The organism is Streptomyces sp. Y2F8-2 (assembly GCF_014905555.1).
GTDB classification, from domain to species: Bacteria; Actinomycetota; Actinomycetes; order Streptomycetales; family Streptomycetaceae; genus Streptomyces; species Streptomyces cynarae.
Genome location: NZ_BNGS01000013.1, coordinates 1 through 56,104, shown reverse-complemented (window position 1 = coordinate 56,104; position 56,104 = coordinate 1). Strand labels below are relative to the sequence as shown.

The 56,104-nt window shown below is 70.6% G+C and carries 51 protein-coding genes and 1 pseudogene (1 of these 52 cut by a window edge); 31 read left to right on the top strand and 21 right to left on the bottom strand.

Features of this window, described 5'->3' with window-relative positions; translation table 11 throughout:
• A protein-coding gene (locus SY2F82_RS34035; protein ID WP_200422935.1) for a ThuA domain-containing protein crosses the window boundary here: on the bottom strand, positions 1–289 show its beginning. It extends 2,237 nt beyond the left edge of the window; 289 of the gene's 2,526 nt are visible here — the first part of the coding sequence; it begins with the start codon at positions 287–289; the stop codon falls past the left edge of the window.
• A gap of 185 nt (positions 290–474) precedes the next feature.
• Here SY2F82_RS34035 and SY2F82_RS34030 point away from each other — a divergent pair, with 185 nt between their 5' ends.
• A complete protein-coding gene (locus tag SY2F82_RS34030; RefSeq protein ID WP_200422934.1) occupies positions 475–1,431 on the top strand; it encodes a multicopper oxidase domain-containing protein in 957 nt (318 codons plus the stop codon).
• Positions 1,432–1,476: 45 nt separating this feature from the next.
• Here the strand turns inward: SY2F82_RS34030 and SY2F82_RS34025 are convergent, their stop codons facing one another.
• Positions 1,477–1,908, bottom strand: coding sequence for a MarR family winged helix-turn-helix transcriptional regulator (locus SY2F82_RS34025; RefSeq protein WP_200422933.1), 432 nt, complete (start codon positions 1,906–1,908; stop codon positions 1,477–1,479).
• A 141-nt stretch (positions 1,909–2,049) separates the two neighbouring features.
• Between SY2F82_RS34025 and SY2F82_RS34020 the strand changes: the two genes are divergently transcribed.
• Together SY2F82_RS34020 and SY2F82_RS34015 are read left to right on the top strand one after the other, a co-directional pair.
• Positions 2,050–3,456: a DHA2 family efflux MFS transporter permease subunit gene (locus SY2F82_RS34020; RefSeq protein WP_200423118.1), complete on the top strand. Its 1,407-nt coding sequence runs from the start codon at positions 2,050–2,052 to the stop codon at positions 3,454–3,456.
• A 124-nt stretch (positions 3,457–3,580) separates the two neighbouring features.
• The gene (locus SY2F82_RS34015; RefSeq protein WP_236041952.1) at positions 3,581–4,318 is read left to right on the top strand and encodes a class I SAM-dependent methyltransferase; all 738 of its coding nucleotides are present in this window, start codon (positions 3,581–3,583) and stop codon (positions 4,316–4,318) included.
• Positions 4,319–4,389: 71 nt separating this feature from the next.
• On the opposite strand, the gene SY2F82_RS34010 is transcribed toward SY2F82_RS34015, so the two are convergent.
• Entirely contained in the window at positions 4,390–5,697 is a 1,308-nt protein-coding gene (locus tag SY2F82_RS34010) for an MFS transporter (RefSeq protein ID WP_374707228.1), read from the bottom strand.
• Between the two features lie 72 nt (positions 5,698–5,769).
• On the opposite strand from SY2F82_RS34010, the gene SY2F82_RS34005 reads away from it, so the two are divergent.
• The 3 genes from SY2F82_RS34005 to SY2F82_RS33995 all read left to right on the top strand — a co-directional run bounded on the left by SY2F82_RS34005 (position 5,770) and on the right by SY2F82_RS33995 (position 8,456).
• A complete protein-coding gene (locus SY2F82_RS34005) occupies positions 5,770–6,753 on the top strand; it encodes a GlxA family transcriptional regulator (RefSeq protein ID WP_200422931.1) in 984 nt (327 codons plus the stop codon).
• Positions 6,754–7,049: 296 nt separating this feature from the next.
• A complete protein-coding gene (locus SY2F82_RS34000; RefSeq protein ID WP_200422930.1) occupies positions 7,050–7,301 on the top strand; it encodes a WhiB family transcriptional regulator in 252 nt (83 codons plus the stop codon).
• Between the two features lie 333 nt (positions 7,302–7,634).
• A complete protein-coding gene (locus SY2F82_RS33995; protein ID WP_200423117.1) occupies positions 7,635–8,456 on the top strand; it encodes an RNA polymerase sigma factor SigF in 822 nt (273 codons plus the stop codon).
• 151 nt (positions 8,457–8,607) lie between these two features.
• Here the strand turns inward: SY2F82_RS33995 and gap are convergent, their stop codons facing one another.
• The 3 genes from gap to SY2F82_RS33980 all read right to left on the bottom strand — a co-directional run bounded on the left by gap (position 8,608) and on the right by SY2F82_RS33980 (position 11,070).
• Positions 8,608–9,606 carry a type I glyceraldehyde-3-phosphate dehydrogenase gene (gap, locus tag SY2F82_RS33990; protein WP_200422929.1) on the bottom strand — a complete coding sequence of 333 codons (999 nt, stop codon included), beginning with the start codon at positions 9,604–9,606 and terminating at the stop codon, positions 8,608–8,610.
• Between the two features lie 101 nt (positions 9,607–9,707).
• Positions 9,708–10,664 (bottom strand): GlxA family transcriptional regulator, encoded by a 957-nt coding sequence (locus SY2F82_RS33985; RefSeq protein ID WP_200422928.1) that lies wholly within the window; start codon positions 10,662–10,664, stop codon positions 9,708–9,710.
• Positions 10,665–10,854: 190 nt separating this feature from the next.
• Positions 10,855–11,070, bottom strand: coding sequence for a hypothetical protein (locus tag SY2F82_RS33980; protein WP_200422927.1), 216 nt, complete (start codon positions 11,068–11,070; stop codon positions 10,855–10,857).
• Between the two features lie 347 nt (positions 11,071–11,417).
• On the opposite strand from SY2F82_RS33980, the gene SY2F82_RS33975 reads away from it, so the two are divergent.
• Together SY2F82_RS33975 and SY2F82_RS33970 are read left to right on the top strand one after the other, a co-directional pair.
• Entirely contained in the window at positions 11,418–12,113 is a 696-nt protein-coding gene (locus SY2F82_RS33975; protein WP_200422926.1) for a hypothetical protein, read from the top strand.
• A gap of 200 nt (positions 12,114–12,313) precedes the next feature.
• The gene (locus tag SY2F82_RS33970; protein WP_236041951.1) at positions 12,314–12,928 is read left to right on the top strand and encodes a sigma-70 family RNA polymerase sigma factor; all 615 of its coding nucleotides are present in this window, start codon (positions 12,314–12,316) and stop codon (positions 12,926–12,928) included.
• Positions 12,929–13,045: 117 nt separating this feature from the next.
• On the opposite strand, the gene SY2F82_RS33965 is transcribed toward SY2F82_RS33970, so the two are convergent.
• Complete coding sequence (locus tag SY2F82_RS33965) at positions 13,046–13,885, bottom strand: class I SAM-dependent methyltransferase (protein WP_200422924.1); 840 nt, start codon at positions 13,883–13,885, stop codon at positions 13,046–13,048.
• Positions 13,886–13,999: 114 nt separating this feature from the next.
• Here SY2F82_RS33965 and SY2F82_RS33960 point away from each other — a divergent pair, with 114 nt between their 5' ends.
• Positions 14,000–14,827 carry an alpha/beta fold hydrolase gene (locus tag SY2F82_RS33960; RefSeq protein WP_236041949.1) on the top strand — a complete coding sequence of 276 codons (828 nt, stop codon included), beginning with the start codon at positions 14,000–14,002 and terminating at the stop codon, positions 14,825–14,827.
• 286 nt (positions 14,828–15,113) lie between these two features.
• Here SY2F82_RS33960 and SY2F82_RS33955 read toward each other — a convergent pair whose 3' ends face one another.
• Positions 15,114–16,211 (bottom strand): LacI family DNA-binding transcriptional regulator, encoded by a 1,098-nt coding sequence (locus SY2F82_RS33955; protein WP_200422923.1) that lies wholly within the window; start codon positions 16,209–16,211, stop codon positions 15,114–15,116.
• Between the two features lie 241 nt (positions 16,212–16,452).
• Here SY2F82_RS33955 and SY2F82_RS33950 point away from each other — a divergent pair, with 241 nt between their 5' ends.
• The 14 genes from SY2F82_RS33950 to SY2F82_RS33885 all read left to right on the top strand — a co-directional run bounded on the left by SY2F82_RS33950 (position 16,453) and on the right by SY2F82_RS33885 (position 32,429).
• Complete coding sequence (locus SY2F82_RS33950; protein ID WP_200422922.1) at positions 16,453–17,640, top strand: ABC transporter ATP-binding protein; 1,188 nt, start codon at positions 16,453–16,455, stop codon at positions 17,638–17,640.
• A 15-nt stretch (positions 17,641–17,655) separates the two neighbouring features.
• Entirely contained in the window at positions 17,656–18,927 is a 1,272-nt protein-coding gene (locus SY2F82_RS33945; RefSeq protein WP_200422921.1) for a spermidine/putrescine ABC transporter substrate-binding protein, read from the top strand.
• Positions 18,928–18,965: 38 nt separating this feature from the next.
• The gene (locus SY2F82_RS33940; protein WP_200423115.1) at positions 18,966–19,793 is read left to right on the top strand and encodes an ABC transporter permease; all 828 of its coding nucleotides are present in this window, start codon (positions 18,966–18,968) and stop codon (positions 19,791–19,793) included.
• Complete coding sequence (locus tag SY2F82_RS33935) at positions 19,790–20,638, top strand: ABC transporter permease (protein WP_236041947.1); 849 nt, start codon at positions 19,790–19,792, stop codon at positions 20,636–20,638. Before SY2F82_RS33940 ends, SY2F82_RS33935 begins: the two co-directional genes overlap by 4 nt.
• Positions 20,639–20,726: 88 nt before the next feature.
• Positions 20,727–21,728 carry an SIS domain-containing protein gene (locus SY2F82_RS33930; RefSeq protein WP_200422920.1) on the top strand — a complete coding sequence of 334 codons (1,002 nt, stop codon included), beginning with the start codon at positions 20,727–20,729 and terminating at the stop codon, positions 21,726–21,728.
• Positions 21,729–21,847: 119 nt separating this feature from the next.
• Complete coding sequence (locus tag SY2F82_RS33925; protein ID WP_200422919.1) at positions 21,848–22,756, top strand: PfkB family carbohydrate kinase; 909 nt, start codon at positions 21,848–21,850, stop codon at positions 22,754–22,756.
• 101 nt (positions 22,757–22,857) lie between these two features.
• A complete protein-coding gene (locus SY2F82_RS33920) occupies positions 22,858–23,961 on the top strand; it encodes an FUSC family protein (RefSeq protein ID WP_200422918.1) in 1,104 nt (367 codons plus the stop codon).
• A gap of 294 nt (positions 23,962–24,255) precedes the next feature.
• Positions 24,256–25,098: an SDR family oxidoreductase gene (locus tag SY2F82_RS33915; RefSeq protein WP_200422917.1), complete on the top strand. Its 843-nt coding sequence runs from the start codon at positions 24,256–24,258 to the stop codon at positions 25,096–25,098.
• 13 nt (positions 25,099–25,111) lie between these two features.
• Positions 25,112–26,218 carry a type I phosphomannose isomerase catalytic subunit gene (locus tag SY2F82_RS33910; RefSeq protein ID WP_200422916.1) on the top strand — a complete coding sequence of 369 codons (1,107 nt, stop codon included), beginning with the start codon at positions 25,112–25,114 and terminating at the stop codon, positions 26,216–26,218.
• 146 nt (positions 26,219–26,364) lie between these two features.
• The gene (locus SY2F82_RS33905) at positions 26,365–27,057 is read left to right on the top strand and encodes a type 1 glutamine amidotransferase domain-containing protein (RefSeq protein ID WP_200422915.1); all 693 of its coding nucleotides are present in this window, start codon (positions 26,365–26,367) and stop codon (positions 27,055–27,057) included.
• A 235-nt stretch (positions 27,058–27,292) separates the two neighbouring features.
• Complete coding sequence (locus tag SY2F82_RS33900; protein ID WP_236041946.1) at positions 27,293–28,390, top strand: PP2C family protein-serine/threonine phosphatase; 1,098 nt, start codon at positions 27,293–27,295, stop codon at positions 28,388–28,390.
• A gap of 139 nt (positions 28,391–28,529) precedes the next feature.
• Complete coding sequence (locus SY2F82_RS33895; protein WP_200422913.1) at positions 28,530–29,363, top strand: class I SAM-dependent methyltransferase; 834 nt, start codon at positions 28,530–28,532, stop codon at positions 29,361–29,363.
• A 228-nt stretch (positions 29,364–29,591) separates the two neighbouring features.
• The gene (locus tag SY2F82_RS33890) at positions 29,592–31,859 is read left to right on the top strand and encodes a helix-turn-helix transcriptional regulator (RefSeq protein WP_200422912.1); all 2,268 of its coding nucleotides are present in this window, start codon (positions 29,592–29,594) and stop codon (positions 31,857–31,859) included.
• A gap of 15 nt (positions 31,860–31,874) precedes the next feature.
• Positions 31,875–32,429 (top strand): XRE family transcriptional regulator, encoded by a 555-nt coding sequence (locus SY2F82_RS33885; RefSeq protein ID WP_200422911.1) that lies wholly within the window; start codon positions 31,875–31,877, stop codon positions 32,427–32,429.
• A gap of 55 nt (positions 32,430–32,484) precedes the next feature.
• Here the strand turns inward: SY2F82_RS33885 and SY2F82_RS33880 are convergent, their stop codons facing one another.
• From SY2F82_RS33880 to SY2F82_RS33870, 3 genes are all read right to left on the bottom strand, one after another.
• Complete coding sequence (locus tag SY2F82_RS33880; RefSeq protein WP_200422910.1) at positions 32,485–33,408, bottom strand: RNA polymerase sigma-70 factor; 924 nt, start codon at positions 33,406–33,408, stop codon at positions 32,485–32,487.
• Positions 33,409–33,497: 89 nt separating this feature from the next.
• Positions 33,498–33,971: a carboxymuconolactone decarboxylase family protein gene (locus SY2F82_RS33875; protein WP_200422909.1), complete on the bottom strand. Its 474-nt coding sequence runs from the start codon at positions 33,969–33,971 to the stop codon at positions 33,498–33,500.
• 140 nt (positions 33,972–34,111) lie between these two features.
• The gene (locus tag SY2F82_RS33870) at positions 34,112–34,900 is read right to left on the bottom strand and encodes a TetR/AcrR family transcriptional regulator (RefSeq protein WP_200422908.1); all 789 of its coding nucleotides are present in this window, start codon (positions 34,898–34,900) and stop codon (positions 34,112–34,114) included.
• An 83-nt stretch (positions 34,901–34,983) separates the two neighbouring features.
• Here SY2F82_RS33870 and SY2F82_RS33865 point away from each other — a divergent pair, with 83 nt between their 5' ends.
• Together SY2F82_RS33865 and SY2F82_RS33860 are read left to right on the top strand one after the other, a co-directional pair.
• On the top strand, positions 34,984–35,373 hold the full coding sequence (locus tag SY2F82_RS33865; RefSeq protein ID WP_200422907.1) for a VOC family protein: 390 nt from the start codon (positions 34,984–34,986) through the stop codon (positions 35,371–35,373).
• Between the two features lie 1,175 nt (positions 35,374–36,548).
• The gene (locus SY2F82_RS33860; protein WP_236041945.1) at positions 36,549–37,097 is read left to right on the top strand and encodes a carbonic anhydrase; all 549 of its coding nucleotides are present in this window, start codon (positions 36,549–36,551) and stop codon (positions 37,095–37,097) included.
• An 87-nt stretch (positions 37,098–37,184) separates the two neighbouring features.
• Here the strand turns inward: SY2F82_RS33860 and SY2F82_RS39975 are convergent, their stop codons facing one another.
• A complete protein-coding gene (locus tag SY2F82_RS39975; RefSeq protein ID WP_200422905.1) occupies positions 37,185–37,829 on the bottom strand; it encodes an RNA polymerase sigma factor in 645 nt (214 codons plus the stop codon).
• Between the two features lie 124 nt (positions 37,830–37,953).
• On the bottom strand, positions 37,954–38,637 hold the full coding sequence (locus tag SY2F82_RS33850) for a lytic transglycosylase domain-containing protein (protein ID WP_200422904.1): 684 nt from the start codon (positions 38,635–38,637) through the stop codon (positions 37,954–37,956).
• 361 nt (positions 38,638–38,998) lie between these two features.
• Between SY2F82_RS33850 and SY2F82_RS33845 the strand changes: the two genes are divergently transcribed.
• On the top strand, positions 38,999–39,805 hold the full coding sequence (locus SY2F82_RS33845) for an alpha/beta hydrolase (RefSeq protein WP_200422903.1): 807 nt from the start codon (positions 38,999–39,001) through the stop codon (positions 39,803–39,805).
• Between the two features lie 94 nt (positions 39,806–39,899).
• On the opposite strand, the gene SY2F82_RS33840 is transcribed toward SY2F82_RS33845, so the two are convergent.
• A complete protein-coding gene (locus tag SY2F82_RS33840) occupies positions 39,900–42,644 on the bottom strand; it encodes a LuxR family transcriptional regulator (RefSeq protein WP_200422902.1) in 2,745 nt (914 codons plus the stop codon).
• Between the two features lie 512 nt (positions 42,645–43,156).
• Between SY2F82_RS33840 and SY2F82_RS39295 the strand changes: the two are divergent.
• Positions 43,157–43,360: pseudogene (locus tag SY2F82_RS39295) on the top strand (helix-turn-helix domain-containing protein); the annotation flags it as partial.
• Positions 43,361–43,382: 22 nt separating this feature from the next.
• On the opposite strand, the gene SY2F82_RS33830 reads toward SY2F82_RS39295, so the two are convergent.
• Positions 43,383–44,078, bottom strand: coding sequence for a TetR/AcrR family transcriptional regulator (locus SY2F82_RS33830; RefSeq protein ID WP_200422901.1), 696 nt, complete (start codon positions 44,076–44,078; stop codon positions 43,383–43,385).
• 105 nt (positions 44,079–44,183) lie between these two features.
• On the opposite strand from SY2F82_RS33830, the gene SY2F82_RS33825 reads away from it, so the two are divergent.
• Positions 44,184–45,560 (top strand): serine hydrolase, encoded by a 1,377-nt coding sequence (locus tag SY2F82_RS33825; protein ID WP_200422900.1) that lies wholly within the window; start codon positions 44,184–44,186, stop codon positions 45,558–45,560.
• A 299-nt stretch (positions 45,561–45,859) separates the two neighbouring features.
• Here the strand turns inward: SY2F82_RS33825 and SY2F82_RS33820 are convergent, their stop codons facing one another.
• The gene (locus SY2F82_RS33820) at positions 45,860–46,348 is read right to left on the bottom strand and encodes a TetR/AcrR family transcriptional regulator (RefSeq protein ID WP_200423113.1); all 489 of its coding nucleotides are present in this window, start codon (positions 46,346–46,348) and stop codon (positions 45,860–45,862) included.
• Positions 46,349–46,642: 294 nt separating this feature from the next.
• On the opposite strand from SY2F82_RS33820, the gene SY2F82_RS33815 reads away from it, so the two are divergent.
• The gene (locus SY2F82_RS33815; protein ID WP_236041944.1) at positions 46,643–48,124 is read left to right on the top strand and encodes an MDR family MFS transporter; all 1,482 of its coding nucleotides are present in this window, start codon (positions 46,643–46,645) and stop codon (positions 48,122–48,124) included.
• A gap of 454 nt (positions 48,125–48,578) precedes the next feature.
• Here the strand turns inward: SY2F82_RS33815 and SY2F82_RS33810 are convergent, their stop codons facing one another.
• The 4 genes from SY2F82_RS33810 to SY2F82_RS33800 all read right to left on the bottom strand — a co-directional run bounded on the left by SY2F82_RS33810 (position 48,579) and on the right by SY2F82_RS33800 (position 51,191).
• The gene (locus tag SY2F82_RS33810; protein ID WP_200422898.1) at positions 48,579–49,439 is read right to left on the bottom strand and encodes an alpha/beta fold hydrolase; all 861 of its coding nucleotides are present in this window, start codon (positions 49,437–49,439) and stop codon (positions 48,579–48,581) included.
• A gap of 99 nt (positions 49,440–49,538) precedes the next feature.
• Positions 49,539–49,814, bottom strand: a complete 276-nt coding sequence (locus SY2F82_RS39590; RefSeq protein ID WP_268980418.1) for a creatininase family protein — start codon at positions 49,812–49,814, stop codon at positions 49,539–49,541.
• A 35-nt stretch (positions 49,815–49,849) separates the two neighbouring features.
• Complete coding sequence (locus SY2F82_RS39290; RefSeq protein WP_236041943.1) at positions 49,850–50,047, bottom strand: creatininase family protein; 198 nt, start codon at positions 50,045–50,047, stop codon at positions 49,850–49,852.
• Between the two features lie 67 nt (positions 50,048–50,114).
• Complete coding sequence (locus tag SY2F82_RS33800) at positions 50,115–51,191, bottom strand: alpha/beta fold hydrolase (protein ID WP_200422897.1); 1,077 nt, start codon at positions 51,189–51,191, stop codon at positions 50,115–50,117.
• Positions 51,192–51,983: 792 nt separating this feature from the next.
• On the opposite strand from SY2F82_RS33800, the gene SY2F82_RS33795 reads away from it, so the two are divergent.
• Positions 51,984–53,426, top strand: a complete 1,443-nt coding sequence (locus tag SY2F82_RS33795; RefSeq protein ID WP_200422896.1) for an aldehyde dehydrogenase — start codon at positions 51,984–51,986, stop codon at positions 53,424–53,426.
• 375 nt (positions 53,427–53,801) lie between these two features.
• On the opposite strand, the gene SY2F82_RS33790 is transcribed toward SY2F82_RS33795, so the two are convergent.
• Complete coding sequence (locus SY2F82_RS33790) at positions 53,802–54,632, bottom strand: oxidoreductase (RefSeq protein ID WP_200422895.1); 831 nt, start codon at positions 54,630–54,632, stop codon at positions 53,802–53,804.
• 534 nt (positions 54,633–55,166) lie between these two features.
• Here SY2F82_RS33790 and SY2F82_RS33785 point away from each other — a divergent pair.
• Positions 55,167–55,595 carry an organic hydroperoxide resistance protein gene (locus tag SY2F82_RS33785; protein WP_200422894.1) on the top strand — a complete coding sequence of 143 codons (429 nt, stop codon included), beginning with the start codon at positions 55,167–55,169 and terminating at the stop codon, positions 55,593–55,595.
• Positions 55,596–56,104 lie beyond the last annotated feature (509 nt).

The window sequence follows — 56,104 nt, the reverse complement described above, 5'->3', positions numbered from 1 at the left end:
TGGCCTCGATCCCGGCGTTCACGACCGGGGACTCGTCCCCGGCCGCGGCGGATCCGTGGAAAAGCAGCACCCTCACGTTGGCGCCGCCCGGCGGCGACTTGATCGACATCGTTGTCAGGGGCGGCTCCGGGGCCGGATGTGCGTCGGCGGCGGGGGCCGTCAGCAGGCCGGCGGCGAGGACGCCGGCGGTCAGGGAGCCCGCCCAGAGGCGGCTGGTGGTTCTCTTCGTGCTCAACCCGCGTAAGAGTCCGGGCCTTTGATGCGATGTGAAGCGCACGTGGTCACCCATCCCTCCTCGGTCGCAGCAACAGCGCCAAGGAAGCTAGACGTCTTTGCGTGGTTCGCCAATAGGTATGACCGCGATACCTCGAACTTTGTCCTGAGTGTGGATAAACAGGGCCGTGCCCGGTACCGTCGCACGGGTTCATCACAGCTACGTCTTCGCACATTCCGTACCAACGTGGGGAGTTCGGCATGGACAGACGCGGCTTCAACCGGCGGGCGCTGCTGGGCGGCGCGGCCGTCGCGACATCGTTGTCCCTGCTGCCGCAGTCCGCCGTCGCGGACGTCCCGGCCCGGACGGCTCCGGCCGGGGGCGAGGTGAAACACATCAAGCTCTACGCCGAGAAGCTCGCCGACGGACAGATGGGCTATGGCCTGGAGAAGGGCAAGGCGACGATTCCCGGCCCGCTGATCGAGCTCAACGAGGGTGACACGCTGCACATCGAGTTCGAGAACACCATGGACGTACCGGCCAGTCTGCACGTCCACGGCCTGGACTACGAGTTCCCCAGCGACGGAACGAAGCTCAGCAGGAGCGACGTCGAACCGGGCGGCACCCGCACCTACACCTGGCGCACCCACGCACCAGGCCGCCGCAAGGACGGCACCTGGCGGGCGGGCAGCGCGGGCTACTGGCACTACCACGACCATGTCGTCGGCACCGAACACGGCACCGGCGGCATCCGCAAGGGCCTCTACGGACCGGTGATCGTCCGGCGCAGGGGAGACGTGCTGCCGGACCGGACGTACACCATCGTCTTCAACGACATGACGATCAACAACCGGCCGCCGCATTCCGGGCCCGACTTCGAGGCCACCGTGGGCGACCGGGTGGAGTTCGTCATGATCACGCACGGCGAGTACTACCACACCTTCCACCTGCACGGTCATCGCTGGGCGGACAACCGCACGGGCTTGCTCGCCGGACCGGACGACCCGAGCCGGGTCGTCGACAACAAGATCGTCGGTCCGGCCGACTCCTTCGGCTTCCAGGTCGTCGCGGGGGAGGGCGTCGGAGCGGGCGCGTGGATGTACCACTGCCATGTGCAGAGCCACTCCGACATGGGGATGGTGGGGCTGTTCCTGGTGAAGAAGGCGGACGGAACGATCCCCGGGTACGAGCCGCACGACCACGATCCCGCGCACTGACGCCGGGGTCCGTGTCACCGCGCGGCAGGGGCCGCCGAACCGCTGTCAGGCCGTGGCCTCACGGATCCGTGCGAGCAGGGCCCGCAGTTCGGCGCGGTCCTCCGCGCTCAGAGCGGCTGTGGCTTCGGCCAGCGCGAGGCGGTCCACCTCCTCCGCTTCGCGGTGACACCGCCGGCCCTTGTCGGTGAGGCGGAGCAGGAAGGCCCGGCGGTCCTCCGGATGGCGCACGCGCTCCACCAGCCCGTCGCGCTCCAGGCTGTCGACGATGCTGGTCGTGGTCCGTGCCGCGACCCCCGTCATCTCGCTCAGGTCCCGCATCCGCAGAGGCTGCTGCGCCCGTGCGAGCATCCGCAGTGCGCGGAGCCGGGCGACCGAGGCGCCGCCCGCCCGCAGCCGGGCCTCCACGAAGCGGCGCAGTTGGTGCGTCGTCTCGTAGAGCTCGTCGACCAGGATGTCGCTGCTGCCCTGCACTGCCATGTCGTTTCCCCGATCCGTCGCGATAATCAATTCTATGAGCACGCTCATAGTGAGTATGCTCAGTATGTGCTTCCGCTCCGCCGTCGCCCCGTCCTGCCCCGCCCCTCCCTCCGTCCCGGCCAGCGCCTGGTCGTCCCCGTCATGTGTGTCTGCGTGACGTTCATCGCGATCGTCGACGGAGCCATCACCACGGTGGCGCTCCCGTCGATCGCGCGCCAGTTCCGGCTGACCACCGCCGCCCTGGACGGAGTGGTCGTGGCCTATCCGGTCTGCCTGGCCATGGCCATCCCGGCCTCGGCCTGGCTGGTCGAACGATTCGGTGCCAAACGCGTCCTGCTCACCGCACTGTCCGGCTTCCTCGGCTCCTCACTGCTGTGCGGCGCGGCCGCCGGCCTCGGCCAACTCGTCGCATTCCGCGCGCTCCAGGGACTGTCCGCCGGGGTGCTCTTCCCCGCCTCGGCGTCCTTGCTCTTCTCCACCTTCAACTCCTCGGAGCAGGTGCGGATCTCCCGATACATGATCATCCCCCAGCAGATGGCCCCGGCCGCCGCCCCCGTACTCGGCGGCCTGCTGGTGGACCACCTGTCCTGGCGCTGGGTCTTCTACGTCAACCTGCCGGTGGGCCTGCCGGCCGTGCTGTTCGGGGTGCTGTTCCTGTCGGGGCACCGCGGCCCCCGGCCCGGCCGCTTCGACCTGCTCGGACTGCTGCTGAGCGCGGCGGCCCTGGGCGCCGTCATGTTCGGCGTCAGCGAAGGCCCCAACCGCGGCTGGTCCTCGGCCGGCGTCGTCACCGCCCTGGTGCTCGGCGCGGTCCTGCTCGCCGCCACCATCGCCTTCGAACTGCGTACCGCCGAGCCCCTGTTGAAGCTCCGCCTCTTCGCGGACCGGCTCTTCAGGGACACCAACCTCATCAATCTGGTGGGGCTGGTGCCGATCCTGGGCGCCATGTACCTGGGCCCGCTGTTTCTCCAACAGGGACAGGGCCGCACCGCCCTGGAGTCCGGCACCAGCACCTTCCCCGAGGCCTTCGGCGTCCTGCTGACCGTTCAGGTCGCCGGGGCCCTCTACGCGAGGATCGGCCCCCGGGTCATCGTCGGCTGCGGCCTGGCCGGTGTCAGCGCCGTCCTGCTCCTCTTCGCCACCTGCGACGAGCACACCGGCCTGTGGACCTTCCGCGGCTACATGTTCCTGCTCGGCCTCGCCATGGGCGGCGTCTTCATGCCGACGACGGTGGCCTCACTGGCGACCGTCGCGCGACCGGACCTGGCCCAGGCGTCCACGCTGAACACCGTCGTGCGCCAGACCGGGGGCGCCCTCGCACCGGCGGTGGTGACCATGGCCCTGGTCATGAGCACCCCCTCGGCGGCCGCGGCGGACCCGCCCGTCACCGCCTACCAGCACGCCTATCTGGCCCTGGCCGCGATCGCGGCGGTGACAGCGGTCTTCGCCTTCACGGTCCCCGACGGCCCGGCCCGCGCCGCGGCCCGCGGCACCACCGTGGCGAACCGGTCCACGCCCTTGCGGCGCCAGAGGGAGAACGCCGGCTAGGGCATCCCGCCTCCGCCCGCCCGTAGTGCCACGCCCAGTTGATCCTCCCCGGTCGGCGGCTCACCCTGGGATCGAACGGCTCCGTACGGACGGGCGCGGACACTCGGACTCGAGGAGGGGCTGCGTGGCGAGCGCAGAGAGGCAGGCCGTGGAGTTGAGCGGCGTGCCGGAAACCCTGTTGTGGAACCTCTACCACCGCGCGTACGAGGCCCGGCAGGCCAGGCCCGTGCTGGACGATCCGAAGGCCGCGGAGCTGATCGAGCGGATCGACTATCCCTTCGAGGAGACCTTCGGGCCGCCCGATCCCCTCCTCGCGCAGGGACAGGCCCTGCGGGCGCGGACCTTCGACGACGCGGTGCGGGACTTCCTCGGCAAGCACCCGGAGGGCACGGTCGTCGCTCGCCGAAGGGTTGGAGACCCAGTTCTGGCGGGTGGACAACGGGCGGGCCCACTGTCCTGGCGGGACGAGGTCGACCCCTCCCACGGCGTGCTGGTCACCGCTCAGGGACTGCTGATGTACCTACGGCCTCACCAGGTCCGGGAGCTGATCGCCGGCTGCGCCGAACGGTTTCCCGGCGGTGCCCTGGTCTTCGACGCGGTCCCGCGCTGGTTCAGCAGCCGCACGATGCGCGGCCGGCTGCGCACGGCCCGGGGGTACCAGCCGCCGCCCATGCCGTGGGGCCTGGACGCCGGAGAACTGCCCAAGGTGCACACTGCCCACCCGGGCGTCACCGACGTGCGGGAACTGCCCTCGCCACATGGCCGCGGCGGCTACTACGGCATCGTGGCGCCTGTGCTGCGGCGGCTGCCCGCCGTACGGAACCTGCGACCGACCATGACCGCCATCGCCCGCTTCGCCTGACCGGTCGGGCGACACACCGGCTTCTGCTGTCGGTGCGCTGCCACGATGGCGAGCGGGGGTGTTCGGCCCACTCATCGGTCGGCGCCGGCACGGGCCTGTTCCTGCGGCACACCGGGTCGTTCCGGCGTGCTCGCGTGGATGACCAGGCTCAGCAGCGCCGCGGCCGCGCAGGCGGCGCCCAGGCTCAGCCAGACGGGGTCGTAACTGCCGAACGCGTCGCGGGCCGCCCCGCCGAGGAAGGAGGCCGACGCCGCGCCGACCTGGTGGGCGGCGTTGACCCAGCCGAAGACGATGGCACTGTCGTCGCCGTAGAAGGCGCGGCACAGGGCGATGACCGGGGGGACCGTCGCCAGATCGAGCAGGCCGAAGAGGACGACGAAGGCCATCATCGGCGGGTCGACCGTGGCCGTCAGGATCAGCGGCAGACTCACCAGGAGCAGGCCGCGCAGGAAGAAGCAGGCGGCGAGGAGTCGGCGCGCGTCGCTGCGGTCGGTGAGCCAGCCTGAGGCGATGGTGCCCATCACATTGAAGACGCCGATGAACGCCAGGAGAGTAGAGGCGGTGGTGACCGGCATCCCGTGGTCGTGGGCGGCCGGGGCGAAATGGGTCCACATGATGCCGTTGGTGGACGCCCCGCAGATGGCGAACGCCGCGGCGAGCAACCAGAAGGGGATGCTCCGCGAGGCGCTGCGCAGAGCCGTCAGGGTGCGGCGCGCGGCACCGGGCGCCGGAGCCGGACGCGGCACGGACGTCCGGCTGCCGTAGGGGCGTTGGCCGAGGTCGGCGGGGTGGTCGCGCACCACCAGGTACACCAGGGGAGTGAGGGCGAAGGCAGCCAGGGCGAGGGTGACCAGGGCGGGGCGCCAACCGTGGTGGTCGGTGGTCCATGACAGGGCGGGCAGGAAGACCATCTGCCCGAGGACGCTGCCCGATGAGAGGACTCCGGTGACCAGGCCCCGGTGACGGGCGAACCAGCGGTTCGTCACGGTGGTGCCGAGCGTCATCGACAGCGAACCGGTGCCCAGGCCGACGAGGAACCCCCAGGAGAGCGTGAACTGCCACGCGGCGTTCATCGCGGTGGTGAGCAGGGCGCCCGCGGCGACGGCGCCGAGCGCGGCGACGACGACCCGGCGGACGCCGAAGCGGTCCATCAGGGCCGCCGCACAGGGGGCCGTGAGTCCGTAGAGGACCATGCTGACCGAGGCGGCGAGGCCGATGGATCCGCGCGACCAGGCGAACTGGTCGTGCAGGGGTTCCTGCAGGATGCCGGGCATGGTGGAGAACGCGCCGGCCACGACGATGGCTGCTCCGGTGACGGTGGCGACCCACCAGGCACGGTGGGCCGAGGGGTTTCGGGGGTTGCCGCTCATGTCTCGCATGCGGTCCATGCTTGGCGGGGCCCGTGCCCCGGAACCACTGGCCAGATGGACCGGTAGTGAAAGAATCCGGCCATGACTGTCACAGGTGGGACGGCGCACCGGGTGGTGGTGCTGGTGCGCCCGGGACTGCTGCCGATGGAACTGGGCATCGTGCACCGTCTGTTCGGGACGGCCGAGGACGACCGGGGGCGGCCGCTGTACTCCGTTGTGACCTGCGCCCCGTCGCCCGGCGAGATCCCCACGGACGCCGACTTCACCGTCAACGTGCCCTGCGGGCCCGAGGCGCTGGAGGACGCCGGCACCGTGATCGTGCCGGCCGCTGTGGAGGACTACGAGCCCCAGGCTCGCGGGCGGTTGAGCGACGACGTGCGCGCGGCTCTTGAGCACATACCCGCGACGGCCCGGCTGGCGTCCATCTGCACCGGGTCGTTCGTGCTGGCGGCGGCGGGGCTGCTGGCGGGACGGCGGGCGACGACGCACTGGAAGTCGTGCGCCGAACTGGCCGCGCTGTACCCGGAGATCGACGTCGATCCCCATGTGCTCTACACGGATGACCGCGGCATTCTGACCTCCGCCGGCGTGGCAGCCGGAATCGACCTGTGTCTGCACATGATCCGTGGCGACCACGGCGCCGACATCGCCAACGCCGTCGCCCGGCGCACGGTGGTACCGCCGCACCGCGACGGCGGACAGGCGCAGTACATCGAGCGGCCCGTCCCTGAGCCGGGGGACACCTCGACCGCCGCGGCGCGGGCCTACGCGCTGCGGCACCTTGACGAACCGCTCACCCTGGAGGACCTGGCCTGCCGGGCGGCGATGAGCGTGCGCACGCTGACCCGGAGGTTCCGGCAGGAGACCGGCGTCACCCCGATGCAGTGGCTCAGCCAGCAGCGGTTGCAGTACGCACGCCGACTGCTGGAGCGCACCGATGAGCCGGTCGACCGCGTCGCGGCCAGGACCGGGTTCGGGACGGGGACCGCCATGCGGCAGCACTTCCGCGAGTCCCTCGGCGTGTCGCCACGCGCCTACCGCAACACCTTCCGGGGTGTCGAGTGAGGGCACGCGCCCCGGCACCCCGGCGCACCCGTGCTCACGGCATTGGCCATGACGGCTGTCATAGCGAGGATGCTTTATGACAGGCGTCATAGCAAGTTGGATGCACTGATGTCGGGTGACACCCAGTCAGCTCGCCGTCGGCTTGTCCGGGCGGGTAGTTGTGAGGATTCCGCGAAGCTGTACATGCACGGCTTTTCGCCCGGTTTCATCCGTACGTCGGCAGGTGACCCGAAGGGCGTACACGAAGTACACGATTCCCAAGGGCACGGACGACTTTCGATCGCAGGTGACTTTTCATGGACAACTGGCGAGATCACGCCGCGTGCCGAGAAGAGGACCCCGACCTCTTCTTCCCGATCGGCACCACGGGTCCGGCGCTGCTGCAGACTCAGCAGGCCAAGGCGGTCTGCCGACGCTGCCCCGTGCAGGAGGAGTGCCTGCAGTGGGCGCTCGAGACCAATCAGACCATCGGTGTGTGGGGCGGTACGAGCGAAACCGAACGCCGCGCGCTGAAGCGGCGTGCGGGAGCCCGGCGCCGCTCCGGGTAGCCCGAGCGGCGCGTCAGGGTGCGCGCCGCACGCGCGACGCTTGCCGCGATCCGCAGGAGAATGGGTCCGGCCAGTGGGGGCCGCCGCGTTGCAGCGGTCCCCACGCTGTCTTCACCTCCGTACGAGACCCGCCCCCGCGGTCCCGGTGAGCGTATTGTCCCGCCGTCCGCGGTGGGAAGCCGCGGTGGGAAGCCGCGGGGGAGAGCCGTGCGCCGAAGAACGTAGGCATGTGCAGCGGGTGCCGGGGTACACGAGGCCTCGTCAGCTTGTGCAGGCAGGGAGGCCTGCTCGGATCCGGGAGGGAATCACGTGACGGCAGCGACCACGGCGACGATGGACACGCACATAGCCGGACTGCCGCAGCTCGCCGACCCGTCCGGGGTCGCACCAAAGGACGCCCGTGCGTTGTCGAAGCTGTTCTTCGACCAGTTGGCAGTGCTGGAGGAGGGTACGCCCGAGTACCAGTACGCGCGCAACACGCTGATCGAGATGAACATGTCCCTCGTCCGCTTCGCGGCGGCCCGGTTCCGCAGCCGGGGGCCGGAGGAGATGGAGGACATCGTCCAGGTCGGCATGATCGGGCTGATCAAGGCCATCGACCGGTTCGAACTCTCGCGGGAGGTGGAGTTCACCTCCTTCGCCATTCCCTACATCGTGGGTGAGATCAAGCGGTTCTTCCGTGACACCTCCTGGGCGGTGCACGTGCCGCGGCGCCTGCAGGAGGCCCGGGTCCAGCTCGCACGCGCCACCGAGGAGCTCCGCAGCCGCCTGGGCCGCGCTCCGACGGTCAAGGAGCTGTCGGAGCTGATGTGCCTGTCCGAGGAGGAGGTCATCGAGGCTCGTCTGGCGGCCAACGGCTACAACTCCTCCTCGCTGGACGCCGCCATCAACAACAGCGAGGACGGTGAGACCGCGCTCGCGGACTTCATCGGCGCCGAGGACCAGGCGCTCGAACTGGTGGAGGACTTCCAGGCGTTGGCCCCCATGATCGCCGAACTCGGCGAGCGGGACCGTCAGATCATTCACCTGCGGTTCGTCGAGGAACTCACGCAGGCGCAGATCGGCGAACGCCTCGGCGTCTCCCAGATGCACGTCTCCCGCCTGCTGTCCCGCACGCTTGCCCGGCTGCGCGAAGGCATGCTCACCACCAGTTGAGACACGCGCACTCCGGAATCCCCGCTTGACGAGCGGCCCCTGGAACGCCGCAGAGGCGGTCCAGGGGCCGCCTGGCACCGGACCGCGCCTTCACACACAGCGATGGCGGCGCGCTCCCGGCCTGGCCGGACGGTTCAGCGCGGGATACCGGTCAGCGGGTGGCGAGGAGCTCGAGCGTGTCGATCACGCGGTTGGAGAAGCCCCACTCGTTGTCGTACCAGGCGACCACCTTGACATGGCGGCCGTCGACGCGGGTGAGGGCCGAGTCGAAGATCGACGAGGCGGGATTGCCCGTGATGTCGGAGGACACGAGCGGGTCCTCCGAGTACTCGAGGATCCCGGCGAGCGGCCCCTCGGCCGCGGTGCGGTACGCCGTCAGCACCTCGTCGCGCGTCACGTCGCGGGCCACGGTCGTGTTGAGTTCGACGATCGAGCCGACGGGGACCGGCACCCGGATCGAGTCGCCGGACAGCTTGCCGTCGAGGTTCGGCAGCACCAGACCGATCGCCTTGGCGGCGCCCGTCGTGGTCGGCACGATGTTGACGGCCGCGGCGCGGGCGCGGCGGGCGTCGCGGTGCGGGCCGTCCTGCAGGTTCTGTTCCTGTGTATAGGCGTGCACCGTCGTCATGAAGCCGTGCTCGATGCCGGCGAGCTCGTCCAGCACCGCGGCGAGCGGTGCGAGCGCGTTGGTCGTGCACGAGGCGTTCGAGACGATCGTGTGTACGGCAGGGTCGTAGGCGTCGGTGTTGACCCCGAACGCCAGGGTGACATCGGCGCCGTCCGACGGCGCGCTGACAAGCACCTTCTTCGCGCCCGCGTCCAAGTGCGCGCGGGCGGCCTTGGCCGCGGTGAAGCGGCCGGTCGCCTCGAGCACGATGTCGACGCCCAGCTCCGCCCACGGCAGCTGCGCCGGTTCCCGCTCGGCGAGCACCGTGAGGCGACGACCGTCGACGACGAGAGCGTCCCCGTCGACGGTCACCGGGCGACCGAGCCGGCCGGCCGTCGTGTCGTAGGCGAGCAGCCGCGCGAGCGTGGCGGGTTCCGTGAGGTCGTTGACGGCGACCACCTCTAGGTCGCTCTCGCGTTCGAGCAAGGCGCGCAGCACATTGCGTCCGATGCGGCCGAATCCGTTGATGGCGATGCGAGTCATGAAAGTGTCCCTTCGGTCTGCCACCAGATTCCGATGCGGCAGCCGTCCGGGACAGCGGCGAGATCGCCACGGTCCGCAAGGATCGCGCCACTCGCGGCGGGCTACTCGCCCCGGGCGAAGGTGCGCCGGTATTCGCTCGGCGTGGTGCCGAGGATGCGCTGGAAGTGCAGCCGCAGATTGGCACCGGTGCCGAGACCGACATCGGCGGCGATCTGCTCGACGCTCCGCTCCGAACGCTCGAGCAGCTCACGGGCCAGGTCGATGCGGGCGCGCATGACCCACTGCATCGGCGTGTACCCGGTGTCTTCGACGAAGCGCCGCGAGAACGTGCGCGGCGACACCGCCGCATGCCGGGCGAGCGCGTGAAGGGTGAGGGGCTCGTCGAGCCGGTGCAGCGCCCACTCCCGGGTGGCGGCGAACCGCTCGCCGAGCGGCTCGGGCACGCTGCGCGGTACGTACTGCGCCTGACCGCCGCTGCGGTAGGGGGCCGCGACCAGGCGCCGGGCGGCGTGGTTGGAGGCGGCCACGCCGAGGTCCCCGCGCAGAATGTGCAGGCACAGGTCGATGCCCGAGGCGGCGCCGGCCGACGTCAGCACGCTGCCCTCATCGACGAACAGGACATTCTCGTCGACCTGGACGAGCGGATGCTTCGCCGCGAACGCCCGCGTGTAATGCCAGTGGGTCGTGGCACGCTTGCCGTCGAGCAGGCCCGTGGCGGCGAGCGCGAAGGCGCCCGTCGAGATGGCGGCGAGCCGCGTTCCCCGAGCGTGGGCGTTGATCAGCGCGTCGACGACGGCCTTCGGCGGGTCCTCGCGGTCCGGGAACCGGTAACCGGGGATGAAGACGATGTCGGCCCACGCCGGCGTGTCGAGGCCGTGGGCGACGTGGTACGACAGACCGTCCCCGCCGGTCACGAGACCTGGTGCCGCGCCGCACACCCGCACCTCGTACGGCATGCTCGCCCGGGTCGTGAACACCTGTGCGGGAATGCCGACGTCGAGCGGCTTCGCACCCTCGAGCACCAGGACGGCGACACGACGCAGACGGGAGGCGGACACGGGAACAGGGTACGCAGGCGCGGAGCTGTGGCTGTGTCCGGCCGCCGAGCAGGCCGGACAGGTGATCGGACACGACAGGTTCACGCGCAGAGGCCGGCGACGGGCGGCTCCTCCTGAGCAGGCAGGGGAGCCGACCCGAAGCGATCCGTTGCGGTGCCGGGCGACTGCGGTGCGCAGCAGGGGCGGTCGGTCAGGGCAGGGCGATGCCGTCCAGCTTGCCCGCCTTGGCGTCGTCGATGAGCGAGGAGAACTGGTCGGCGCTCATCTGGACGCGTTGGCCGAAGTCGTCGGTCAGGACGATCCGGCGGTCGGCCGAGGCGTTCGGGTCGACGAACAGCTGGGGACAGCCGCAGTTGCAGTTCCCGCAGAACGTTGCCACGGGTTCCAGGCCGTTGATCTCGGACATGCTGTTCCACCTTCTGTGGGTGCGGGGTTGCGGCGCCTCGGCATCCGGGTGTCCGGGGACCGGCCGTCGCGGGGGGATTGTCCAGGGGATACCCGGCACGGACGGCGGGGACGCACGCCCCAGGTGCGGGTGGGAGCGCGGAGACCGCAGGTGTGCTCTTGTGCTCCGGCTGGTGCCTCGATTCCGTCGAGCGGGCCGGGAACTGAACGGTGTCCGCGTCCGACTCGTAAGCCGGTTCCCGGCCCCGCGCTGTGTCCTGGATCACGCGCTTCTGCTTGAGTGGGGAGCCGGGGCGTTTTCCGTACCCACGCCTGACGAACCATGTCCGGATGCGAGGATGAGACGCCATGACGGTCGGCTGGTGTTCTCGCGCGACACGGGCCGCGGTGTTCGCGGCCGTCTGTGTGCTGCTCGCCGCCCTTGGGCACGTCACGATGTCCGGCAGCCACGTCCCCGCGTGGGCGCTGGCCGCGGGTGCCGCCGTGACCGGCGCCGTCGGCTGGTGCCTGGCGGGCCGGGAGCGCGGGCTGCCCCTGATCGTGGCCGTCGTGGTCGCCGCCCAGGCCATGCTGCACTCCGCGTTCTCGCTCGCCCAGCCGGCGGGTGCGGGACCGGCGTTCGGAAGTATGGCCTCCCCGGACATGGGTTCCCTGGCATCCATGGGGGATCACATGGGGTCCATGGACGTGGGCTCGATGCCCATGGACTCCATGGACATGCGGGCCATGGGCATGAGCCCCATGGCTCACCTGGGCCACTCCTCGGGCGGCACCTCGTCCCTGGGCATGCTGGCCGCCCACCTGCTCGCCGCGCTGCTGTGCGGTCTGTGGCTGGCGTGCGGGGAGAAGGCCGCGTTCCGCATCCTGCGGGCCGTAGCCGGACGGCTGGCCGCGCCGCTGCGGCTGCTGCTCGCCCTGCCCCTCACCCCGGACCGCCCGCGCACCCGGGTGCATCGCCGTCGCTCGCACCGGGCGCCGTGCCTCCTCCTTCTCGTCCACGCGATCACCCATCGAGGTCCGCCTGTGGGGACGGCTGTCGTCTAAAGACAGTTGGTTTCCCGAGGCCGCCGTACGCGCCTCGGGTCACGGCCGTACGCCCACGCAGGCGCCAAACGCCGTAGCGCCGAAGCGCCGAAGCGCCGTAGGGCCGTCTCCCCACTCGCCGGAATCGCCGGAACTCGCCGGACCGCCCGCACTCTCGCGGTCCGCGGTCCGGACCCCGGATGACCCGAGAAGGACTCCAGGTGAATACTCCTGCCCTGCCCACCTCGCCGGACGCAAGCAACTCAGCGGTATCGGACGACGCGTCGACGACCGCGTGGGCCCTGGCCGCCGGGGGCGGCGACACGGCCGCCATAGAGCGCTTCGTGCGCGCCCTGCACCGCGACGTCCTGCGCTACGTCGCCCACTTGTGCGGCGATCCGCAGGCGGTCGACGACCTGGCACAGGACACGTTCCTGCGCGCCCTCGGCAGCCTGCACCGCTTCGAAGGGCGGTCGTCGGCCCGTGCGTGGCTGCTTTCCATCGCCCGCCGCGCGGTGATCGACAGTCATCGGTACGCCGCCGCCCGGCCTCGCCTGTCCGATACGGCGGACTGGCAGCTGGCCGTCGAACTGGCCCAGCCGCAGGGGCTGCCCGGCTTCGACGACGGGATCGTCCTGCTGGACCTGCTCTCTTCGTTGCCGGACGAGCGCCGGGAGGCGTTCATCCTCACTCAGCTGCTCGGTCTGCCGTACGCGGAGGCCGCCGAGGTGAGCCACTGCCCGGTGGGCACGGTTCGCTCACGGGTCGCGCGGGCCCGGGCCACGCTCATGGACCGGCTGTCCGACGCGGACGAGCCCGCCGCTGTAGCGGCCTGAACCTGCGGAGGGGGTTGCGGTGCCCGCCGGACGGGTCCGGCAGGCACCGCGGCCGCGGGAACCCTTTCTCCGTGCCGTGGTCGTGCCAGGCGGACAACGCCAAGGACGACTTCGGTGTCACCGCCTGTGCGACACCCCCAATTCGATGAGGTAACGCTTGGTCACCCGGCCGCCGTACCGCCCGTCGATCAGGCCCGCGATGCACTCCAGCAGCCCGTTCCTGGCGGCTTCCGGAAGGGCCCGGTGGCCGGAATAGGTTCGCAGCAGCTCCAGATAGTCCGATGTGGTGTACGTGAGATCCCGCTCGTAGCGGCGGAAGACCGTGGGGCCGAACCGGCCGCTTCGCGCGACCTCCGCCTCGTGGTCCGAGCCGTCGATGTCGGCGGCCCCGGGAGGCCGCAGCCCGGGCGGCGTGTCCGGGTCGAAGCGCTCGTAGCAGCGCTGGACCTCGACGAAGAACTCCTCGGTGCCGCCCCTCACATGCTGGCTGCGCACCACGGCGAGCGCCCCGCCCGGACGCAGGGCGTCGGCGGCCTTGGCCGTCCGCACCGCCGGGTCGATCCAGTGGAACGCCGTCGCCGAGACGACCGCGTCAAACGGTTCCTCGGGCAGTGGCCAGCTCTCGAAGTCCGCCGTGACCACCTCCACCGCCGGGGTCCCGGCCAGGTTGCGGCGGGCGACCGCGGCCATGTGCGGTCCCGCCTCGACGGCCGTGATCCGGCAGCCCCGTTCGGCCAGAGGCACCGTCGCCTGGCCGGTGCCGCAGCCCACCTCCAGGACGCGGCTGCCGGGTCGGGCACCCGCGAGTTCCGCGAGGTCGTCGTACAGCTCCGGCGGATATCCGGGCCTGGCCCGGTCGTACAACTCCGCGTCCTCGTCGAAGGTCCGGCTCAGGCGCACCCGCCGGGAGTCCTCGGGCCTGTCGTCACGTTGCGCTTGCGTCGGGTTGTCGGGCATGCGGAGCAGGCTAGCGCTGTGGCCGAACAGGCCGACCGGGGTCGAGGGCCGTGGCTCCGACCACGAGCCGAGTCAGTCGACAGGGCAGCGGGAGTGGAGGCTTCCCTTTATCGGGTGGCACGTGGCCTGTCGTACTGCGAGCATCTGCGGATGCTCACTCTCACCGATGATCTCGGCCACCTGTCCTACGTCGTCGACGGCGACGGCGACGGACCTCCCGTCGTACTCGTGCACGCCGGCGTCGCAGACCACCGTATGTGGGACGCCATCGCGCCCGACCTGGCAGAACGGCACACCGTCATCCGTTACGACCTCCGTGGTTTCGGTGAGTCCGCACCTCCGACCGGCCCGTTCAGCGAGACCGACGATCTGCGCCGCCTCCTGGACCACCTCGGCTACGAACGTGTCCGGCTCGTCGGCGCCTCCTGGGGTGGCCGCGTGGCCCTGGACTTCGCTCTCACCCACCCCGCCCGAGTGCGCTCCCTGGCAGTGCTCGCCCCGCCATGGCGGGGATACCACTGGTCTTCGGACATGGTCGCGTACGACGAGGCGGAAACAGCGGCACTGGCTTCGGGCGACCTGGACGCCGCCGTGCGTATCAACCTGGACATGTGGCTGCGCGGGCCGGCTCGGCAGTGGGAGGACGTCGTCGTCGGACTGGCCGACCGACTCCGGGGCCCGATGAGAACGTCACTGGTGAACCAAGAGGTCGTGGGAGAGCATTCCCAAGGCGGCGCAACCGGCGACATCGCCGGCATCTCGGTCCCCACACTGGTCGGGATCGGCAAGCTCGATGTCGCCGACTTCCAGGACATCGCCCGCCGGTACGCCGCTGAGATCCCCGATGCCACCTTGGTCGAGTTCCCCACCGCCGCTCACCTCATCGCGCTGGACGCGCCGGCCGAGCTCGCCTCGGTACTGGGCCCGTTCCTCGAGCGTTAGCGCCGGATCGGGTGGTGGCCGACCAGGTGTCATGCCACCTCGGCGCCGGGTCAGACCGGAACTCGTCGAAGGCGAACCCGGTTCGACCTCTGTGGCCACGACGTCCCGAGGCCGGCCCGGGGTGACCGAACCGGCCTAGGACGCGCTGTCGGCTGTGTTCGCCGAGCCGGTCGTCAGGCGGGGAGCGCCTGGTCGCGGGTTTCGGGGGCGAGCCGGCCGTGCGACCCGGGCGGGCGCAGTGCAACGACCGCGAGCACCAAGAGAAACGACCTTTGGGGCGCCCGCCTCAGCTCTGCGGAGCCCGCAGCCGTCGTACGGAGGCGGGGACCGGGCCGGTGGACTCGCGGGCGATGTAGGTGGTGCGGAGGGTATGGCGCCGGGGACGGGGCGAGGCGCCGTTGATGCGGCGGACCAGGATGTCCGCCGCCAGGCCGCCCAGTTCCTGCACCGGCTGGCTCACCACGCTGAGCCGGGGACGGATGAGCGTGGCCCATTCCGCGTCGTCGAAGCCGATGACGGAGACGTCGTCGGGGATGCGGGCGTCCAGGTCGAGCAAGGCGTCCAGGGTGCCGAGCGTGGCCACGTTGTCGGTGGTGAACAGCGCGGTGGGCCGGTCCTCACCGGTCATGAGCTCGAGTACGGCGGAGCGTGCCCAGGCCCGGTCGTAGCCGGTGTGCCGGATCAGCTCCCCCTCGCGCGGGATACCGGCGGCACGCAGTGCCTGACGGTAGCCGGTGAGCCGCTCGGTGGTGGTCCAGATGTCGGCACCCGGCGCCAGGCGCGCGGAGTCGTCGGCGGGTGAGGCCGACGAGACGACCGCGATGCGCGTGTGCCCCGCGTCGGTGAACCGGGCCACCGCCGCCTTGGCGGCGCCCCGGTTGTCCACGACGACCGTGTCCAGCGCGGCGCCGCTCAGCGCGCGGTCCAGGAGCACCACCGGGATGCCCGCGGACACGGCCCGGTCGAGATGCTCGTGCCCGCCTGCCGCGGGCGCCACGACCAGTCCGTCCACGCGCCGCTCGATGAACAGCTGCACCGCGGCCTTCTCCTTGTCGCCGTCCTCGTCGCTGTTGGCCAGGATGACCTGCAACCCCGACTTGGCGGCCACGTCGGCGATCCCGCGCACCGCGCGGGCGAAGTAGGCGTTCTCGATGTCGGCGACCACCACCCCGAGGGTGTGCGTCCGCCCACTGATCATGCTCCGGGCCACGGCGTTGGTGCTGTAGCCGAGCTCGGCGGCGGCGGCCAGCACCCGTTCCCGGGTGGCCGCGCTCGCCGACCCGTAGCCGCCCAGGACCCGGGCGGCGGTGGCCTGCCCCACGCCGGCGTGCCGGGCGACGTCCGGGATGGTGACGCGACGAGGCGGTCGTGGCTCATTCGGCATGGCGGATCTCTTCGTGACGGCTCGGCGGACGCTGCGGAACGGGTCGATGAAATTCAGCGCCATTCAACCATTGACGGGTGACGCCCGGTCGTGGGTAAGGTACGTGCCACTTCGTTGGTAACGTTATCAATCCTTGCCCCGGGGGCCGCCCGGCCGTCCTGCGGTCGGCTCCGCCTCCCTGTCCCGCATCCCCGCACGGTCGCCCGCTCAGCCCACGCCCCGAACACCGGAGGTTCCACGGATGGCAACCGACACCCTTGCTCCGCCACCGGACCCAGGCCCGGCCATCACCCTCGTCGACGTGGTCAAGGACTTCGGCGGCACCCCCGGCGGCGCGGCCGTACGCGGCGTCAACCTGTCCATCGCAGAAGGGGAGTTCTTCTCCCTGCTGGGGCCCTCGGGCTGCGGCAAGACGACCACCTTGCGGATGATCGCCGGCTTCGAGGAACCTACGGGCGGTCAGATCCTGCTGCACGGACGGGACATGGTCGGCGTACCGGCCAACAAGCGCGACATCAACATGGTCTTCCAGTCGTACGCCCTGTTCCCGCACCTGAGCGTCGCCGACAACGTGGCGTTCGGACTGCGCCGCCGGCGCGTGCCGAAGAACGAGATACGCGACCGGGTCGAACGGATCCTGCACACCGTGGAGCTCACCGACAAGGCCGACCGCCGCCCCCGCCAGCTCTCCGGTGGTCAGCAGCAGCGCGTGGCTCTGGCCCGCGCCCTGGTCAACCGGCCCCGCGCCCTGCTGCTGGACGAACCTCTGGGTGCCCTCGACCTGAAACTACGTCAGTCCATGCAGCTGGAGCTCAAACGCATCCAGCGGGAGGTCGGCATCACCTTCATCTACGTCACGCACGACCAGGCCGAGGCCCTGACCATGTCCGACCGCATCGCGGTGATGAACGGCGGCCTGGTCGAGCAGGTCGGCACGCCCCGCGAGGTGTACGAACGACCGGCCACCGCGTTCGTCGCCGGGTTCATCGGCACCTCCAACGTGATCAGCGGGCACCTGACCGCCGTCGAGGCGGGCAACGGAGTGATCGACTTCGGCGACGGCCAGCGCATCACCGTGCCGCTGCCCGGCGGGGCGGGGCCGGGGACGGCCCTCGCACTCACCGTGCGGCCCGAGAAGATCACCCTGACCACCGGACCGGACGACGCCGACAGCGCCAGCCGCATCCGCGGCACCGTGGGAGAGGTCGTCTACCTGGGCACCTCCACCAGTTACACGGTGCACACCGGCATCGGCGCGGAGATGACCGTCTTCCAGCCCAACGACGGCACCGCGTGCGTCGCCCCCGCACGCGGCGACACCGTCTGGCTGTCCTGGACCGCCGCCCACTCCTACGTGCTCACGGCCAGGCCCGTCGCCGCCGCGACCGCCGAGTCCGCCTCGGAACCCGGATCCCTCTCCCCGCGCTGACGACAGGTCACCACCATGCCCTTGCAGCCCATTCCGTCCGCACCCCGGATGCGCGGACTGACCGAGCGCCGCTGCTCCCGGCGCGGTCTGCTGCGCGCCGCGCTCGGCGCCGCCGCGCTGGCCCCGCTCGCCGCATGCAGCGTGCCCGGCGCCCGCAAGCCCGTACCCACCACGTCCGCCGCGATCGCCGCGGCCGTCACCGACTTCTGGAGGGGGAAGAAGGCGGCGGGGAAGCTGGACTTCGCCAACTACACGCAGTACATCGACTCCGACCCGGGCGACCAGAGCAGGCACCCCACCCTGGAGGCCTTCACCCGCTTCAGCGGCATCACGGTCCACTACGACGAGCTGATCGACGACGACGCCTCCTGGTTCGGCAAGTCTCAGCCGGAGTTCGCCTCCGGCCAGGGCATCGGCTACGACCTGATGGTCGTCGGCGGCGACAGCTACCTGACCAAGTACATCGAGCTCGGCTACCTCGCCCCGCTCGACCACAGCAGGCTGCCCCACTTCGCAGCGTACGGCGGAGCCGCGTTCAAGAACTCCTCCTTCGACCGCGGCAACGTCTACACCGTGCCCTGGCAGTCCGGCATGACCGGCATCGGCTACGACCCGGCCAAGGTCGGCCGGAAGATCACCAGTTGGCAGGACCTGCTCGACCCCAAGCTGCACGGAAAGGTCGGCATGTGGAACGACGCGGTGCAGATGGGCAATGTCGCCCTGCTGGCCGTCGGCGTCGACCCGGAGACCTCCACCCACGCCGACTGGCGCAAGGCGGCGGCCTGGCTGCGCAAGCAGCGCGACGCCGGCATGGTCCGCTCCTACAGCACCGCCACCTACCAGTCCTCGCTCCAACGGGGTGACCTGTGGGCCTCGTTGGTGTACTCCGGCGACATCTTCCAGGCCAACCAGAGCGGCTCGCACCTGGAGTTCGTCATCCCCGACGAGGGCGGTCTGCTGTGGACCGACAACCTCTGCATCCCGGTGACCGCCGCGCACCCCGTCGACGCCCTGACCTACATGGACTACGTCTACCGGCCCGAGGTCGCCGCGAAGATCAGCGAGAGCGTGCAGTTCGTCTGCCCCGTCCCGGGCGCCCAGAAGGTGATCGCGCGCGACGCGGCCGCCGCCACCGGGAAGCGGCGCGCCCTCCTCGAGTCCCTGAGCACCAGCCCTCTGGTCTTCCCGACGAAGGCCGCCGAATCCAAGCTGCGCCACCTGCGCGTGCTCGACGAAGGGGAGGAGAAGCAGTGGAACGCGCTGTTCGAACCGATCTACCAGTCCTGAGGCGGCGCCGCCCCGGCACCGTCCTCGCCCCCTACCTGATGGTCCTGCCGGGCTGGCTGTGGCTGGCGGCCTTCTTCATCGCACCCGTGCTCGTGATGGTGTCGCTCTCGCTGCAGACCGGCGACTTCATCGACGGCTTCCGCCAGACCTTCCACTTCCGCACGTACGCGGACGTCGTGGAGACGTACCACGTGCAGCTCGTCCGGTCCCTGGTCTACGGGGCCGCCGCCACCACGGCCTGTGCCCTCGTCGGTTACCCGGTGGCGTACTGGATCGCCTTCCGGGCCGGCCGGCACAAGTCGGTGTTCCTCTTCCTGCTCCTGCTGCCGTTCTTCGTCTCCTTCGTCATCCGCACGCAGTCCTGGAACGTGGTCCTCGCCGACAACGGCGTGGTGCTGGGACCGCTGAAGCACCTGGGGCTGCTGCCCGACGACTTCCATGTGCTGGCCACGCCGTACGCGGTGATCGGCGGCCTGACCTACAACTTCCTGCCGTTCATGGTGCTGCCCGTGTACGTCGCTCTGGAGCGGGTGGACCCCAAGGTGATCGAGGCGTCCACCGACCTGTACGCGTCCCGGGCGCAGACGTTCTGGCGTGTCGTCCTGCCGCTGTCGCTGCCGGGGGTCTTCGCCGGAGTGCTGCTGACCTTCGTGCCCGCCTCCGCCGACTACGTCAACGCCGGCATCCTGGGCGGCCCCTCCACCACCGTGATCGGCACCATCATCCAGACCGAGTACCTCACCAACCTCGACTATCCGGCTGCCGCCGCCCTGTCGTTCGTGCTCATGGGCGCGCTGCTGCTGGCCGTGTTCGCCTACGCCCGGGCCCTGGGCACCGACGACGTGCTGGAGGCGGCCGCGCGATGACCGTGACCGAGAAGACACCGGTCCCCGCCCGGTACGCGGCCGCGACGGCGCGGCCGCACCCTGCCCCGGGCCGCCCGAGCCCCACGCTGACCCTGTACACCTGGCTGGTGCTGGCCTGGCTGCTGCTGCCGATCGCCGTGATGGTCCTCTTCGGCTTCAACGACACCCACAGCAAGGTCAACTTCACCTGGCAGGGCTTCACCCTGACCTGGTACAGGCACCTGTTCTCCATCCCCAATCTGACCGCGGCACTGGTCAACAGCCTCACCATCGCGCTGGTGGTCACGGTGGTCGCCACCCTGCTCGGCACCCCGATCGGGCTGGCACTGGGCCGCTACCGCTTCCGTGGCCGAGGCTCGGTGGACCTGCTGCTGTTCGCGGCCATCGCCGCGCCCGAAATCGCCCTCGGCGCCGCCTTGTTGTCGCTGTTCGTCGTGCTCGGCGTGCCCCGCGGCCATACGACGATCGTCATCGCGCACGTCGCGTTCTGCATCCCGTACGTCGCCATCACGGTGCGGGCGCGCCTGGCCGGGCACGACCCGACGCTGGAGGAGGCCGCCCGTGATCTGGGGGCGGGACCCTGGACCGCGTTCCGGCTGGTCACCCTGCCGATGCTGTTGCCCGGCGTGGCGTCCGGCGCGCTGCTCTGCTTCGCCCTGTCCGTCGACGACTACATCGTCACCAGCTTCAACGCCGGCCGTACGGTCACCTTCCCGCTGTGGGTGTACAGCGCCAGCCGTACCGGCGTGCCCCCGCAGGTCAATGTCATGGGAACGCTGATCTTCTGCGGCGGTCTGCTCATCGCCGGTGCGAACGTCCTGTTCTCCCGGCGCCGCGCGGTCTGACCGGCCTCCGGTCCCGCGCTCCTTCGGACACAGGCTCACCGGCGCACATCGGTGCCGGTGCGGAACAACCCTTAAGGAACCCATCATCGTGCTCTCCTTCAACGAAGCCGAGTTCGTGTCCCAGACGGAAAGCCTCATCGCGCTGCGGCCCCGGATCGAGGAAGTCGTCGACCGCCTGGTGGACGAGGGCTGCGACCAGGTCCTCCTCGTGGGCGCGGGCGGGACGTACGCCCAGATGTGGCCCTACGAACACCTCGCCCGGCGCTCCTCGCAGCTGCCGGTGCGGGCGGCCATCGCGGCCGAGCTGGTCGTCTCCGGCGACGCCCGGCTCGGTGAACGCACGGTCGCCGTCTTCACGTCCGTCTCCGGCACCACGGAGGACACCCTTCGCGCCGTCGACTTCTGCAAGTCCAAGGGCGCCCACACGATCGGCTTCACCGGCCACCCCGACTCGCCCGTCGCCCAGCACGTCGACACCGCGCTGATCTCGGCGCCCAAGGCGTGGCCCTTCGACGTCCAGATGCTGTTGTTCATGAGCCGGTTGCTCTCCCGGCGGGGCGAGTTCGAGGGCTATGAGCGGCTCGCCGGTGAACTGGCCGGCCTGCCACGCATCCTGGTGGACGTCGCCCGGCAGGCCGAGCCGGTGGCGTCGGCGTTCGCCGAGGCGCACAAGGACACCGACTACCACTTCCTCATCGGCGGCGGGAACCTGTGGGGCTTCACGTACCTGTACTCCATGTGCATCCTCGAGGAGATGCAGTGGCTGCGCACCACGCGCGTGCACAGCGCGGAGTTCTTCCACGGGTCCCTGGAGCTGCTGGAGGAGAACACCAGCGTGATCGTCTTTCAGGGGGAGGACGAGACCCGGCCGCTCACCGACCGGGCCGAGGCGTTCGCGCGGCGGGTGTCCAAGGACGTCACCGTCTTCGACACCCGCGACCACGCCCTGGAGGGCATCAGCCCCGAGTTCCGGGGGCTGCTCGCGCCGCTGGTGCTGGACACCGTGATGGACAGGGTCAGCAAGCACCTGGAGCGGGTGCGGGGCCACTCCCTCGACCTGCGCCGCTACTACCGCGTCATGGACTACTGATCCGCCGTCCCGCTTCCGCATCGTCCATCCGCCCCTCGCGCGCCGGTGTCCCGGCACCGGCGCGCCCAAGGGCGGGCGCCGCGTCCCGCACGCCGCGCCCGCCGTCTCGGGAGACCCTGATGAACGTCCTCGGTTTCGGCGACAACACCGTCGACCGCTTCGTGGACCGCGGCATCGACTACCCCGGCGGCAACTGCGTCAACGTCGCCGTCTTCGCCCGCCGCCTGGGCCTGGACGCCGCCTATCTGGGGGTGTTCGGCGACGACGACCTCGGGACGTTCGTCCGTACGGCGGTGGCGGCCCAAGGCGTGGCCGTGGAGCACAGCGTGGTGCGCCACGGCGAGACGTCTGTCTCCACTCTGTGCGTGCGGGACGGGGACCGGGAGTTCCTCGGCTACAACGGCGGTGGCGTCAGCGCCCGCGAACCGCTCACCCTGGACGCCCGCCTGATGGCCTACGCCGCCTCGTTCACGCTGGTGCACTCCAGCGTCTACTCCGGCACCGAGAGCGAACTGCCCAAGCTGGCCGCGGTCGGCCCGCTGATCAGTTTCGACCTCTCCGACGAAGACGAGTACCGAACTGCTGCCTACCTCGACCGGATCTGTCCCCATGTGGATCTGGCACTGCTGTCGTGCTCCCACCTGGACGAGACCGCCACCCGTGACCTGCTCGCCGAGGCCGTGGGCCGGGGGGCGGGAATGGCACTGGCCACTCGCGGTCTTGAGGGTGCCGTGGCGTACGACGGGCGGACCACGGCCACGGTACCGGCCCGGACCGCGGACCCGCTGTCCATGTCCGACACCATGGGTTGCGGGGACGCGTTCCTCACCGCCTTCGCCGTGTCCCTGCTCCGTGACGGCTGGTCCCGCAGGGATCCGGCATCCGGCTCGGCGCTGGAGCGCGCCCTGCGCCACGGCGCGGAAGCGGCGTACCGCCAGTGCTTCGTGGAGGCCGCCTTCGGATGCGGCCGGCCGACGGGGGCGTCGACGGCCGGCCTCCGGGACATCGGCGAGCACGTGACGGACTGACGAAAGGCGCCCGCCCCTCGGGGCGGCTTTTGCATACATCCGGTCGGGAAAGCCACACGTCCTGGGGAAGGGGCGTACTTCTGAGCCGGAGGATGGCGGCGGTGACGGGAAGCCGGTGGCGGCTCGCCGAGGTACTGGGGCGGGCCAGGGACATGAACTGGCCGCAGGCGCTGCCTTGGGCGGGGCTGCGCTACGCCCTCGGGGCCGGCGCGGTGCTGGCCGCCGCAACTGCCCTGTGGGGGCCGCGGCCAGGCATGATCGTCGCCGCGGGCGCGGTCAACGCCGGGGCGGTGGGCACCACCCCCGGGCTCTCCCGTCCACGCGCGGCCATGTGCGTGTCGCTCGCCGCGCTGGCCGCAGCGGCTTTCCTGGGCATGGTCACGGCGCGCACGCCCGCCGTATCGATCGTCGTGCTCGCCCTCCTCGGTGCCGTCGCGGGGCTCCTGGCGCGCACCGGGCAGGCGGCCTCCACGATGGGCGTGCAGGCCATGGTGGGATTCGTCACGCTGGGCCGCTCGCCGCAGCCGGTCGGCACCGCGGCACTGCTGGCCGCGGGCATCGTGACCGGCGGCCTCGCCCAGATCATGCTGGGGATGGTGCTGCGCAGGGCGACGCTCCGGGCCGCACTGCGGGCATGGTCGCGCGGACCGCGTCAGCGTGCCGACCCTCGCCGGGACCGCCCCTCGATCCGGGCGGTGCTGCGGTCGACCGGCCGGGCGCTCACGCATCCGGATCCACTGGCCCGCTGGCACGCCTTCCGACTCGCCCTGGGGCTGGCGCTCGCGCAGGCGGCCGCCGCATGGCTGCTGCCGGACCAGCGGAGTTACTGGATCACCCTCACACTGCTGAACGTCCTCAAACCGGTCTGGGTCACCACCGCGAGCCGAGGTGTGGACCGCTGGGCCGGCACCCTGATCGGGGTACTCGTGGTGGGAATCGCGGCCGATGCGGTCCAGCCGCGGGGAGCCGCCCTGGTGGCGGCGGTGGCGGTCCTGCTGTGGGGCGCGTTCACGGTGCAGCCGGTGAACTACGGGCTGTTCTGTGCATGCATCGCCGGGTACGTCCTGCTGTTTCTGCAGGTCGTGGCCGCGCCCCCGGGCGACTCCGCCCTCTGTCGCGCCGTCGACACCACCCTCGGTGGAGCGCTGGCACTGATTCTGCACGCCCGGGTCCGGCGCCCTGGGAGCCGACCGAGCCGCGAATGACGGAAGCGAGCCACGACTGACCGGAAGCGGGCCACGAATGACCGGAAGCGGGCCACGAATGACCGGGGGCGCCGAACGACCGCCACCGAACGCCCGATGATTTGAGCGGTTTCTCCGGAATGGTCCGGGGTATCCGTTCCTCCCGGAGCCCGGAGCCCGGAGCCCGGAGCCCGGAGCCCGGAGCCCGGAGCCCGGAGCCCGGAGCCCGGAGCCCGGAGCCCGGAGCCCGGAGCCCGGAGCGGCGTGGCCCCGCTCCCGCCTCATCTCCCCCCACAGGCAAGGATGTGGTTTTCCATGACGCAACCCGCGCAGCAACAGCAGCCCCCCGGCACGGAAGCGGAGATGCGGCCGAGGCCCGACCATGGGGAGCACAGCTACCGCGGGTCGGACCGGCTGGCCGGGAAGGCCGCGCTGATCACGGGCGGAGACAGCGGCATCGGTAAGGCGGTGGCCATCGCGTTCGCACGGGAGGGCGCGGACGTGCTGATCTCCTACCTGCACGAGGAGGAGGACGACGCCCGCGACACCGCGCGCTGGGTGGAGGATGCCGGCCGCAAAGCGGTACTGGTGCCGGGCGACGTGGCCGAACCGGCGCACTGCCGGGAGCTGGTCGGCCGGGCGGTTGAGGCCTTCGGACGGATCGACGTGCTGGTGAGCAACGCGGCGTTCCAGATGACCCGCGGTTCGCTGGAGGACATCCCCGACGAGGAGTGGGACCGGACTCTGGCGATCAACCTCAGCGCCATGTTCCACCTGTCCAAGGCGGCCGTGCCCCACATGCGACCGGGGTCGTCGATCATCGCCACCACCTCGGTCAACTCCGACATGCCCCCGCCCACCCTGCTGCCCTACGACGTCACGAAGGCGGGCATCGCCAACATGGTCGGCGCCATGGCGCAGATGCTGGGTGAACGGGGGATCCGCGTCAACAGCGTGGCGCCGGGGCCGATCTGGACGCCGCTGATCCCCGCGACCATGCCGCCGGAGCAGGTCGAGAACTTCGGCTCCCAGGTGCCGCTGAGCCGCCCCGGACAACCGGCCGAGGTCGCCCCGGTCTACGTCCTGCTCGCCTCCGACGAGGGCTCGTACGTCTCCGGCGCCCGGATCGCGGTCACCGGCGGTCAGCCGATCCTCTGAGGAGGCGGACCACGTGGACTGGTACCCGCTGCGGCTGACCGCCCCGGTCAAACAGCACGTCTTCGGCGGCCGCGTCCTGGCCGACCGGTGGGGCCGCGCAGGGCTGCCCGACGGCCCGGTCGCCGAGACCTGGGAGGTCAGCGACGTCGACGGCGAGGGCGCGGTGGTGACCGGGGGACCGCTGGCCGGGCGCACCCTGCGACAACTGGTCGAGGAATTTCCGCAGGAACTCGTCGGACGCGGCTGGCGCGGTGAGCGCTTCCCCGTGCTGACGAAGTTCATCGACGCCACCGGACCACTCCCGGTCCACCTGCACGCCGACGACGAAACCGCCCGCCGCCTCGAGGACCAGCCCAACGGCAAGACCGAGGCCTGGCACGTTCTGGAAGCAGCCCCCGGCGCCACCGCCCTGGTCGGCGTCAAACCCGGCGTCGACCGCGACCGGCTCCACCGGGCCCTTGTGGCGCAGGACTTCGACGCCGTCCTGCGCCGCCTGCCGGTGCGCGCCGGGCAGACCCTCTACGTCCCCGGCGGGACCCTGCACAGCTTCGGCCCCGGCACCCTCGTCTACGAGATCGAGCAGACCTCCGACATCCAGCAGCACGCCATGCGCCACCGGATGGAGGACGGCTCGCCGATCACGGACCAGGAGTGGCACACCAACCTGGAGCGGCTCCTGGAGGAGTGGCGGCCCGAGCCGCGCCCCGACTTCCAGTCCGGTCTGAGCGTGCCGGTCGACGACGGCGTGGAGCGCACCGTGCTCTGCGCCGGACCCTACTTCGCCCTGGAGCGATGGCGGATCGGCACCGCCGCGCCCCTGGTGCACGCGTTCGCCACCGGGCTGGTCCTCAGCAGCGCGGGGCCGCCCGTCACCGTAGCCACCCCGGGCGGACGCGAGCGACTGGCCCGGGCCGAGAGCCTGTTGCTGCCGGCCGCGCTCGGCCGACTGCGGATCGAAGGACCGGCCGACGTCCTGCTCGGCTACCTCCCCGACCTCGACCTGGACGTACGCACCCCACTACTCGCCGCCGGCCACGGACCCGCCGCGATCGCCGCACTCGGCGAAGGCCTGACACCCGAGGGGCCGTCGAAGCCCACCCGCCCTGCGCCCGGCGCCTGATCCGGCAGCCGAGGGCCACTGCGGCATGGTCGTCCGGCGGGCGTTGCCGGCAGCCGCCCACATGTGCCTGAGCGGATCTCGGCATACGGTGGCAGGGGTGCACGACCTCCCGTCGCATCGGGCGAGGATGAGGAGGCGCTTCCGTAATGGCGAAGCTACTGTTCGTGATGACCGGATCCACGTACTGGACCCTCAAGGACGGCACCAGACATGCCACCGGTTACTGGGCCGAGGAGTTCGCGGCTCCCTACAAGGCGCTCACGGAAGCCGGCCACCAGGTCGTGGTGGCCACCCCCCACGGCGTCGTCCCGAACGTGGACATGATGAGCCTGCGCCCCGAGATGGCAGGCAGTGCGGAGACCGCCCTCGAACTGGAGGGCATCATCCGCTCCGCGGAGGAGCTGCGACGGCCGATCCAGCTGTCGGACGCCCGCCTGGAGGACTACGACGCCGTCTACTTCCCCGGCGGCCACGGTCCGATGGAGGATCTCTGGGCCGACGCCGACGCGGGCCGACTGCTGACCGCCGCGCTCGCCTCCGGCAAACCGCTCGCCGTCGTCTGCCATGCGCCGGCCGCGATGCTGGCCACCAGGGTGCACGGCGTTTCGCCCTTCGCCGGCTACCGGGTCACGGCCTTCACCAACGACGAGGAGAACGCCGTGGGACTGGGCCCCAGGGCTCGGTGGCTGCTGGAGGACGAGCTCAAAGAGCTGGGCGTCGATTTCACCCGCGGCGAGATCTGGAAGCCGTACACGGTGGTGGACCGCAACCTGTACACCGGGCAGAACCCCGCATCGGCCGCGGTTCTGGCGGAACGGCTGCTGAAGGCACTGACGTAGGCGTCACACGCCCCGCAAGGCCTCGTGCTGCCCACGTGCGCCCGGCCGGCCAGGAGCCGGCACCGGCAAGCCGGGCGACGATCGACCGGTCCGGCCGAGACACGGGCGCCGAGTGGAGCACGGGACTTCAGCGAGGCAGGCTGTAGCCATGCGGTCGCTGTTCGGCTCATCTGACCCGTCAGGAGCGGGCGGGCACAGCGGGGTCCTCCTCAGACTCGCGCAGTGTGTGCCGTTCATGATCATCATGCTCGCGCTGGGCATCGAGCTCTCGCCCGCACACGCCGTGGTCACCGGTCCCATCCTCGCCGCGATGCCGGCCCTGGCGTCGCTCACGATGGGGCCGAAAGGCACCCTCTCGGCAGCGGCGGGAGCTCTTGCCGTCACCGCGATCACGGCGACCCTCCACGACAGCTGGGCCGGCCAGGCCTACAGCAACCTCCTGTCGCTCTTCGTGGTGTCAGTGGCCAGCATCGTCATGAGCAACACCATGCGCATGCGCAGGCAGAGCGAGCTGGACCAGGTGCGCCGCGTCGCCATGGCGGCGCAACGGGTGGTCCTGCCACCCGTGCCCGCCAGGCTGGGTCCCGTCCAGATGGCCAGCATGTACCGCGCGGCAGAGACGGGGGCCCAGATCGGGGGAGATCTGTACGAGGCCGTGCAGACCCGGTACGGGGTCCGGATGATCGTGGGGGACGTCCGTGGCAAGGGACTGCCCGCCGTGCGGTTGGCCGCTGCGGTGCTGGGTGCCTTCCGGGAGGCCGCGCACTATGACACCGAACTGGTCGAGGTGATGAACCACTGCGCGGCCGCACTGGAACGCCAGAGCACCGGGAGAAACGCGATCGATCAAGGCTGCGAGGATGAGCGGGCCGAGGACTTCGTCACCGCCGTCGTCGCTCAGGTGTGCGACGACTGCACGGTCCAGGTGGTCAATCGTGGACATCCACCGCCGCTCATGCTGCGCAAGGGCAAGGTCGAGGCCCTGATGCCCACCTCGCCACTGCCGCCCCTGGGCCTGGAGGACTTCCTCACCGTCACGCCGGCCAAGGCGGAGAACTATCCGTTCGAGCCCGGTGACCGTCTGCTGCTGCACACCGACGGGGTGATCGAGGCGCGCAGCCCTGACGGGGTCTTCTTCCCCCTGCACGAGGCCATGGAGGCGGTGCACCCGTGCACTCCCTCGGAGTTCCTGGAACAGCTGCACGAGGGGTTGATCCGCCACACCGGGGGCCGCCTGGCGGACGATGCGGCGATGCTCCTCGTCGAACGGCTCGCGCAAGGAGGCGAACACGGAGGGGAAGTCATCGCCTCCTCCACGGACGGGCACGACTGACCAAGGAGTGCGCCTCATACGTCGCCGTCTGCGATCGACGGGGGCGCGGACGGGGGTTGCCTCGAGCCGCCGCCCGGCCGTTGCCGCGTCCCGCGCGGATTGCGTCCCACCCGACCCGAATTCATGCCATGGTGCCCGTATGACCGGCGAGGTGAGGTTCGAACCCGGCTTGTACCGCGGCACCGCGGCGTACTACGACCGGTTCCGGCTGCCCTACCCGGAGGCGATGATCAGCGACCTCCTCCGCCGGACAGCGCCGTCGGGGAGCGGACGCCTGCTCGACCTCGCATCCGGCACGGGCCAGCTCGCGTTCCCGTTGCGCGGCTGGTTCGCGGAAGTGTGGGCCGTGGACGCCGAACCCGGCATGACCGAGGTGGTCCGCGCCAAAGCGATCACCGCCGGGGCGCCCCATGTCCATGCCGTCACCTCAAGCGCCGAGGATCTGCATGCGGAGCCGGGCAGCTTCGAGCTGATCGTCATCGGCAACGCCTTCCACCGGCTGCACCGGGCCCTGGTCGCGGAGCGCTCCTACGGCTGGCTCGAGCCGGGCGGCTGTGTCGCCCTGTGCTGGTCGACCTCCCCATGGGCAGGCCCCGGAGACTGGCAGCGTGCGCTCGACGACGTGCTGCTCAAATGGCGTGATGCGCTCGGTGCGGCCGGCCGCGTCCCGCCCGGCTGGGACAGTGCACGGCAGCAGGACCCCGACCGCGACGTACTGTCCCGTGCCGGGTTCGAGTCCGCCGGGCGGCACGAGTTCTTCGCCGAGCACCACTGGACGACGGATGAGCTCGCCGGTCACATCCGGTCGACGTCGTTCCTGCCGCCTGCTGTACTCGCGGACCACGCCGCTGAGTTCGACGCCGACCTCACTGCCGAACTCAGCCGCTACACGGCAGGCGCCGGCCTCACCGAAAGAGTCGGCTTCGCCTACGAACTGGCGCGCAAACCAGCTCCCGCCAGGACGCACCCCTGAGGGGTCGGAGTCCGGCGGACGCCCGGCGCGGGACGTTCGGGCGAGCGCAACGGTCACCGTGGTGGGGGAGCGCGGCGCAAGACGCGTGGACTGCCGCCGGTCGCCGGCACCACGGCACACGACGACCGCCTCCGAGAGATCATTTCAGTCGTGCGTGCGCGAAATGTGCGCTGATCGTACGCGATCCGTACGTTCACCTGAGCTAGGGTAGGCGGCCGGAGGTCTTCCATGTCGGAGTTGTTCGAGGCGGTCGAGGCGTTGATCGCGTCCGCGTCGCCGCTGCCGCCGCCGGCGGAACGCAAGCGGCTGCGCCAGGCGCATGGGCTGACGCTGGACCAGATCGCCGGCGCGTTGAAGGTACGGCGCGCTACGGTGAGCGGCTGGGAGAACGGGAAGACCGAACCGAGGCCGCCCGAGCGCGAGGCCTACGCGCACCTGCTGAAGAAGCTCGCGGAGCTCTACCCCGCCCACTCCGGCGATCCCGCCAGGCCAGCCGCCACGCCGGCCGTCGAAACCTCGGCGACCGTGCCTGCGCCCTCGGAGGCGGCACCGGCAGAGGAACGGACTCCGTCCACCAGGCCGGCGCCGGACGCTGCGGCCCTGACGGCCCCCGAGAACCCCGCGCCGCCCCACAGCCCCGTAGCGGAGTTCCGTCCGGCGGCCACCACAAGGCCGTCGGTGACGCGGCCGGTTGGGAAGAAAGCCGCCTCGCAGAAGGCCGTCCCGCGGAAGGCCACTGCGACCGGGCCCACATCGAGCGAGGTCGATCCGCGATTCGAGAACGGGCCGCTCGCCGTCGTCGACGCCGACCGGGACGGCCAGGTCCTCGCGTACTGCGTCGGCGGCCTCGTTCTCGACGTGCCTGCCAAGTCGCTCCCCTCCCTGGTCGAGTGGACCCTGACCGAAGCCAGGCTCGGCGCCCCGCGCCTGAACGGCTCGGGGAAGGACGCGGACCCGCTGCTCGTGCTCACCGAGTCCGCCTGCGAGCGCTACGGGCTGCCGGGCCGGCTCGGCCAGGAGGAGCGCCTCGCGGGCCGGATCCCCGACTCCCACAAGGTCGTCAAGCAACTGCAGCGGGCCGACTGGCAGTTGACCAAGCGGGGGTTCGGGCCGTGGGCGCGGATCTACCGCCCGGCCGAGGGTGGCAGGCGCCAGTGCGTGCAGTTGTGCATCACGTCCTGGGACGCCCTCGACACACGCCACTGGGACGGCGCGGCGCAGCTTCCGCCGGCGGAGCTCGCCCGGCTCCTGGGCACCTATGCGCAGCGGGTGATGACCCCGCGCGGCTCCACCGCGGTGACGGGCCTTGAGCTGATGACGGCTCTGCACCCACCCACGAGGGCGAGCGATCCGGACGCCGACGGTCACCGTCACAGCGAGCACAACCCCGGCTCGCTGGGCAGCCGTCCGGTGGACTGCGCGCCGTGCGAGGCGCCGGACGGGCACCCCCTCCTCGCCGACCTGCCACGGTTCCACCAGCGGGGCCCGGCCGAGATGCTGTTGGAGGAGGCGTACGACTGGGCCCGGCCGCTCACGGATGACGAGTGCCTGAAGCGCTACGTGGTCGGCATCGACGTCAACCTCGCCTTCGGTGCGGCCGCCAACGGAGCGGTCGTCGGCCTCGCCTGCGAACCGGTCCACGTGGAGCACCCGACGTTCGACCCGAAACTGCCCGGCTCCTGGCTGGTCGACCTCTCCCATGTCGACCTGTCCCACGTGCTGGTCGCCAAGGAGTGGAAGCACCTCGACGGGGACCTGCTGCCCAGCCCGTTCACCCCCAGGGGCGACCGGCCGAAGGGACCGGCCTGGTACGCGACGCCGACCGTGGCCTATGCGGTCGAACTGGGCTACGACGTCGCACCCCTCGAGGCGTACGTCCGGCCCACGAGCGGCCGCTACCTGGACAGCTGGTACAAGCGGCTCCGCGACGCGTACGTGGCCACCATGGCCGACCTCGGCGTGCCGGAGGGGCTGACGCCGGAGGAGTTCCTGACGGCGATGGACGGCTACAAGCAGCGCGATGCCGAGATGGCAGTCGTCCTGTCCGCGATCAAGGCGACCGTCAAGGGCGGCATCGGCAAACTGAGGGAGCGACCGCGCGGCGGCGGATGGCGCCCCGGCCGGCCGTGGCCGGCACTGTCCCGGCCGACATGGCGCCCCGACATCCGCGCCGCCGTCATCTCCCGGGCCCGTGTCAACATGCACCGAAAGATGCTCGCCCTCGCCGCGGCCACCGGCCGGTACCCCGTGGCGATCCTGTCGGACTGCGCCGTCTACGCCGCCGACGGACCGAGCCCGCTGGACGTCCTGCCCCACCAGGGCGGCAAGACCGTGCCCGGCAGTTTCCGGCTCGGCGTCCTGCCGGGGATGGTCAAGCACGAGGGCACCCAGACCACCCTGTGGGCCGAAGAGGTGCGCGAGAGGCACGGCCAGGACCTCAACCTCGCCCGGTACATCAAGGACGGACACATCACCGCCACCGACGGCGGAGAGTGAGAAAGGGGCTGACCGATGGACACGGTCGGGGACGGCCTCGAAGAGGTCCTGCAGAAGGCGTTCACCCGCCCGATCCCCCAGGGCGCCGGCGCCCGGATGCGGTACCTCGTCAAGCAGCTCAAGGGCACCAGGGCAGTGGCCGAGCTGCTCGGCATCACCCAGCGCACCGTCGAACGCTATGTCAAGGACCAGCTCAGGAAGCCCAGACCGGAGCTCGCCGAGCGGCTCGAGCGCGAAGTCCGCCGGCGCTGGCAGCCGCAGGTCCGCGCCCGGGCCAAGAAACAGGCGGCCAGCAGGACCGGCATCGTCATCGACACCCGCGCCCGCTTCGGCTACACCGCCGCCCCGGGCACGACCGACGACCCGCGGCAGCGTCACCTGACGGTGGCACTGCCCCCCGAGTTCGCGGCCCGTCTCTTCGACGCGCAGGAACAGGGGGCCACCGAGCAGCAGTTGCGCGACATCGCAGCCGAGGGCCTGGGTGAGATCTACTTCCGTGACCGCGGCCGTCGCGCCCAGGGCCTGGAGGTGCAGTTCACCGACGTGGAGCACGTGGAGTTCGACCTGTAGGCGCACTCCGACGACGGCGCCCTGCTGGTGCCTGGGCCCGGCACCACAGTCGGAGTCAGTGGGACTGCCTACGGGCCTGCTTCACCTCCCGGTCGATGGCCCAGGCATCGGCGACCGGCCCGAGGTGGCCGAGCTTGTCGGGATTGATCACCACGCGGATGGCCTGAATCTGCCCGCCGAGCACCTCGAGGACCAAGGTGTGCAGGATCCTGCCGTCGCGGTCGCGGAAGATCGCACCGGGCTGGCCGTTGATCTCGTGCGGTTCGAACGTCACGGCGATCCGGGTCAGCCGGGGGAAGACGCTGCCCAGCACCCGGGCCACGTTGTCCGCGCCGACGACGGCCTTGGCCAGTTGCGGGGCCTTGCCGCCGCCGTCCCCCTCCAACTGCACGTCGGCGGCCAGCAGATTCCGCAGCCCGCCCACATCGCCGTGCTTCAGGGCGTCGAAGAACCGCGTCGCCAGCTCCTGCCGCTCCTGACGGTCCGCTGCGAACCGCGGCCGCCCGGCCTCCATGTGCCGCCGCGCCCGCACCAGGAGCTGCCGGCAGGCCGCCTCCGAACGTCCCACCGCCGCGGCGATCTCGTCGAACCCGAAGGCGAACACCTCACGCAGCAAGAAGACGGCCCGCTCCAACGGGCTGAGCCGCTCCAGCAACAGAAGCGCCGCCATGGACACCGAGTCGGCCAGTTCGACCGAGCGCGCCGGGTCCTGATAAGGATCGCTCAACAGCGGCTCCGGAAACCACGGTCCGACGTACTCCTCGCGTCGCACCCGCGCAGAACGCAGCACATCAATCGAGATCCGTGTCACCGCGGCCGAGAGAAAAGCCCTGGTCGACGTGGGCCGGGTCACCGAGGCGTCGAAGCGCAGCCACGTCTCCTGCACCGCATCCTCCGCCTCACTCACGCTGCCCAGAATCCGGTAGGCGATCGAGAACAGCAGCGGGCGCAGCTCCTCGAAGTCCTCGACCTTTCCCACGCCGACCCCTTCCCCCGCATCCCCGCCCACCCGGCCGAACTGGTGGGCACAGGCGGCTTCTTCCGTACTCTCCTCCGTACCCGTGACGTTCAGTGGAACTGTCCGGGTTCGTAGTTGCCGGCCGGCTGCCGGGTGACGACGTTCAGCCGGTTCACCATGTTCATGAAGGAGACCAGGACCACCAGGGCGGTCAGCTGCTCCTCGTCGTAGTGCTTGGCGGCACGCGCCCACACCTCGTCGGTGACCCCGACGGCCGCATCCGCGATGCGGGTGGCCTGCTCTGCCAGCTCCAGTGCGGCACGCTCGGCCTCGCTGAAGACCGTGGCCTCCCGCCAGGCCGCCACCAGGTTCAGCCGCACCGGGGCCTCGCCGGCAGCAGCGGCCTCCTTGGTGTGCATGTCGATGCAGACGGCGCAGCCATTGATCTGGCTCACGCGCAGGGCGACGAGCTCCTGCGTCGCAGCCGGCAGCCGCGAGTCCTTGATCGTCTTGCCTGCCGTCATGAGGTGCTTGAGGGCCTTGCCGGCGGTCGGGTCGGCGAGGTAGTTCAGTCGCGCGTCCATGCTGTGCTCCTCCGTGGTCGTCGGTGGCTACACCCCTGAGACGGGGTAGCCGGACTCCCTGTGACATGGACGGATGTGACCTGCGTCTCCCCGCCACCCTCCAGGGCGGGGCGCGCTGACCCGGCACCGGCTTGACGTCGTTACGTCGAGGTGGGTGCGCTCGTGTCGCGGCACTCGTCGATGAGGGCGGCGAAGGCGTCGAGAGTACGTCGCAGTCCGAAGGCGTAGGCGTGGTCGGGGTCGTAGGCGGTGCCGTGTGCCGTGCCTGCCGCCGTGCCGACGCGGACGGCGGTGGGGTAGGTGTCCGGGTCGAGGACCCGGGCCAGGAGCGGGGCGTTGACCTGCCACCACTGTTCGTCGTTCATCGCACTGTCGTGCTGGGCGGCCCGGGCGTCGGCGGCGGCGCGGGCGCATGCCTGGACGAAGGTGAGCAGGTAGGTGAGGCAGTCGTCCATGTGGATGTCGCTCAGGCCGAGGCCTTCGAACGCGGCCAGCTCGTGCTCGTACTTCTGCATCAGTCCCGGTCCCAGCGGGGGCCTGGAGGTGGAGACGGCCGCGGCCCAGGGGTGGCGTTCGAAGAGTGCCTTGTTCTCGTCGGCGATGGCGGTGACGCGTCGGCGCCAGGGCTGTCCGGCTGTGTCCGTGCGGGGCATGCGGGCGTAGGCGGCGTCGAGCATGAGGTCGAGCAGCTCGGCCTTGCCGGGGACGTAGGTGTAGAGCGTCATCGGCACCACGCCGAGTTCCTGGGCGACGCGGCGCATGGTCACCGCGTCGAGGCCTTCGGCGTCGGCGATGGCGGTGGCCGCCTCGACCACCGCGTCGATGCTCAGCCCGCGCCGTGGCCCGCGGCCGCGGTCGGGGGCGGCCTCACGCCACAGCAGCTGCAGGGTGCGGGCCGGGTCGCCGGCGCTGGTTCGGTCGGTAGGCACGAGCCCAATCTTCTCGCATCCCATCTCTGTACGATGTACATTGTACGTCGTACAGAGAATGAGCCGACATCAGAGGAGCCCCCGTGAAGGTCACTTCCAGTGCCGTGTCACTCAACGTCGACGATGTCCAGGCCTCCAGTGCCTTCCTCCGCACGCACTTCGGGTTCCGTGAGGAGATGGCCGCCGACGGGTTCGCGTCCCTGACGCGCGACGACGTCGGGATGAACGTCGTCTTCCTGCGGCGGGGGCTTCGGACGCTCCCGGCGGACCAGCGCGACGAGCACGCGGCCGGACTCATCCTCGCCTTCGTCGTCGACGACCTCGAGGGCGAGCTGGCGCGCCTGCACGCCGAAGGCGTCACGATCACCATGCCGCTGACCGAGGAAGAGTGGGGCGAGCGCGCTTTCCAGGTACGGGGCCCCAACGGCGTGATCGTCCAGTTGGTCGACTGGAACGCCACCACCGGCCATTGAGACGGCGGGTGACCGACCGTCACAGGGCCCGCATTGCGGCGACGCCGCCCTCGGCGCCTGGGCCGGAGGCCTGGCGATCACGGCGGGCCTCGGCTGCACCGCACCGTTCTACGTCGGCGCCGCCATCGACCTGACTTCCGTCATCGCCACGGTCATCGCCGTCAACCGAGCCAGATCGATTCCAGGCACGACACTGGCGGCACTGAGCGACAAGATGACCGCAGCCGAACGCCCGGCTCGTGACCGCGGTGCGTTGTGGCCGACCTGCGTCGCCGCCGGACCTTGTAGCCCTCGCGGCCGAAGGCCGCAGGCGGAGTGCCGGCCGCCCGTGCGGCGCCGGCCGCCCGCCGCCCCTCCCGCGTCGCCAGGCGACACGGTCTTCTTCTGTTCGAACGCATAAGCGAGCGCCCGAGAGGTCTTCCGTTTCAGCGAGCGGAGGCGTATGTTCCGGTTACCCCGCGACGGCGCCTCTCGAAGCGCCGGCCCGCCGGTCCCGGGACGGCGGGCCACGCGGGGGCCAAGTGCCTGGTGTCTTCATCGGGCGCCGCTGTGGCGCCCACCACCGGCAGCCGCCGCGCATGCGGGCGTCTGCCGGCGTCAGCGGTCAGGAGGCAGTGCGTCATTCGGAAGCGGGCTTGGCCGACGCTGATCCGAGGGCCTTGCCGACCGCTCCGACGACAATACGTCGAGCCTCCGCCGCGCAGGTGCGCTTCCGGCCGGCCATGGCGGCGAGGCGGCCTTCGCCGACACCCCCGCGTGCTTCTGCGGGTGTTCGTCCCGTTCGAAGGACGACCTCCAGTCCCCACACCCCTCGCCGCCGCAATCGACCGTGACCGGGAGCCGGCCATCGCCGGTCTCACCCGTGGGCCGTCGGGGGCAAAGCAGTCCCCGCCCACGCGTGCCTGCCGCCAGGCCACCCTCACCACGCTGAACAATCGGCCTGGTCATCAGGCAGGCACGGGTTCCAGTGGCACAGAGGGGAACGACCGATGGGCACAGCAGGGCGTCCGAACCGTAGAGCTGTGCTCACCGGCTCACTCGTGGGCGCCACGGTCGCGCTTGCGGGGTGTTCGTCGACGAGCGCCGGCACGGCGGGGAGCAGTGCTTCGCCCGGAGCGCGGCCGACCACGCCCGCCACCGCGTTCGCGAGGCTGATGGATGGCAACGGACGCTGGGTGAGCGGAAACCTTCAGCATCCCGACCGGGATCCGGACCGGCGCCAGTTCGTGGCTCAGGAACAGGAGCCCTTCGGGGCGGTTCTGTCGTGCATCGACTCCCGAGTGCCACCTGAACTTCTCTTCGACACCGGGCTGGGTGATCTCTACGTGATGCGCACGGGCGGACAGGCGGCCGACCCGGTGGTCACCGGTTCTGTCGAGTACGGACCCATGACGAGTGGCACGCCGCTCATCGTCGTCCTCGGTCATCAACGCTGCGGTGCCGTCAAAGCGGCGTATCAGTCCATGCGTGACGGCAAACCTCTGCCCGGCAACCTCCAGGCGGTCGTCAAAGCTCTGCGGCCGGCGTACGAGCAGGCGGTGAGGGAGGGCGGTGCCGACCCGGTCGAGACGATGGCACGAGCCCAGGTCAGGTTGACCGCTACCGCCCTTCGCTCCAACCAGGACCTCGCCCCGCTGGTGCGCAAGGGCTCCCTGGCGGTCGTCGGTGCCTACTACTCACTCGACACCGGCAAGGTGCAAGTCCTGACCGGCGCGCCTTCCTGAACCGGCGCGGAGAAGACGGACGGGCATCGCCAAGAGATGACCGGCCTCCAGCACGGTCTTCCGCAGCGGCGACAACGGTGATCAGGGTCACGGTGTGGAAGTCGACGCGGTGGCCGCGCAGCAGGCTGCCGTCGGCCATGCGGCCGCAGGCCGGCCAGGTCGGTGATCTCGAAGCCGGAGACAGGGGCGGTCGGCGTGTTGAAACCCGTCAACCGGGCGGACAACATCTCGGGCGTCGCCACGGGTGCCCGCCCGGAACGGCCCGGACCGGCACCCGTGACAACCGCCGCGCCACCTAGACGGCGCCGTCCCGCTCGGCGCGGGTCCCGAGGACGAAGTCGCGGACCGCGCCGGCGAACAGTTCGGGCTCCTCGATGTGCTGACCTGCTCGGGCGTGCCGCCGTCCGGCGGCAGCGGAACCTCCGCCACCGGTTCGACGCGCCGGGAGGCGCGCAGCAGAGTACGGCAGCTGTTGCGGACGACCATGCGCAGCCACGGTCCCACCGCCTCGAGATCGCGGATGTCCACGATCCGCCGCAGCGCCACCAGCGCCGCGTCCTGCATGACGTCGTCCACGTCCGCGCCCGGCTCGAGCAGGCTGACCGCCACCGCGCGCATCCCGGGCCGGTGCCGCTCCAGCAGCTGGGCCAGCGCGGACACATCGCCCGCCTGCGCGGCCCGCGTCAGGACCGCGTCCTGAACCGGACCGGCGTCCTGCGGCATTCCGTTCATACTTCGTCCCTCGGGCCCCGAAACACATGTTTTCTGTCGACTCTATGCCCCTACTCCAAGTGTGTCCGCGCGAGCGGGACATGCGCGGACTCGACCGCGGGTCGCCGATCCGGCCCGAAGGATCTCAGTACCAGTGGTTGGCCTGCCAGAACGACCAGGCCTTGCAGGGGCTGCCGTAGCTGGTGTTCATGTAGTTCAGGCCCCACTTGATCTGGGTGGCCGGGTTGGTCTGCCAGTCGGCGCCGGCCGAGGCGTACTTGCCGGCGGGCAGGGCCTGGAAGAGACCGTAGGCACCGGAGGAGGCGTTGACCGCGTGGTAGTTCCAGCCGGACTCGTGGTCCACGATGTTGCTGAAGCACTGGAACTGGTCCGCGGCGACCATGTGACTCGCCATGGCCTGGATCTGCGCGACCGTGTAGCTGCTCTGGCCCGGGAAGCTGGAGGAGTCGCGGGCGCTGTCGCGGTTGGCCGCGGCCTTCGCCTCGGCGCGCTCCTTGGCCTCCTGGGCCGCCGCCTTCTTCGCGACCGCGGTCTGGGCGGCCGCCTTGCGGGCCGCCTCCTCGGCGCCCTTCTTGGCGCTCGCGTCCGCGGCGACGGCCTGGGCGTCGGCCTGCTGCGTCAGCGACGCGGACTGCACCTGCGCCTGCCGGCCCGCGGGTATGTCCGCGAGGAGCGTCGCGTCGGCCGATGTCGCCTCGGCGTCGTTCGACGGCTGGGTGTCGGCCGAGGCGACTCCGACAACGCTTCCGACAGCGGTGACCGCCGTGGCCGAGGCCACTGCGACTCCCCGGACCGATATCCGACTCACGCGCTTCCCTTCCGGTACGTCCGTGACGTCATGACGTGACGGTGTGAGGGTATCTCCCTTGCCGGTTCCGGCAGTTGGAACACTCTGCCGTGCCGGAGCGGTCGGCGCAATCGTGAAGGGGAGATGAGGGAGTTGTTCACATTTGCCGTCCATCGGCACACACAGCCACACACATAGCGCCGATGTGAATTCTTTCCTCGCTTCGACCAGGCCCGGGCAGTAGGGCCCGCTGCGGCCCCGTGTGCTGAGGGCGGCCGACATTAAGTCATTCGACTGTCGTCCCTGGCCCGTGCCTCGACGATTCTGGAACAGTCGCCCGCGTGCCGGTGCCGGGTGGTCGTCATGCTCGGAGGAGCCAGTCGTGAACCGTACTCCCGTCGTCTTCATCCATGGCGCATGGGTCCATGCGCTTTCCTGGGAGTCGTGGGCGGAGCGCTTCGCCAGCCGGGGGTTCCTCGTCTTCACACCGGGATGGCCGGGGGAGGCCGCCATCGCCCGGGAGGTGCGCAAGTCGCCCGAGACGCTCGGCGGCATCGGACTGGACGCGCTGACGGACCACTACGCCGACATCGTGCGGTCGTTCGACGTTTCGCCGGTCATCGTCGGCCATTCGGTCGGTGGGCTCATCGCGCAGCATCTCATCGGCGCCAATGTGGGCCGGGCAGCGGTGGCGATCGCACCCGCCCCGATCGACGGCGTCGGGCTGCCCGCCTCCTGGAACCGCCTGTGGACCCCCGACCAGGCGGACACCGCCGACCGGCTGGTGTCCCTGTCCCCGGAGCAGTTCCACCAGTTCTTCGCCAACACCGTCGCAGCGGAGGAATCCGACCGGCTCTTCGAGCGCTATGTGGTGCCGGCACCGCGCCGCCTGCTCACCGACCTCGCATGCGCCGATGCGGACCGCAGCCCGCGCGCCGTGGCGGACATCGCCAACGTGCGTCGTGGCCCGCTCCTGCTGATCTCCGGGCAGGAGGACCGACTGGTGCCGGACTCCGTCACGCGCGCGGTCTACAAGCAGTACGGCGACTCCACGGCCGTGACCGACCTGAAGCAGTTCGCTGACCGCGCCCACTCGCTGGTCATCGACAACGGATGGCGCTTCGTCGCCGACTATGTGCTCGGCTGGCTCGACGAACGCGGAATCCGCGGCCATCCCGCGGAGGGCTGAACACACCGTCGCCTGCGGACAGACCCTGTCGTCCCGGGCCGTCGGCCACCACTGCGTTCACAGCTATGGGTCACACGTTCCGGTCATGCTCCGGTCACACGTTCTGCTCGCCGGGAATCTTGCCCAGTGCGTCGCGCAGCGCGGCGCGGGAGGTGATGCCGAGTTTGGGGAAGACACGGTAGAGGTGGGAGCTGACCGTGCGGGGCGACAGGTGCATGCGTTCGCCGATCTCCTTGTTGGTCAGGCCGCCGGCGGCGAGATCCGCGATCCGGCGTTCCTGCCAGGTCAGCGCCGCGAGGTGGGCGGAGGAGGCGACGGTGGCCGCCCCGGTGGCACGGAGCTCGGCCCGGGCGCGTTCGGTCCAGGTGGGCGCGCCGAGCCGTTCGAACGTCTCCGTGGCCAGGGTCAGGGACGGCCGTGCGGCCTTGCGTCCTTGGGTGTGGCGCAGGCGGATGCCGTGGGCGAGGCGGATGCGGGCGTGTTCGAAGGGGAAGACGGCGGCGGCCGGGTGGGTTTCGGCGCGGTCGTACATGGCGTCGGCTTCGGCGGGATCGGTGGCGGTCATGGCGAGGGCGCCGTAGGTGATCATGGCAAGCCGGGGGGAGATCTCGGGGAGGCCGGCTTCTTGCGCGGCGAGGGCGTGGGCGCGGGCTTGCTCGGCGCGGCCGGTGTGCAGGGCTGCTTCGACGAGGTCGAGGAGGGTGCGGGAGGCCTGATGGGCGTAGGGGGTGAAGGTGCCTGGGGGTGTGATGCCGATGGCGTGGAGGTAGGCGGCTTCGTAGTCGCCTTCGCTGAGGGCGGCGGTGGTGCCGATGGCGTCGGCGATCTGGGTGAGGAAGCCGACGCCACGGGGACGGGCCCAGGCATCGACGACGGCCTGGAGTTCGCGGGCGCGCTCCACCTGACCGCGCATCGCGGCCAGCAACCCCAGATACGCACGCGTGTGATGAGCGAACAGCGCATTCCGATGAGACGTGGTCAGTTCCAGGCAGCGTTGTCCTGTGCGCTCGGCCTCGTCCCACTCACCGACCGCCATCTGGTCGAGCATGATCAGGTGCAGCATGGTCATGCCGACCGACGCAGCTCCCGTCTCGACCTCGCGGTCCACGGTGCGCTGTAGGTGGGGCCGGTACTGGCTGAGAGTGTCCACGTGGTAGGCGGTGGTGCACAGGCGGGTGACGTCCCACGGTTCGAAGTCGCGGAGGCCGGCGAAGGCGCGCTCCACCTGCTCACCCACACCGGCGCCGCGCCGCACCACGTCGCCCCAGGCGTCCTGGTACATGCGTGACGTGGCCGGCAGGAGGTCGCCCAGGGAGCCGAAAAGCTCGTGAGTCCGTACCCACGATGTCTCGTCGCTCGCGTACTGGTTGATGGCCAGAAGCAGGTTGGCCAGTCGTGTGAGCATCTCGTCCGGCTCCCGTACGCCGCCGGCCCGCATGCTCTCGATCGCAGCCAGCACCTGACGCTGCGAGGACCGTACGTCCCCGTCCTCGTACAGCGCGACGTAGGCCGATGCGACCACCGACGCCGGGGAGTTCCCCTGCCCGAATGCGGTGTCGGAGCCGACCAACCGCTGGGCCCGGTCCAGCTGGCCGGCGTGCCCCGCGATGAACGCCGCGCTGCCGAGCCGCCTGGACCGCTCCTCGTGGCTCTCACTCAGCTCCGCGGCACGGGTCAGCCAGGCCACGGCGGCAACGGCGCCGCCGCGCCGGGTGGCGGAGTCCGCGGCTGCTTCCAGTACGGCCGCGACCTGCTCGTCGGGGTCGACCGTCGAGGCCGCCAGGTGCATGGCGCGCCGTTCCAGGTCCTCGCGGTGTACTTGGGCGAGGACGGCGTGGGCCGCGCGCCGCTCGTTGGGTGTCGCCATCTGGACGACCGTCGACCGCACCAGGGGATGCCGGAAGACGAAGTTCCCGTTGAGCGGATCGATGCCCAGCAAGCCGCAGGCCACGGCCTCGTCGGCGTCCATCATGCGGTAGCGCGTGCCCCCCGGGCGGCCGGCCGCGGTGCCGGCCCCGACGCCGTCCAGGGCGCCGCGCAGCAACTCCGCGCGCACGCCGTCGTCGAGGGTCTCGATGCGTGCACCGTACACGTGCTGGAGCCGCTGCGGCAGCGGGATGCCGGTGTACCCGGGCAATTGCTCCGGATCGCGTCCCGCCCGGCCGCCCCGCACATGGGGCGGCAGTTCCAGCAGGGCCAGCGGATTTCCCTGGGCCTCGTCCAGCACCAGACGGCGGATCTGAGGGTCCAGCCCTGGATAGCGCATGTCCAGGAGCTGTTCGGAGGCCTTCTCCGACAGCGTGGTCACGGGCAGTTCGGGCAGGGCGGCGGTGTCGAAACCCGAGCGCACGGCGGCGCGCAGACCGACTATCAGCTTCACCGAGCTGCCGGTGAGCCGGCGTCCCACGAAGCCGCAGACCTCGGTGCTTGAGGCGTCGAGCCACTGACCGTCGTCCAGCACGAGCAGGATGGGTTTCTGCGACGCCGCGAGCGACAGCAGGTCGAGGACGGCGATGCCGAGGGTCATGACCGACGGGGCAGTCCCCTCGCTCCTGGCGAACACCACGTCGAAGACCCTGCGGTGCACCTCGTCCAGCCGGTCCAGGTAGGACAGCAGCGGATACAGGAACTGGTGCAGACCCGCGAACGGCAGCTCCGACTCGGCCTCGACCCCGGCCGCCCGGATCACCCTGTGCTGCTCACCCGTTGCCAGTTCGGCCACATGGTCCAGCAGAGCACTCTTGCCCACACCCGTGTCACCCCGTAGGACGAGAGCCCGGCCCCCGGAGGCCGCCACGAACGCCGACAGCGTTTCCTGCTCCCTTTCGCGGCCGACCATGATCGACTCCACCGTCCCCCACTCCCCTCCCCGCCGAACCACTCCGGCCCGCACGCCGACGCGCCCCTGCATATGGATCGCGACACCCGATGACGTGCCAGCCCCATTTGTCGGCCCGCCTGGAACGAAGATTAAATGTCCACGGGTGGTTACGTCACTTGATATGGCCAAAATGTTTCTTGTCGGACATGTGGCTCACCATACGCCGGGTGTGCCTTCGGCCTGCGGGTCATGATCCGTCGGTCCGGCGCGCCCGACCGGTGCCGAAGACGGAAACTCCGGGCCGGATGCGCCGCGGGGCCGGTGTGTGCTGCGTTTGCTGCGGCGACCGACCCTGGGGTGGCTGTCGACACATGTGAATCTACGGTCATACGTATCTACCGTACACGTGTGTACGAGCCTCGGCAGGCACACCGCTGGTGAAGGAGGTGGGTGTGGACTGGGACCGATCGAGGGCTGTGCCGGACACAATCGGAGCGCGTGTTCCTGGCTCGGTGCGCTACGGGCGGGCCATGATGCCGGCGTCCGCAGGCGGGAACCGCGTGCCCGTGATCACGCGGCTGGCGCAGGGTGACGAGGACACGGTTCGGGATGCGATCGACCGGTTCAACGAGATCGGCCTGGCTTGCCTGGACCCTTGATGGGCGGGAGGCCGCCCCCGCCTGCTCGGCGATGACGACGAGGACTTCGTCATCCGGACGGCCACCACCCGCCCCGGCGAGAGTTGTCCGGGGCGGGTCACTCGCGCCGGTCGGCGCGATCGACGGTGAGGCGGGCCTCGAAGCCGTCGAGGAGAGATTGAAGGCCGAACGCGAAGGTGTTGTCGGGGGCTGCGGCGTACTCCGTGGCGGCCGTGGTGCCGAGGCGTTCGCGCAGGCGCGGGAATTGCATGGCGGTCTCGGTGGCGCGTGTCATGGCGTCGGCCATCAGTTGCTCGGCGTCTGCGCCGTTCTTGCCGAGCCGGCGGTTGAGGGAGACCTGTGCGGCAGGGCCGAGCGCGCTGCCGAGCACGAAGGTGAACACGGTGGCGGCCGCACGGTCGGCGTCGGCGGCGGCGAAGCCTGCCTTTTCGTAGATGGCGAGGCTCAGGTCGTTGTGCCGGGCCTGGCCGGGTCCGTGCAGGAGGTGGCTGCCGAATGCCTGGACGAGCCACGGGTGCCGGGTGAGCATCGCGTGCATGCCGGAGGCGTGGGCGGTGGCGGCCGTGCGCCAGTCGGTGGCGTCGAGATCGGGCAGCTCGACCTCGTGCCAGATCGCGTCGCTGGCGAGTCGGACGAGGTCGTCCTTGGTCTTGATGTGCCAGTAGACGGCCGTGGCGGCCGAGCCGAGCCGTTTCGCAAGGCTGCGCATGTTGAGGCCGTCCAGTCCCTCGTCGTCGAGCAGCTCGATGGCCGCACGGACGATCCGGTCTGCGGTCAGTGTGTCTCGCGGCATGTCCACCACCCTACTTGAACTTAGTTCATTCAGGTATTGCACTTAGTTCGAGTGGTGGTCTACGCTGCCTCTCGTACTTAGTTCAAGTGATCCGGAGGGGGAGCAATGCTGCAGGAGAAGCTGTCAGAGTTCGTCAAGGCGCAGGCCACGGAGCTGGGCATTCCTGGTGTCGCCGTCGGGGTGCTCCTGGACGGCCAGGAAATCTGCGCCTCCCACGGCGTGACGAGCCTCAGCAACCCGCTGCCGGTCGACGAGAAGACGCTGTTCCCTCTGGCGTCGGTGTCCAAGACCTTCACGGCGACCGCGCTGATGCGCCTGGTCGCCGAGGGGAAGGTGGACCTGGACGCGCCGGTACGGAGCTATGTGCCCGAGCTGAAGCTCGCCGACGAGCAGGCGGCGGCGCAGATCACCGTCCTGAACCTGCTCAACCACACCGCGGGCCTGGACTGGAACCTGATCGACGACGGCGAAGGCGACCGCTCCCTGGCCGGGCTCGTGGCGAAGCTGCCCCAGCTGCCGCTGATCGCACCGCCCGGGACCCGCGCCTCCTACAGCCAGGCCGGATACAACCTGGCCGGGCGGGTCATCGAGAAGGTCACGGGCCTGCCCTTCGAGCAGGCCATGGCCTCGCTCGTCCTGGAGCCGGTGGGCCTTGCGGACACCGTGTACGGCCTGTCCGAGGTGATGGTCCGCAAGTTCGCCGTGGGCCACAACCGCGGCGACGACGGCGAACTGCGCCCCGCCCGGCCCTGGGGAGCGTTCAAGGAGGGCGCGCGCGGCGACAACCCCGGCGGCGGCCTCGCCTCCTCGGTGAGCGATCTGCTGCGCTGGGCACGGTTCCAACTCGGCGACGGCGAGGGCGTGCTGCCCGCTGCGGAACTCCAGCGCATGCGGGAGCGGACGATCGAGCTGCGCGCCAGCACGCTCGGCGACGGCTTCGGCATCTGCTGGTTCCTGCACGACCTGGACGGCCTCCACGGGATCGGCCACGGCGGCTCGGGCAACGGCCAGTTCGCCGAGCTGCTCATCGTGCCCGAGCGCAACTTCGCGGTGGTCTCCCTGGCCAACGCCGGCCCGGACGGCCACTCCTTCAACCAGTCCGCCGTGCGGTGGGCACTCGAGCACTACCTCGGCGTCATCGAGAAGACGGCGGAGCCGCTCCCGTACGACCAGGGTCAGGCCCAACAGGTCGTCGGCCGCTACGAGATCGACGCCATGAACCTCGACATCGCCACCGACGGCACCCGCCTCACCCTGGCGGTCGGGATCAAGCCGGAGATCCGCGAGGCGTCTGACGAGGAAATGCCCCCGGACCACCCGGCCGCGGACATCGGCTTCCTTCCCGGCGACGGCGACGAGTACATCGTCACCGAAGGCGGCCTCAAAGGGCAGCGGGGCTACTTCTCCCGCGACGCCAACGGCACGGTCACAGGCATCGACCTCGCCGGCCGCCTCTTCAACCGGGCCAAGGAAGCAGCCTGATCCGACGCAGGCAGGGGCGGTGCCGGCGGCCGCCCCTGCCTGCACCCCGAACCTACGGCAGTCGGATCACGGACACGACCCGTCTCCGCCACACCGCTAGTGCGCTCTCATCGTTACGGGGTGGCGCACATCCGCCTGTACGCCGACGCGCGACCGACTCGGCGAACCTGTGCGGTCTCAGCACCGGGCAGGTCCCGGAATGAGTCGAGCGGCGGCGGGACGCAGCCGTACCGCCGCCGTACGGGCCCAACGGCCCTCGGGACCATGTGGACACATGTGTTCCCGGGGGCCGTCGGTCGTCAGGGCGCCCCGAGGCCGTGCAGCAGGGTGTCCACGACGACGTCCGCAGCCTGTGCGGGGCTCAGTTCGGGCAGTTGCCGGGACACGAGGTGCATGAGCTGGGGCAGCAGCGCGCTCGCCCATCCCTCCGGGAGACCGGGGCGCAGGAGGCCTTCGTCGGTGGCGCGTTCGAGGAAGGCGTCGACCTCGCGGACGGACCTGTCGCGGCGCGCGTGGACGCTCTCGTCGGCGAGCATGCGGGTGAGGTCGACGGGCCAGGTGCGGTTGACGGCGATGATGTTCTCGACGTAGCGGTGCAGGGCGACGGCGACGGGTGCCTCGCGCAGTCGTGCGTCCTCGATGGCGTGCTCGATGGCCGTGAGGCGGGATTCGTAGATGGCCGCGAGGAGTTCCTCTCGGGAGGCGAAGCGGCGGTAGACGGTGCGCCGGTCCACACCTGCTTCGGCGGCGATGCTGGCGATGCTCGCGCCTGGATCGGCGGCGAGCATGCGTGCTCCGGTGGTCAGGACGGCTTCCAGGTTGCGTGCTGCATCGGCTCTCACCGCACCGAGTCTAGTGGCGGAATGTGAAGCCTGAGACCCCTATTGCCACTCCCGAGTGGAACCCTGCCCAGTAAGTGCTACAGTGAAGTGACAAATAGGTCGGGTAGTGCCAGCCTGATGGGTCTCATCGTCCAGCGGCGGTCGGCACACCGTCCATGCGCACCACTTCCGGAAGGGCAAGTCTCGATGTCCAAGGCATACAACTCCCCATCACCCAGGGCGGGTGGTGTCGCCGCCGCCATGAGCGCGTTGATCCTGGCGGTCCTCCTCGCGGCCCTGGACCAGACGATCGTCTCGACCGCGTTGCCCCGGATAGCGGAGGACCTGCACGGGTTCGACGACATCGCGTGGGTCAGCGCCGCGTATCTGCTCGCGTCGACGGCGGTGACACCACTGTGGGGCAAGCTCGGCGACATGTTCGGCCGCAAGCGGCTGTACCTGGCCTCGACCTCGATCTTCCTGATCGCCTCGGTGGCCTGCGGCCTGGCGCAGAACCTGCCCGAGCTGATCGGCGCCCGCGTGCTGCAGGGCATGGGCGGCGGCGGCATGATCGTGCTGACCTTCGCCCTCGTCGGTGACATCGTCGCCCCGGGCGAACGCGGCCGCTACCAGGGCATGTTCGGTTCGGTCTACGGCGTCGCCAGCATCGTCGGCCCCCTGCTGGGCGGCGTCTTCACCGACCAACTGTCCTGGCGGTGGGCCTTCCTGATCAACCTGCCCGTCGGCCTCGTCGCCCTTGCCATCGCCGCGCGGGCGCTGCCCGCGGCCACCCGGGGCGCCAAGGCCCGCATCGACTACCTCGGCTCCACCGTCCTGGCCGCCATCGCCACCGGCCTGGTCCTGATCACGTCCTTCGGCGAGCGCTGGGGCTGGAGCTCGCCGGCCATCGTCGGCCTGATCGTCGCCACCGTCGTCCTCGCCGTGCTGCTGGTGCCGGTCGAGCGCCGCGCCGCCGCCCCGGTCCTACCGCCGGCCATGCTCGGCTCCCGTACCGTGGTCTTCTCCTCGCTGATCGGGTTCTTCGCCAACGCCGCGATGTTCGCCGTGCTGGTCTACCTGCCGACCTACCTCCAGATCGTCCACGGAGTCTCGGCCACTCTCTCCGGCGTCCACATGCTGCCGCTGGTCGCCGGCCTGGTCGTCAGCCAGTCCCTCGCCGGACGCTGGGCCGCGCACGTCGACCGGCTGCGGGCGATCCTCCTGGGGGGCCTTCTCGCCAACCTCGCCGGGCTGCTCCTGCTGGGCAGTATCGGGGCGGCCACCAACACCCTCGTGCTGAGCGTCTACTTCCTGATCACCGGTGTCGGCATCGGCATGGTGCCCATGGTCGTGCTGACCACCGTCCAGAACAGCGTGCCCGCCGCCGATCTCGGCGCCGCCAGCGCCGTGGTCACCTTCGCCCGCTCCATCGGCGCGGCCTTCGGAGTCGCCGTCTTCGGCACCCTCCTCAACACCGGCTTCGCCGACCGCACCCGCGGCCTGCCGACCGCCGGCGGCTTCGACGCAGCCCGCCCCGACACCATCAGCCATCTGCCCGCCGCCCTGCGAGACACCGCACTGGACGCCTTCGCCCACGCCACGGCCACCGGCTACCTCTGGATCGCCCCCACCCTCGCTGTCGGCATCCTGCTCGCCCTCTTCCTCCAGCCGGCTCGGAAGACCGGTGAGAGGGCCGGTAACACCGATCCCGCCACCGCCAAGGACGCTGTCCCGGCCGCCTGACCCACCGGACAACGCGCCCTCGACCGGCCGACACCCGCACCGGGTGCCGGCCGGCGGCGTTTGCGGACGCCCGCAGGGCGCGCGCGGCGCCGGCTACGCGCCGCCGTCCACCGGGGCCCTCTCTGAGAGCCTCCCGAGCTGGGCGAGCTGATCGCGGCGAGCTGGGCGACCTCCGGCGGCTCGGTCCCGCGCCCTGAGCGCGGAGTCCGTCTCGGGCTGGCCGCACTCCCCGCGGATCCAGCTGCGCGCGACGGGTCCCTGAGGAAGGCACGAGTGCACTGGGGCCGGAGTGTGAGGTCATGGCGTCCATGCTCCCGCGGAGGGCACACGTGTGGGTATGCCGAACGGCAGACGTATCGGATATGCCGAACGGCACACCCGTGGGTGTGCCGTGATGACCGTGGCGTGGTCCTGGGGCGGCGGGACATCGAGCCCCGCCGCCCTTCGAGGTGTGTCAGCGGACAGTGGCGCGGGCAGCCCGCTCGATGACGTCGGCGACGAGGTGGGGGTGGGAGACGGCCACGGAGTGGGAGGCGGCCACCTCGGTGGTGTGAGCGTGGGCCCGCTTGGCCATGTAGCGCTGGACGGCGGGGGGAATGTTGAGGTCTTCGGTCGTGACGATGTCCCAGCTCGGCCTGGTCCTCCAGGCGGCGGTGGTGGCCTTCTCCTCCAGGGCGGCCTGGGCGATGGGGCGCTGTTCGGCGGCCATGAGGGCGGCCTGGGCGGCGGGGATGTCGGCGGCGAACTGGTGGTGGAACTTGTCCTGTTGGATGTACAGGTCGGTGGCGGTGGTGCCGTCGGCCTGCTTGTAGGTGACCGGGTCGAGGGCGGCGGGGAGGGTGGAGCCCGGGTACTTGTCGGTGAGCTCCAGGGCGCTCTCTCCGGGGGCCGGGAGGAAGGCGGCGACGTAGACGAGGGCCTTGACCTGGGGGTCGTTGGTGGCGGCCTCGCTGACGACGTTGCCGCCGTAGGAGTGGCCGACCAGGATCTTGGGGCCCTTGATGTGGTCGAGGACGGTACGCAGGGCCGCGGCGTCGGAGGCGGGGCCGCGCAGGGGGTTGGCGGCGGCGACCACGGGGTAGCCGTCGGCGCGGAGGGCGGCGATGACACCGTTCCAGCTCGAGCCGTCGGCGAAGGCGCCGTGTTCCAGGACGATGGTCGGCTTGGCGTGTCTGCCGGCTTCGGCGGCCTCGGGGGTCTTGGTCGCGCCGTTGGCGGTGCCGCTGAGGGCGAACGCGCCGAGCGCGAGACCTGCCGTGAGCGCCGAGACCGCACCCGTCACCACTCGCTTGCGTCCACCCTTGATGCTCACCACGACAAACCCCTTTCGGGCAGTTTCAGGTTTCAGGTATTTCGGCGACGGGCGGGCCGACTTCGTCGCCGTTCGTCACCGTCTTGACTGGTGACGAATCTGTCACACTTGTTCGTCACCCGTCAAGACGGTGACTGTCGACGATTCATCGGCTGCTGCGCGGCTGGTGTCCCCGCGGAGACACACGGACGGAAACACCGGCGCGGCCGGAAAGGGCACCGCCCTTTCCGGCCGCGAGCCCGAATCCCGGCGCACTCGTGTCACCGGGTTGACGATCAGGATGCGTGAGAAACCAGCCCGGATCACGGAGCGGCAGATGTCCCGCAACAGGGCGTGCAAGGTGGGGAGAGTGAGTGTGAGGGTGCCGCCGAAGGCCATGTGATGCTCCGACAGGCCTGTGGGGACCGATGGCGTCACCACACACCCGTGTACTCGGACGCCGGCACCGCGGCCCGCCGGCACACCTCCGCGGCCAGGAAGTCGTCCACGCCGGTGGGCAGATGAGGGCCGTGCTGCTCGGTGGCCCCCACTGGCAGCAGCACCACCGCGCCTCTTGCGGCGAGGTCACGCAATTGCCCGGCGGTCAGACGGTTCCACTGGACTTCGCTCATCTGGGGCTCGTCCTGGGAGTGACCGACGCGGTGTGTCGGTCGCCGCGTCGGTGGCGGACGCGGGGGTTCAGAGGTGGTCCGCGTCGACGACGGCCTGGGCGAAGGCGGTGGGTGCTTCCTGCGGCAGGTTGTGACCGATGTCCGTGATGGTGCGGTGCTCGTAGGGCCCGGTGAAGTGATTGCGGTAGGAGGTGCCGTCACCGGGCGGGGTGAAGGGGTCGAGGGCGGGGTCGAGGGTAATGGTGGGGACGTGGATGGAGGGCTGGGCCGCGAGCTGCTTCTCGTAGCGGTCGTAGCGGCGCTCGCCCTCGATGAGGCCGATGCGCCAGCGGTAGTTGTAGAGGACGATGGCGGCGTAGTCGGGGTTCTTGAAGGCCTGGGCGGTGCGCTGGAAGGTGGCGTCGTCGAAGTTCCAGTTGGGGGAGACGAGGGTCCACACGTAGCGGCACAGGGCGATGCGCTGCTCCTCGTTCTCCATGGCCTGCTTGCCGCGATCGGTGGCGAAGTACCACTGGTACCACCAGTTGTGCTCGACGGCCGGGGCGGCGGGCGTCAGCTGCGCCTTGACGTTGGTGATCACGTAGCCGGTGGTGGAGACCAGGGACTTGACGCGGTCGGGCCACAGTGCGGCGATGATGTCGGCGGTGCGCGAGCCCCAGTCGAAGCCGGCGAGCACGGCCTTCTCTATCTTGAGGGCGTCCATCAGCGCGATGATGTCGAGAGCGATCGCGGACTGCTCGGCGTTGCGCGGGGTGTGCCGGGACAGGAAACGGGTGCTGCCGTGGCCGCGCAGGTAGGGAACGATGACGCGGTAGCCCAGGTCTGCGAGGAGCGGCGCGACGTCGACGTAGCTGTGGATGTCGTACGGCCAGCCGTGCAGGCAGATGACGACCGGGCCGTGGGAGGGTCCGGCCTCGGCGTAACCGATGTCGAGGACACCCGCCTTGACCTGCTTGAGGGTGCGGAAACCGGTGTGGGTGCCGGGAGTGATGGTGGGCACGGTGGGAGTGGGTGTGCCACTTGTCTGGGGGGAAGCGGTCGCGCCGGTGGCGGCGGACGCGTTGGTCTGCAGGCCGGACAGCGAGACCGCGGCCGCGCCGGTGCCCAGGCCGACGGCCTTGCTGAATGTACGCCTGTTGATCATGTGAAACCCTCCGTCGTGCGTTTCCGGTGACCGGCTCACGCCCGGGACCTCCCGCTCACACCGGCGGAACGAGATCATCGCGGCGTCTTGGCGCGATGACCCTCGCACACGCGTCGTCACCTGTCAAATAGGTGACGGATGCTTTTTCCGGTGCGCTGAATGGCAGGTCCGGGACTGTTTCTTCCGCGAGGTCGGCCGACGCCACACCTGGGTCGGGCCGATGCGCATACTCTCGTCCGTGGTGAAAGCAGACACATCAGTCATGTGACGGTACAACGCGGGCAAAGGCAACCGGTGGCTGCGAGGCATCGGTCTGATGCACGGCGTCGCAGGTGGGGACGGCGGGCACCCTCACCGCCGTGGGAGTCCGCCTCCTTCCCCGGCTCCGGTCTCTGGAGGCTTGGGTCATTCGACTGAGGCGGCGACTTGGGAGGACGGGCGATCAAGGCCCCCGACGGCGCCGAGGAAACCAATCCCGGGGGTGTGCCGTCGCTTGGTCGGCGGGTGTGATCAGCGGTTGCTCTCTGGGTGCTGCGACGCCGTGCAGAAACGTGTCGACCGCCGCATCGACAGCCCTGTCGGGGCTCAGTGTGTCTGCTGGTGCGATACCAGGTCACCGGCTCGGCAGTAGCGGCCCCGCCCCATCCCTCCGGCTGGTCCAAGAGCACCGATAACGAGAATGATCAGACGGTTGTTACCACGCTTATGTGTAGCTAACAAGGAGAAGTGCTACATTGAAGTGACAGTTGACCGAGAGGTCCGACAATCGACAGCACCGGAAGAGAGAAGGCAATGATCACCTACGACCGGCTTTTCATCGGTGGTTCCTGGGTGGAGCCGAGCAGCCCGGAGTTGCTCGACATCGCCTCTCCGCACGACCGGTCGGTGGTCGGCCGTGCCGCGCAGGCGCAGCCGGCGGACATCGACCGCGCGGTCGCCGCCGCGCGGGCGTCCTTCGAGGCGGGTGAGTGGCGTCTGACCCCGCCGGCGGACCGGATCGCGGTCCTGCGGCGGTTCAACGCACTGCGCGAGAAGAACGCGGAGAGGATCGCGCACCTGATCTCGCTGGAGAACGGTTCGGCCGGCTGGTTCACCCGAGCCGGACAGCCCGGTCTGACCCGGCAGGCGAACGCCTATCTGAAGGCGGCGGAGGAGTTCGGCTGGGAGGAGACGCTCGTGCCCTCCGACCCGGCGTCCCCGGTGCGCAGCGTGGTGCGCCGCGAGGCGGTCGGCGTCGTGGCCGCGGTGATCCCGTGGAACTCGCCGTTCTCCTCGGCCACCTCGAAGATCATCCCGGCCCTGGTCGCCGGCAACTCCGTGGTCCTGAAGGTGTCGCCGGAGAACTCGCTGAGCATGGGCTTCCTGGCCGAGTTGCTGGAGCAGACGGACCTGTCCGAGGGTGTGATCAGCGTTCTGCCCGCGGACCGGGAGACCAGTGAGCACCTGGTGTCGCACAAGGAGGTCGACAAGATCGCCTTCACCGGCTCGACGGGAGCCGGCCGCCGCATCGCCTCGATCGCGGGCGAGCAGCTCAAGCGGGTCAGCCTGGAGCTGGGCGGCAAGTCCGCCGCCATCATCCTCCCCGACGCCGACATCGAGAAGGCGGTGGCGGGTGTGAAGTTCGGCTCCCTGCTCAACAACGGCGAGTCCTGCATCGCCCAGACCCGCATCCTGGCCCCGCGCAGCCGCTACGAGGAAGTCGTGAGCGCGCTCAAGACGCTGGTGGAGTCGCTGAAGGTCGGCGACCCGGGCGACCCCGACACCTTCATCGGCCCGATGATCCGCCCCGACCAGCAGGAGCGGGTGCGCAACTACATCCGGCTCGGCATCGAGGAGGGTGCCCGCCTGGTCACCGGTGGCCCGCACATCCCCGAGGGCCTGGAGACGGGCAACTACGTGACGCCCACCGTCTTCGCCGACGTCGACAACTCCATGCGCATCGCCCAGGAGGAGATCTTCGGCCCGGTCCTGGTGGTCATCGCCTACGACGACGAGGACGACGCAGTCCGCATCGCCAACGACTCCGAGTACGGCCTCTCCGGCGGCGTCTGGTCCTCCGACGAGGAGCACGCCCTCGCGGTCGCCCGCCGCGTCCGCACCGGCACCGTCACCGTCAACGGCGCCTCCGTCGCCTTCGACGGCCCGTTCGGCGGCTTCAAGGCCAGCGGTATCGGCCGCGAGTACGGCGCGGTAGGCCTCGGCACGTACACCGAGTACAAGACCATCACCATCTGACCCGGTCGTACGACTCAGACCACGGACGGATCCGCCGACGGCGGCAGGTGGGCCCGACCACCTGCCGCCGGCGCGGCGTTTCCGGCCGCCCAGCGACGGTTCCGACGCCACGGCTTCCCCCGGCTTCCCGCGTCACCGCTTCCCCGGCTTCCGGCCGTACCGAGCCCCAGTGGCGCACGGCGTACCAGACGGCTCGCGGACCCCCACGGACACGACGAAGCCGCGACGGGACGCGTCCTTTCACGGAGTCCCGTCGCGGTTGTCCCCCCGGCAGCGTCCCGCCCCGGATCGGGCCACTGCCGCGAGGCGCACACCGAGGTCGGGAGGACCGCCTCGCGTGCGCCCCTCGCCGTCACCGTGCGGCGCGCCCGGTGGTCAGGGTCGTACGGACGCGGATTCGCTGACGTCGCGCCATTGGGCGTCCTGGGTGGCGAGTCGGTCGGCCATGTCCTTCGCGACCGCGACGGCGTCCTTGCCGAGGAGGAGGCGCAGCGGGGGTTCCTCCGCTTCCACGATGTCCAGGAGGATGCGGGAGATGCGGTCGGGGTCGCCGGGCTGCTTGCCGTCGGCTCCGCGGATGGCGGCGATGGCGGCGCCGACGACGTCCTGGTAGGGGGCGCTGACCGGCGGGGTGGCCATGGAGGAGCCGGCCCAGTCGGTGCGCATGCCGCCGGGTTCGGCGACGGTGACCTTGATGCCGAGGGGGGCGACTTCCTGGGCCAGGACCTCGGAGAAGCCGCCGACCGCCCACTTGGCCGCCTGGTAGGCGGCCAGCCCCGGCACGCCGACGCGTCCGCCGACGGAGGAGATCTGGATGATGTGCCCGGAGCCCTGTTCGCGCATCACGGGCAGGGCGGCCCGGGTGACGTTGACGACGCCGAAGAGGTTGGCGTCGATCTGGTCGCGGAAGGACTGCTCGGACATGTCCTCGATGGCGGCCATGTCGGCATGGCCGGCGTTGTTGACGACCACGTCCAGGCGCCCGAACGCCTCCACGGCCGCTTGTACCGCGTTCTGGGCCGCGGCGATGTCGGTGACGTCCAGGGCCACCGTCAGCACCTGATCGCCGTGGCGGGAGGCGAGGTCCGCCAGTTGCTCCGGACGCCGCGCGGTCGCCGCCAACCGGTCACCGGACTCCAGAACCGCTTCCGCCAAGGCGCGCCCCAAACCACGGGACGCGCCGGTGATCAACCATGTACGAGTCATGCTGTGTCCTTCATCGATCCTGACTGTTGATGCGCTGCATGTGTGAGCGGAACATCCTGCGCAGGTGTGTGGCGCGGCACGGGCCGCATCACACGTGGCCCCGTCGAGCCGCAGCTCGGCGGGATGGCCTCCAATGTCGTCGCGAGCCCCGCGGAAGGCATCCGTCGTTTGACGGCCGGTTCTTCCCGCGATGGTCGCGGGCGGCACCCGTGTGTAAGCCATCGGACGGATGCGTCATGGATCGGGCCGGTGGCCCGGGACACCGACCGGGTCGCCCGCCGCGTCGAGGACCTGGGTGGGCCGAACACGGCATCACCGCCAACGCCTGCGCCCCGAGGACCCGCACCGACCCGACCCGCCATCCCCACCCGGAAGCCGAGTGCCGGCACGGCATGAGGCGGACATCAGTCACCGCCTTGACTGGTGACGGAGAGGGGTGCCATGATTGCGTCACCTCCTCAGATGGTGACGACATGATGTGTCCTGGTCGGGAGGTGACCCGAGACCTCTTGACCCAGACGGGGAGCACCAGTCATGGCAGTCAGCTACACCGCCGTTGTGGACGTCGACGGAGAGGGCCGGAACGGCGGACACGTCCGATCCTCCGACGGCCTGCTGGAGACCAGCCTCGCTCTCCCCGAGGAGCTCGGCGGCGCCGGCACCGCGACCAACCCCGAGCAGCTCCTGGCCGCCGGCTGGGCCGCCTGTTTCCTCGGCGCCCTGCGTCGCGCCGCCACCCGGCGCAAGATCCGGCTGACCAGCACCACCATCACGGCCGAGATCACCCTCACCCACGGCGACGACGGAGAGTTCTCCCTCTCCGCGGTCCTCAACCCCGTCCTCGGCGGCGTGGACCAGGCCACCGCCGACGAACTCGCGCACGCCGCCCACCAGATCTGCCCGTACTCCAAGGCCACGCGTGACAACGTCCCCGTCACCATCAACGCCCGCGCCGCCGCCTGACCCGTTTCCCCGCGGGTCCCGTGCCCCTTCCCCCGGCACGGGACCCGCCCCCTTCTCGGCCAGACCCACACACCTACCGAAGAGCGAGGGCAGGACATGGCGACTACGACGCACACACACGCGGGGCACGTCGGGCTCCGGCGTCCCGCCCTCGGCAGTGTCTTTGCCGCCGTCTCCGGCCAGCGGCCGTCCCCGAGCGCGGCAGACCCCGCGGAGCGTGCCCGGCCCACCGGCTCACAGGTGTGGAACTGGGCGGAGAGCGTGGTCCTCTTGGGATACGGTCCGCCCGCATCCAGCTTCCTCTGACAGGCGGTGCCCAATCGGTCACCGCTGTCGGAGCGGGCCGGGTGGGACACCTCACGAAGCCGCATGGCTTACTGGCTCTAACAAAAGCCGTTGATCATGTGACTGTCGGCTGATCCGCTCGTTGGTGTGGTCGTGGGGAAGAGACAGTCGCGGCCGTGGATCGTGTCGGATGAACTGTGGTCGCTCATCGAGCCGTTGCTGCC

Excerpts from the sequence above, each read along its gene's own strand:
- SY2F82_RS33800 (WP_200422897.1), bottom strand. The coding sequence starts at position 51,191 with ATGATCAACAGGCGTACATTCAGCAAGGCCGTCGGCCTGGGCACCGGC.
- SY2F82_RS33915 (WP_200422917.1), top strand. The coding sequence starts at position 24,256 with ATGACGCAACCCGCGCAGCAACAGCAGCCCCCCGGCACGGAAGCGGAG.
- SY2F82_RS39590 (WP_268980418.1), bottom strand. The coding sequence starts at position 49,814 with ATGGCCTTCGGCGGCACCCTCACACTCACTCTCCCCACCTTGCACGCC.
- SY2F82_RS33790 (WP_200422895.1), bottom strand. The coding sequence starts at position 54,632 with ATGACTCGTACATGGTTGATCACCGGCGCGTCCCGTGGTTTGGGGCGC.
- SY2F82_RS33895 (WP_200422913.1), top strand. The coding sequence starts at position 28,530 with ATGACCGGCGAGGTGAGGTTCGAACCCGGCTTGTACCGCGGCACCGCG.
- SY2F82_RS33935 (WP_236041947.1), top strand. The coding sequence starts at position 19,790 with ATGACCGTGACCGAGAAGACACCGGTCCCCGCCCGGTACGCGGCCGCG.
- SY2F82_RS33975 (WP_200422926.1), top strand. The coding sequence starts at position 11,418 with ATGACGGTCGGCTGGTGTTCTCGCGCGACACGGGCCGCGGTGTTCGCG.
- SY2F82_RS33950 (WP_200422922.1), top strand. The coding sequence starts at position 16,453 with ATGGCAACCGACACCCTTGCTCCGCCACCGGACCCAGGCCCGGCCATC.
- SY2F82_RS33815 (WP_236041944.1), top strand. The coding sequence starts at position 46,643 with ATGAGCGCGTTGATCCTGGCGGTCCTCCTCGCGGCCCTGGACCAGACG.
- SY2F82_RS33830 (WP_200422901.1), bottom strand. The coding sequence starts at position 44,078 with ATGCCGCGAGACACACTGACCGCAGACCGGATCGTCCGTGCGGCCATC.
- SY2F82_RS34025 (WP_200422933.1), bottom strand. The coding sequence starts at position 1,908 with ATGGCAGTGCAGGGCAGCAGCGACATCCTGGTCGACGAGCTCTACGAG.
- SY2F82_RS33945 (WP_200422921.1), top strand. The coding sequence starts at position 17,656 with ATGCCCTTGCAGCCCATTCCGTCCGCACCCCGGATGCGCGGACTGACC.
- SY2F82_RS34000 (WP_200422930.1), top strand. The coding sequence starts at position 7,050 with ATGGACAACTGGCGAGATCACGCCGCGTGCCGAGAAGAGGACCCCGAC.
- gap (WP_200422929.1), bottom strand. The coding sequence starts at position 9,606 with ATGACTCGCATCGCCATCAACGGATTCGGCCGCATCGGACGCAATGTG.
- SY2F82_RS34020 (WP_200423118.1), top strand. The coding sequence starts at position 2,050 with ATGTGTGTCTGCGTGACGTTCATCGCGATCGTCGACGGAGCCATCACC.
- SY2F82_RS34010 (WP_374707228.1), bottom strand. The coding sequence starts at position 5,697 with ATGCGAGACATGAGCGGCAACCCCCGAAACCCCTCGGCCCACCGTGCC.
- SY2F82_RS39290 (WP_236041943.1), bottom strand. The coding sequence starts at position 50,047 with ATGAGCGAAGTCCAGTGGAACCGTCTGACCGCCGGGCAATTGCGTGAC.
- SY2F82_RS39975 (WP_200422905.1), bottom strand. The coding sequence starts at position 37,829 with ATGAACGGAATGCCGCAGGACGCCGGTCCGGTTCAGGACGCGGTCCTG.
- SY2F82_RS33940 (WP_200423115.1), top strand. The coding sequence starts at position 18,966 with ATGGTCCTGCCGGGCTGGCTGTGGCTGGCGGCCTTCTTCATCGCACCC.
- SY2F82_RS33840 (WP_200422902.1), bottom strand. The coding sequence starts at position 42,644 with ATGGTCGGCCGCGAAAGGGAGCAGGAAACGCTGTCGGCGTTCGTGGCG.
- SY2F82_RS34030 (WP_200422934.1), top strand. The coding sequence starts at position 475 with ATGGACAGACGCGGCTTCAACCGGCGGGCGCTGCTGGGCGGCGCGGCC.
- SY2F82_RS33995 (WP_200423117.1), top strand. The coding sequence starts at position 7,635 with ATGGACACGCACATAGCCGGACTGCCGCAGCTCGCCGACCCGTCCGGG.
- SY2F82_RS33825 (WP_200422900.1), top strand. The coding sequence starts at position 44,184 with ATGCTGCAGGAGAAGCTGTCAGAGTTCGTCAAGGCGCAGGCCACGGAG.
- SY2F82_RS33785 (WP_200422894.1), top strand. The coding sequence starts at position 55,167 with ATGGCAGTCAGCTACACCGCCGTTGTGGACGTCGACGGAGAGGGCCGG.
- SY2F82_RS33820 (WP_200423113.1), bottom strand. The coding sequence starts at position 46,348 with ATGCTCGCCGCCGATCCAGGCGCGAGCATCGCCAGCATCGCCGCCGAA.
- SY2F82_RS33885 (WP_200422911.1), top strand. The coding sequence starts at position 31,875 with ATGGACACGGTCGGGGACGGCCTCGAAGAGGTCCTGCAGAAGGCGTTC.
- SY2F82_RS33875 (WP_200422909.1), bottom strand. The coding sequence starts at position 33,971 with ATGGACGCGCGACTGAACTACCTCGCCGACCCGACCGCCGGCAAGGCC.
- SY2F82_RS33900 (WP_236041946.1), top strand. The coding sequence starts at position 27,293 with ATGATCATCATGCTCGCGCTGGGCATCGAGCTCTCGCCCGCACACGCC.
- SY2F82_RS33905 (WP_200422915.1), top strand. The coding sequence starts at position 26,365 with ATGGCGAAGCTACTGTTCGTGATGACCGGATCCACGTACTGGACCCTC.
- SY2F82_RS33955 (WP_200422923.1), bottom strand. The coding sequence starts at position 16,211 with ATGCCGAATGAGCCACGACCGCCTCGTCGCGTCACCATCCCGGACGTC.
- SY2F82_RS33980 (WP_200422927.1), bottom strand. The coding sequence starts at position 11,070 with ATGTCCGAGATCAACGGCCTGGAACCCGTGGCAACGTTCTGCGGGAAC.
- SY2F82_RS34005 (WP_200422931.1), top strand. The coding sequence starts at position 5,770 with ATGACTGTCACAGGTGGGACGGCGCACCGGGTGGTGGTGCTGGTGCGC.
- SY2F82_RS33965 (WP_200422924.1), bottom strand. The coding sequence starts at position 13,885 with ATGCCCGACAACCCGACGCAAGCGCAACGTGACGACAGGCCCGAGGAC.
- SY2F82_RS33890 (WP_200422912.1), top strand. The coding sequence starts at position 29,592 with ATGTCGGAGTTGTTCGAGGCGGTCGAGGCGTTGATCGCGTCCGCGTCG.
- SY2F82_RS33925 (WP_200422919.1), top strand. The coding sequence starts at position 21,848 with ATGAACGTCCTCGGTTTCGGCGACAACACCGTCGACCGCTTCGTGGAC.
- SY2F82_RS33795 (WP_200422896.1), top strand. The coding sequence starts at position 51,984 with ATGATCACCTACGACCGGCTTTTCATCGGTGGTTCCTGGGTGGAGCCG.